This window comes from Parashewanella sp. 2304DJ23-3 (genome assembly GCF_056591695.1).
This window is the reverse complement of record NZ_JBWQOH010000002.1, coordinates 57672-115342: the sequence shown is the minus strand read 5'-3', so window position 1 is coordinate 115342 and position 57671 is coordinate 57672. Positions and strand designations below refer to the sequence as shown.

Below are 57671 nucleotides of genomic sequence, written 5' to 3'. Positions count from 1 at the left end.
ATTTATAATACTAGATATTTAAAGTATTTCGGGTTTATTTGGTACCTATTAGCAAAAAGAAAGTATTCCAGTGATATTCATCCTGAGGCAAAAATTGGAAGTTCTTTTAAAATTGGCCATCATATTGGGTTAATCATTGGTCCAAAGGTGAAAATTGGAAATAGAGTTTATTTGTTTAATTCTATTAATATTGGCAACAAGAATGTGGGCGGAGTAGATTTAATGCCAGAAATTGGAGATGATGTAATTGTTGGCTGTGGTACACGTATACTAGGTGGGATAAAAGTAGTAGATAAGTGCATAATTGGCGCTAATAGTGTAGTTCTTAAGAGCATAGATGAGCCTGGAAAATATGCAGGAATTCCTGCTGTAAAGTTATAATGGAATTAAATTGAATAAAATTATGTTGTTTGCTCCATATTTATCACATGGAGGAGCTGAAAAGCAGTTTAGAGAATTAATTGACGTTCTTGCTGATGACGATAATGTAAATCTGAGTGTTGGAGTATTATCTTCAGGTAGTGAAGGAGACAGTTATAAGAAATTACTACTTGATCGTGGTGTTAATGTTAAAGAGTATTTTATCGATCCTATTAATAGTAAACGAATAAGTATTTTATGTGTATTGATAAAGTGCTTGTTTGATATTATAAAGTTCAAACCCAATTACTTATATTTTTATTCCTTATATCTTTTTCCTATAGTATTTGCTAAAGTTTTGCTTTGGAAGTTGAAACTAATTTATTCTGAAAGGATTTTGTCACCTCAAACTATTTCTAGAAAACCTTTGTATAAATTCATGTCTATTTTTGTTGATTTATTTGTGGTAAATGGAAAAAGTTTATTTACATTCTTCGAGTCAATATCTAATAAAGTGATTCATATTCCAAATTTTGTAAAGCCGGTTAGCTATACAAAAGGTGCTAATAATCGTCACAAAAATATAGCTGTGGTATCTAGATTGTCTCCTGAGAAAAATATTTCTTATATAATAAATAACCTTGACTTCGAAGATTACACTGTGAATGTCTATTATTCAGGAGAGGAAGAAGGATATAAAGATGTTTTAAGCGCCCTTTCTATTAAGCATGGTTGTAATATTGTATTTTGCGGAAAAAGTTCTATTGCAGATATCTACAGAAATAATTTTTGTATATTGCACCCATCTTTATCTGAAGGATCTCCAAATGTTTTATTAGAAGCTATGGCTTCAAAATATCCTTGTTTTTGCAGTGATATTCAAGAAAATATTGATACGGGGATCTCTGCTGAGTTTATCTTTAAAATCAATGACAGTGGGGCTGACATGAATGATTTACTCAAGAAGTGGAATACATCATCTGATTATTATAGAGAGCGTTCGTTATATAAAAATTATTTGAAATCAGCAAATTTCAGTTCAATACTTTTTGCAAAAAACATCCGAATACTTTTTGGACTAAAATGATATGAAGAATGGTTTCGTTTCTCCTTCTGATCATAGAATCTCTTTGTCCACTATTTATATCAGTTGTGCATTATTTTTATTGCCATTCTGGAGTTTACCTTTTCTTCCTGGCACTTTTAGACCTATATCAGTTTATATACTTTCTATTTTAGGATGTTTGTTTTTTTTAAAAAAGATTGCTCTTGATAACAGATTAAAGCTAGATGAGTTGATTTTATCTTCTTTCGGAGTGTTGGCTTTAATTAATGCGGTTGTAATTTATTCTTTTTTTGGTGGAGAGCTTTTAATATTCCTTAGATCTGTTATTACATTTGTTATTGCTTTTTTCTTTTATTTCGAAATAAAAAGAATTTTCTATAGATGGGGTCTTACTCGCGTCTTGTGCTTCTTTATTTATCCAATTACAGCAGTTGTCATTGTCGGATGGCTTGATTTTTTTAGCTGGATTGGATTGTTACCGTTTGAAATTAAATCTTTTCTTAATACAGTTTTTTCTGGAAGAGTTTCAAGTAGACTTTCAATAATAGTTTCAGAGCCTGCTTGGGCTAGCAGAGTTTGCATATCTTTACTCCCATTTATATTGTATTTATATAATATAAATCCAACAAAATGGAAGCTATTTTGTATTTTTTCGTTAGTTTTCTTTTTTCTTATGTGCTTCAGTTTGTCAGGGCTTGCTGTTCTGTTCTTCTCTATTTTCTTTTATTTTATTCTGTTCAAGTTTAACCTGAAAGTATTAATAAAGTCTGTAATCATAACCCTTATTGTGATTGTTTCATTTTTTACAATTTATTCGCTATCTAAAGATAACCATGACAGCTATTATTTTTCTAGGTTTGGAAAGGTTGATCAAGTGAACACAAATAATATTGATGAAATGCTATCAAGTTTAGTTTTATTAGATGGTTCAGCGTTTATTCGAATTTCTTATCCCTTAATTTCATTTCGAGTCGCAATGGATAACCCTTTAGGCGTTGGGATAGGCAGATATGGACTTTATTTTGAAGACGAAATGTCACGATTTGGTGCCGACGCTTTCAAAATAAAACAAATTAAAGAGCATGTTGAAAATAAAACCGCAGATCAGCGATCATATTATGGTCGAGTTTTATCTGAAAATGGATTTTTTATTTCAATTTTTTTGTTAGTGTTTTATTTTTTTGCGGTAATAAGAAGTATTAATTTTAAATATTCCGAACCTTACCTTTTCAATCTTTGTGCTTTTAGTTTGTCAGTAATGTTTGGGAATATGATACAGTTTTCATCATACTTGTTTCCGTTTTATTGGTTAGTTCCTGCAATGATTTTTGTTATTCACGAAAAAAAATCTTAAAAATATGTTCAGTTTTTAATTGAAATCCTACTTTTTCTATGTGGAAATTTATTTTGATTTTTATTGTATTTGTGACTTCCTTTGTTATTTAAATTATTAAAAATATATTATGAAAAAATTGTTAGTTCTAACTCCTCGATTTCCTTACCCTGTTGTTGGTGGTGATCGCTTGAGGATTTATCAATTGTGTAAAGCTTTATCGAAAGACTACAGTCTCACGCTTTTAAGTTTTTGTGAATCTGAAGAAGAATATTATGCCGAGATTCCAGACGATTCTGTCTTTTCTGAGGTTCATAGAGTATATCTCTCTAAGGTTACGTCTTGTTTGAATGCTTTTACTGCAATACCATCTAATACCCCCCTTCAAGTTGCGTACTATCGCTCAAGAAAGTATAAGAAACTGCTAACTCACCTAATTTCAACTCACGATGCAACGCTTTCTCACCTAATAAGAACTGGCGATTATGTCAAAAATTTAGAGGGAGTTGTTAATATTCTAGAAATGACAGATGCCATTTCATTGAATTATAATAGAGTTAAGAAGTTAAATGATAAACTTAATTTCAAAAGCATTATTTATTCTTTAGAACAAAAAAGGCTTGAGCGCTATGAAAAGAAAGTTGTAAATAATTTCTCTCTATGTAGTTTAGTTTCAGATGTTGACGCCGATTTTTTATTCGGAAGTGAATTTGAAAAAAATAATGTGATGGTTTGTTCTAATGGCGTTGACGTTCAAACTTTACCTTTTTTCGAGCGCACTATAGATCATAATAAAAACATTGAGATAGCTTTTATTGGAAACATTCTTTCTTTACAGAATTTGGACGCTGTAACTTGGTTTTCAGATGAGATTTTACCGAAACTGAACCAACGTGGTGATCTTTACACGTTCAAAATCATCGGAAGAATTGCTGAAAAAGATCGAGTATCATTACAGAAAAAGGAAAACGTTATTGTCACAGGTTCTGTCGATAATATACCTGATTCTGCAAGAAGTTCATCATTCGCAGTATGTCCTATGAGAATTGGTGCTGGTGTACAAAATAAAGTTCTGGAGTATATGGCTTTAGGGTTACCCTGCATTACTACAACAGTAGGTTTTGAGGGGATCGGAGCAACGAAAAATAAGCAATTATTGGTTGCAGATTCTCCAGAAGAGTTTGTAAACAGCATTTTGTCAATTTGTACAAATCAAGTTTTATTCAATGAGCTAGCTGTTAATGGGCGCTCTTTTGTTGAAGATAATTTTTCTTGGGAAAGTCGTTTAGAACCATTCGTATCAGCAGTTAAAAAATTAGTTTAGGAGTTTTTTTTGATATTACCTGTAATTATGGCCGGTGGATCTGGATCTCGTTTATGGCCATTGTCTCGACAACAGTTTCCAAAGCAATTTCTCCGTTTAGCTGGTGAGAATTCAATGTTGCAAGAGACTGCGCTTCGTTTAAATGGAATAGAGCATTTAGCTCCGCTCGTGATTTGTAATGAAGAACATCGTTTTTCAGTTGCGGAACAAATGCGGGCAAGCTCTATACAGACAAGTGGTATTATTTTAGAGCCAGTTGGCCGAAACACTGCGCCTGCTATTGCACTAGCCGCTCTTCAAGCGTTAAAAGGTGGGAATGATCCATTATTATTAGTTCTAGCAGCAGATCACCTGATTAAAGATGATTCAGCGTTCTGTTCTGCAATCAAACTAGGTGTTTCACTAGCAGAATCTGATAATTTAGTCACTTTTGGTATTGTACCAACCTCACCAGAGACTGGTTATGGTTACATTCAACGCGGAGATTCGGTAAGTGAAGAAATTGGTTTTAAAGTTGAAAATTTTGTTGAGAAGCCGTGTCTAAGCGCAGCTAAAGAATATGTCTCTTCTGGAGAGTTTTATTGGAACAGTGGAATGTTCTTGTTCAAAGCAAGTACATATTTAGCTGAACTCAAAACACATAGCCCTGATATTTTGTGTGCTTGCGAACTAGCAATGGAAGTTACTCTTACGGATCTTGATTTTATCAGAGTTAATAAAGCAGCGTTTAATTCTTGTCCTGATGACTCTATTGATTTTGCTGTTATGGAAAAAACTGAAAAAGCTGTCGTAGTGCCTATTAACTGTGGCTGGAGCGATGTTGGAAGTTGGTCTGCTCTTTGGGATGTATCGGAGAAAGACGCTCAAGGTAATTCATTCTTTGGTGATTCCATCAATATAGATAGTAGGAATACATTTGTACATGCATCAGAAAGATTAGTTGCTACTATTGGTTTAGATGATGTAGCTGTAGTTGAAACAAAAGATGCAGTACTAGTAGCAAAGCTTTCAAATGTACAAAATGTCAAAGCAGTTGTTGAGCGACTTAAGCTTGAAAAGAGAAGTGAGTGGCAACATCACCGCGAAGTATATAGGCCATGGGGTAAGTATGATTCAATTGATTGTGGCGAACGTTTCCAAGTAAAGCGAATTACTGTTCAACCCGGTGAAAAACTATCTATTCAAATGCATCATCATCGTGCAGAACATTGGATTGTTGTCACTGGAACAGCCAAGGTAACAAATGGTGAAAATGAACTGTTGCTTACTGAAAATCAATCAACGTATATTCCTGTTGGAGTTGTGCACGCTCTTGAAAATCCAGGGAAGGTTCCATTAGAGCTTATTGAAGTTCAATCAGGGGCATATTTAGGAGAAGATGATATTATTCGCTTTGAGGATCGTTACGGTAGGTTAGCTAAATGAGTCAAATGATTAGCTCAGAAATTATTAAAGAAAGTGGAATTTTGTTTGGTACAAGTGGAGCTAGGGGGTTAGTCACAGACTTTGACGCAAATGTATGCGCAGCATTTACAGTAGCTTTTATTAGAGTAATGCAATCAAAATTCGACTTCACAAGTTTAGCTGTTGCTATTGATAATCGACCGAGCAGCCCGCATATTGCATCTGCTTGTATTTCAGCAGCTCAATCCTTAGGTATTGCTATAGAGTATTTTGGAGTTATACCAACTCCGGCACTCGCATTGACCTCGGTACAAGATAAAATTCCATCAATAATGGTTACTGGTAGCCATATTCCATTTGATAGAAATGGTTTAAAGTTTTATCGGCCAGACGGTGAAATCAGTAAAATTGATGAGTTGGCTATTACCTCAGAGAGTCACGCTGTACAGAAGTGCAGTTTCCAAGAGTTACCTCTCTCATCAGACCGGGCGGCTAAAGCATATTTAAGCCGTTATACTGATTTTTTTCACAGTGATTCATTAGCAGGAAAAATAATCGGGATATACGAACATTCTAGTGCGGGAAGAGATCTTTATGCTGATTTATTTGAGCAGTTAGGCGCCAAAGTCGTGAGCTTAGGTAGAAGTGACAGTTTTGTACCTATTGATACTGAAGCTGTAGCTGAATCAGATATTCTGATGGCTCAAAAGTGGCAAAGTGAATATGGACTAGATGCTATTTTTTCTACTGATGGTGACGGTGACAGACCCTTACTAGCAGATGAGACAGGTTCTTATCTAAGGGGAGATATTTTATGTCTTTTGGCTGCAAAGAGCATACATGTTGACATTATTTCTGTTCCAATCAATTGTAATTCTTCTATTGAAGAAAGTGGTTTCTTTAAAGAAGTAAAGCGCACAAAAATTGGATCTCCGTATGTAATAGAGTCTCTAGGCTCTTTAAAAAACCAAAATTGTCGATTAGCAGGTTTTGAAGCGAATGGCGGTTTCATCTTGGGCTCTGATCTTGAAATTAATGGTAACTTGTTAGTTGCCTTACCTACAAGAGATGCAGTTCTTCCAGTTCTTGCTGTATTAGCTACTGCAGGTGATATGCCAATTTCTAATTTAGTTGAATCACTACCTAAAATATATACTTCGAGCGGCAGAATACAGAACTTTCCACTAAGTTGTAGTACGAAGATTATTCAAAGAGGTTGTGAAAATCCTAATGAGTTATTATCTACACTTGGCCTTTCCGAGTCTAAGTATAGTGTAAGTAGTGTTAATGTCACTGATGGTCTACGTATGATGTTGAACAATGGTGAAGTGGTTCACTTAAGACCATCGGGTAATGCACCTGAACTTCGCTGTTATATTGAATCCTACTCAACAACTAGAGCTGATTATTTAGCCAACTATATCTTGAATGCTATTGTTAGTTTATACGAGGAAAACTTATGAAAATAGCCGTTGTAGGTACGGGGTACGTTGGCTTATCTAATGCTATCTTATTAGCGCAAAATAATGAAGTTGTGACTTTAGATATTTTGCAAAATAAAATAGATTTACTTAATAATAAATTATCCCCTATTGTAGATAATGAAATTGAATGCTATTTGAGAGAAAAGAACCTTAATTTATATGCAACTGCAGACAAACATTTTGCATACGACAACGCTGAGTTTATTATTATAGCAACACCAACTGATTACGATGTTGAGACTAATTATTTTAATACCTCTTCTGTTGAGTCCGTAATCTCTGATGTACTTGAAATAAACCCGAATGCTGTCATGGTGATAAAATCTACGTTTCCCGTTGGTTTCACAGAAAAAATTAAAAAAGAGTTTGATACGAATAATATTATCTTTTCACCTGAGTTCCTTCGTGAAGGTAAAGCTTTACACGACAACTTATACCCATCTCGAATTGTTATTGGTGAGCGAACCGAACGTGCAGAACAATTCGCATCTCTTTTGGTAGAGGGAGCAATAAAAAAAGACATTGATGTTTTGTTTACCGACTCGACAGAAGCTGAAGCAATAAAATTGTTTTCTAATACTTATTTAGCTATGCGTGTGGCTTACTTCAATGAGCTGGATTCGTATGCTGAAGCTCATGGTTTAGATTCACGCCAAATTATTGAAGGTGTGGGCTTAGATCCTCGCATTGGTACGCATTACAATAACCCTTCGTTTGGTTATGGTGGCTATTGTTTACCAAAAGACACCAAGCAGCTTCGTGCAAATTACAAAGATGTACCGAATAATCTTATCAGCGCAATTGTTGATGCTAACACTACCCGAAAAGACTTCATCGCGGACTCTATCATTTCTAAAAAGCCTGAAGTTGTCGGGATTTATCGCTTAATTATGAAATCTGGCTCTGATAACTTTCGTGCATCGAGCATTCAAGGGATTATGAAGCGAATCAAAGCTAAAGGCATTGAGGTGGTAGTGTTTGAACCTGAACTTGAAGATTCTGAGTTTTATCATTCTAAAGTTGTTAAATCATTGGATGAATTTAAAGCTTTATCTGATATTATTGTTTCAAACAGAATGGTCGATGATATTCGAGATGTTGAAGATAAAGTTTATACAAGAGATTTATTCGGTTCAGACTAATGTTTAATTAAAATCGCTATAAACTAAGCCAGCTCTAGCTGGCTTTTATTTTTAGGAAAAATATGAAGTACTTAGTTACCGGTGCTGCAGGCTTTATTGGCAGTGCAACTGTCGAAAACCTTACATCTCAAGGCCACGATGTCATCGGGATTGACAATATCAATGATTATTATGATGTTTCTCTAAAAGCAGCCAGATTAGCCAGAATTGAGCATGAACGTTTTACGTTTATTAAAATGGATTTAGCCGATAGATCTACTATTGAATCGTTGTTTGCGGCTGAAAAATTCGACCGAGTGATTCATTTAGCAGCGCAAGCTGGTGTACGTTATTCTATCGAAAACCCTCACGCTTATGCTGACTCAAACCTTGTTGGATATTTGAATATTCTTGAAGGTTGCAGGCAAAATAATGTTAAACATCTGATTTATGCTTCTTCAAGTTCTGTGTATGGTTTAAATGAAAAAGTACCATTTTCAACAGCAGACACAGTTGACCATCCTGTATCTTTGTATGCTGCGACGAAGAAAGCTAATGAGCTGATGTCTCATAGTTACTCACATCTCTATGATATTCCAACCACAGGCCTTCGATTTTTCACTGTTTACGGTGCTTGGGGTCGCCCTGATATGGCACCTTTTATATTCACAAAAAAAATTATTGATGGTGATACTATCGATATTAATAACAACGGCGATATGTGGCGTGACTTTACTCATGTTGATGACATTGTTGAAGGTATCGTTCGTATCGCAGATGTAATACCAAATCGAAACGATACCTGGAAAGTTGAGTCTGGCACGCCAGCTACTAGCTCTGCACCTTATTCGGTTTATAATATTGGAAATGGTTCACCCATAAATTTAATGGAATTTGTAGAAACCATTGAGTCTGAACTGGGTATTGAAGCTAAGAAAAACTTTCGAGGTATGCAACCTGGTGATGTATATCGTACCTTTGCAGATACTCAAGATTTATTTGATGTTACTGGATATAAACCTCAAGTTTCAGTTAAAGAGGGTGTGGCCGAGCTAGTTAAATGGTATAAAGCATTTTATTCAGTTTGATTATTTAAAAAGTTAAAGTAATCAACGTCGCTGGATAACCGATTTCTCTGGTATGACGTCAAATAATATTTAAGTTACCTTAACTTTGAACAGTAAAATAAATTAAAGGAATAATAAGTTAAATGAAAGCAGTAATTCCTGTTGCGGGTCTAGGAACCCGGATGTTGCCTGCAACAAAAGCCATTCCAAAGGAGATGTTACCTTTGGTTGATAAGCCGTTGATCCAATATATAGTTAACGAATGCGTAGCTGCTGGCGTTAAACAAATTGTATTGGTGACTCACGCCAGTAAAAATGCCATTGAAAACCATTTTGATAAGCAATATGAGCTTGAGTCGACGCTAGAGAAACGTGTTAAACGTCAGTTGTTAGAAGAAGTCCAAGCTATTTGCCCTAAAGACGTCACCATTATGCATGTACGTCAAGGTGAAGCTAAAGGCTTGGGGCATGCAGTGTTGTGCGCTAAACCGTGTATTGGTGATAATCCATTTATGGTGGTGCTTCCTGATGTTATTTTAGATGAGTATACGGCTGACCAAAAAACAGAAAATCTTGCCGCAATGAAAGCTCGATTTATTAATGATCATGCTAGTCAGATTATGGTTGCACCAGTACCTAAGCAAGACGTTAATAAATACGGCATTGCAGATTGTAATGGTGTTGAAGTCGCTGAAGGTGCATCAACAAAGATAAGCAGCATGGTCGAAAAGCCACAAGTGGAAGAAGCACCATCAAATTTAGCGGTTGTTGGACGTTATGTATTATCACAAAATATCTGGCCATTACTTGAAAAAACGCCAATGGGTGCAGGTGATGAAATCCAGCTGACTGATGCCATTGATATGTTAATCGAGCAAGAAACGGTTGAAGCATTCCATATGTCAGGGAAATCACATGACTGCGGTGATAAACTGGGCTACGCAAAAGCTTTCGTTGAATACGGATTAAACGATCCTAAATTAGGGGCTGACTTTAAAGCCGCTTTAAAGCAAATGCTTATTGATTAAGCGCTCATTTGTCTATTTATAGTTAAACCAGCATTCTGCTGGTTTTTTTATATGTGTTTCATTGTAAAATTACTATCTTGCTCTTTTAAAAGGTTAGCGACTGATAAATGAAAATACTTATCACTGGTGGTGCAGGTTTTATCGGTAGTGCCTTAATTCGTCATATTCTGAAAGACACGACTCATTCAGTCATCAACCTTGATGCGTTAACTTATGCAGGTACGCTTTCTTCAATTCCTAATGCCGATGTTTATACTGGTCGCTATACATTTGAGAAAGTAGATATTAGAGACTACAAGGGCGTGGATTCGGTATTTAAACGACATCAACCCGATGTTGTAATGCACTTAGCTGCGGAGTCTCATGTAGATCGTTCAATTGAAGATGCGTCTTTGTTTATTGAAACCAATATTGTTGGTACTTTCAATTTATTGCAAGTGTCGAGGTTGTATTTTCAGAGCCTTAGTATTGATAAGCAAAAAATATTTCGTTTTCATCATGTGTCTACCGATGAAGTTTATGGTGATTTAAAAAGCTCACAGGGATTATTTACTGAAATGTCAGCCTATTCCCCGAATAACCCTTATTCTGCCAGTAAAGCAAGTTCTGATCATTTAGTACGAGCTTGGGCTGCAACTTATGGTTTGCCTGTATTAGTGACAAATTGCTCGAATAACTTTGGCTGTTATCAATTTCCTGAAAAACTGATCCCCAATATGATTCTGAGTGCAATTAAAGGGAAGCCTCTCACTGTTTATGGTAATGGCCAGCAGGTCAGAGACTGGTTAGATGTTAATGACCATGCAAAAGCTTTACTGGAGGTTTTACGAAGCGGTCGTATCGGTGAGACATACAATATTGGTGCGAATAACCAAAAAATGAATATTGAGGTTATTGAAATGATTTGTCAGATATTAGAAGACATTGCGCCGAATAAACCGAAGGGGATTACACAATATCGAGATTTAATTAGTTTCGTAAAAGACAGACCAGGGCATGATGTGCGATATGCCATTGATGCCACTAAAATTCGAACTGAACTTAACTGGAAGCCTGAACAATCTTTTGAAAGCAGTTTGAGAAAAACGGTTCAGTGGTACTTAGACAATAAGGCTTGGTGGCAACCTATTTTAACTGGTGATTATCAGCTTCAGCGTTTAGGGCAGACGGAATGAAAGGCATCGTATTAGCGGGAGGTACAGGCACTCGGTTACACCCAATAACGTTGGGCACCTCGAAACAATTGTTGCCCGTTTATAATAAGCCAATGATCTATTATCCTATTTCGACACTTATGTTGGCAGGGATACGTGAAATCTTGATTATCACCACGCCAGATGAACAAGCCAACTTTAAGCACTTATTAGGAGATGGCTCTCAATTTGGAGTAGATTTTACTTATGTGGCTCAACCTAAGCCTGAAGGGATTGCCCAAGCTTTTATTCTGGCAGAAGCGTTTATTAATGGTGATAGTGTATCGTTAATCCTTGGTGACAATATCTTTTATGGGCAATCATTTTCGAAAATGTTAAAAGATGCAGCCAAAAACGTTAATGCGACCTTGTTTATTCATCAAGTTAAACAGCCACAACGTTTTGGTGTCGTTGAGTTTGATATTGACGGTAATGTCATTGCGATAGTTGAAAAGCCTAAAAAAACCAAATCTGAATTTGCTGTAACGGGTTTGTATTTTTACGATAATCGGGTTGTGGATTTTGCTAAACGATTAACACCGTCTGCTCGTGGAGAGCTTGAGATAACGGACATTAATCAAATGTATCTAAAGCAAGACGCTTTAAACGTTGAATTATTGGGGCGCGGATTTGCATGGCTAGATACTGGAACGCCAGAAAGTTTACATGAAGCTTCTTCATTTGTTCAAACGATTGAACATGTTCAAGGGTTAAAGGTGGCTTGTCTTGAAGAAATTGCTTGGCGAAATGGTTGGATTAGCGAACAGCATTTATCCCAAATAGCAGATTCGATGCAACAAAATGAATATGGTCAATATTTAAAGAAGTTACTCACTCCTGCGTAAACAGGAGTGAGTAAAGGTTTAATTAAAACTTATAGCCAAATACTAGACCGTAACTCGGTCCGTTTACGAACAAGTCACCATTGCTTGTGTCGTAGGCAAGATCACGATAATACTTTAATTGTAATCCTACTCTGAATGCGGACTTTCGTGGAGCATATGAAAGCTCTGCACCGGTATAATAACCAATCGCCGCTTTTTTCCAGCTGTATTTTGCCGCACCGACAAAGAGTTCACTCGATAGGTTGTTTGTCCACTGATAGCGCCAGTTCACAGGGCGAATGCCAATTGTAGTACCACTGCCCGGAAAGGCATCATCTCTGTCAAATGGCTTAGCGTATTCAACGACAACGCCCCACGCACTGTCTTCGGTAACCCATCGATAAGCGCCAATGGCTAAATTAATGGTTTTAGCATCGTCTTTTACTTTCGGTGTTGGGCCTCTCTTTTCACCGATATTTAAATTGGTTTGAACTGCTGAAAGAGATAACTCAATGTCTGTTTTTGCCATAACGTTCTGACTGACAAGTGTAAGTAAGCCGAGTAATCCGAATATCTTTTTATACATATGTAAACCCAGTAATGTTTGGTTTGTTATTTCCATTGAAAGCTAGCTCTAGCCTGCCAGAAGCTTTTTCCCTGCATGTCTTTGCCGTAGTAAGCGCCAACTGAGACCGTATTATTTTTCCAAGGGATAAAGTATTCAGCATCTAGCTCCCAGCTTTGTTGATACTCATCTCTGCCCGTTTCTTTTGGGGTTACCATTCTAACTTGTGTAACAAGTTTATGTTCGCTGTCAAAGCGATAAACGCCTTTTATAAATTGAGACTGCCCTTCGAGTGCTGTGCCATTCTCTCTCTGTTGTTGCAATGCCCAGTTACCAAGCACAAAACCATCATTCACATAACCATCTTTATAGATGTGGTGTGAATACCAGCCGTTTTCCCAAAAGCTGTATTCATAAGTGAAAGAAAGCTTGTTACCGAACAATTGCGGGAAAAACAAACCTGCGGATAATGCCGGGTTACCGAACTGATAGTTTTTACTGTTCGAGGTGTCTTCTCCGGCAAGCTCTGAGTAAAAAGAGAATGGGACTTTAGTATCAAAGTTGAAACGTGATGTGATGGAAGCTATTTGATTACCTGCTTCTTGATCTGAGTTTAAATCATCACGGGTATTATCTGCACCACCAGGGTCGACAAAAGCTTTGGCAATGGTTTTAAAACTGACTTCACGCTCACCACCGCCAAATTGAACGACACGATTTACACCAAGTAACCAACCATCAACGGGCTCAAAACTAAAATGAAATCCTGCCAGTAATGGTTTTTTTCTTGTGCTGTAAGCGCCTTTAAATAATACAGGTTGGGTATCCATTTGAGCGAGAAAGAACTCATAGTTGAAATTAGTATCCCACAACTCAATCGGCAAGTTATTGCTTAAGCTGACCGAAGGCATGGTTTCAGCGTTGGTGCTGATCACCATACTTTGACTTTGAAAGGGTGAATACCAATGTTCTTTATAACCAATATCAAGTTGTGCCCAACTTGTACCGACTGAAAGCATGGTACCAGTGAGCGTTTTACGTTGTTGAGTTAACTCTGTACCGGCATAGAAACCCAACCAATCTTGAGCTTGCCATTGAAACCGATTACTGAACGAAAAAGTATTATCGGTCGTGTTCCCCCGAGCATTCGGGATTGCATGTTCTTCACCACCACCAAAGCTTATTGATGTTCGACTATGGGTTAACGAGGCTGTTTTTTTATAAGGCATTAATGCGCGTGATAATCGTGCATACAGATCTGGCTGAGACAGCTGGATTTTATCTAATGCTTGAAATATTACCGCCATATTGTAGGGCTTTGTGAGCTTAGGAATGTTTGCGACTACGGCTAACGTCTCAACATCGCTCTCAATGATAGGGCTTGCATTTAATGGTAAGTAAGGCGTTACACCGCTTGCTAAGCAGGTGCCAGATAAGAATAAACCTGCAGAAAGAAAAATGGCTGCTTTCATATTGTATTGTTATTTATAAAAATTATGTTGATTATATGTTTTAAATGTTCATCAGCCAAGGCATTATTGATGTTATCTGCTAAGTCGTTGATGATGAGTTTTCGAGGTTTCAGCGTTTAATTTACAGTAATTACGGAGGTGAATTTTGCAAATTATTCATCATGGTGCAAAAGATGGCGTTACAGGCTCTTGTCATCAACTCGTTGTCGATGACGATAGCCATATTCTGATCGACTGTGGCTTATTTCAAGGTGTTGAATCACGCAGCTTAGACATCGAATTCGACTTATCGAATGTAAAGGCGTTGATTGTTACTCATTGTCATATTGATCATGTTGGTCGAATACCATGGCTGTTAGCGGCTGGGTTTCGAGGAGGAATATACCTCACAGAGGCCAGTGCTGCTTTATTACCAATAGTACTTGAAGATGGTATTAACGTTCATTTTGGAAGTAAACGTTTATTTCATACAATTGAACGTTTGTTGGATGAGCTGATCGTGCCTGTGCCTTATAACCAATGGGTCGAACCGATTACTGATAATGCTGTAAAAATACGATTTCAGTCTGCCGGGCATATTTTGGGCAGCGCTTATGTTGAAGTTGATATGCCTGACGGCACTCGGGGTATATTCAGCGGGGATTTAGGCCCTCGTAATACACCGCTTTTACCAGACCCAACGCCCCCAGAGTTCGCAGATTGGTTAGTAATTGAAAGTACTTACGGTAACAAAATCCACGAACATATTACTGAAAGGCGAGCTCGCTTAAAAGCGATGATTGATGATTCGCTACAAGATGGCGGCGCAATCCTTATTCCAGCTTTCAGTATTGGACGCACCCAAGAAATCCTTTTTGATATCGAAGAAATTTTAACTGAATACAGTGACGATGCGTTGAAGCGAATTCCTATCATTCTAGATTCACCGATGGCAGCTAAATTTACGGCAAGGTATCGTCAATTCAAGGAATTATGGGCGAAAGAAGCAAAACATAAGTTACACCGTGGCCAGCACCCTTTAAATTTTGAACAGCTTGTGCAAATTGATTCACATACCGAACATCTTGCTCTAGTAAACAGGCTTAGACAGACTGCAGAGCCTTGCATTGTTATTGCTGCCAGCGGTATGTCAAGCGGTGGGCGAATTGTTAACTATTTGAAAGCACTGTTACCAGATAGAAGAACCGATGTAGTTTTAGTTGGTTATCAAGCAAAAGGGACGCCTGGGCGTGAAATGTATAAAGGGAAGCGTGAAATTTGGTTTGGTGAAAATAAAGTCGAAGTCAAAGCAAAGATACACAAACTTGGGGGGTACTCTGCGCACGCTGATTGTGAGGAGCTTCTAGATTTCATAAATACAATATCAGGTTTACAAAGCGTGAGAGTTGTTCATGGCGAACCCAAAGTTCAGCAAGCCTTTAAGAATAAAATAGAAAGTATGGTACCAGATTTGATTGTTGAGCTAGCTTGCCAACAGTCTTGATGGTTACTGAGTCTACCAAGTAAAAAAATTGATTTGGTTCGTTATTTCAATAGCGACTTCTGTTATAATTTTAACGTTGTGTTGTTCTTATGGACGAGATTATGGAATATTTTATTTCCTTTTTTGCTTCTTTTGCGTTAACTATTACTATTATTACTGCTTTAAACCCTGTCGCTAAACGTGTTGGTTTAGTGGATGTTCCCAATGAAAGAAAGCTTCATGTTGGCCAAATTCCACTGATCGGTGGCGTTGCAATTTTTTTAGGTGTGCTTGCTGCAACTTCTATTGCTATGCAGCATAACCAAGCACTTAACCTGTATCTTATTTCGTCTGCTTTTATACTCTTTCTTGGCGTTTTAGATGATAAGTATGATTTATCGGTGAAGATTAGAATGGTGGCACAAGTTCTGGTCGCTTCGATCATGATTTTTGGTGCTAATTTTTATCTATCAAGCTTTGGCGATATTTTTCATTTCTTTGAGTTTCAGTTAGGTGTTTTTGGTATGTTGGTTACAGTTTTGGCTGTAATAGGTGCCATTAATGCGTTTAATATGGTTGACGGGATTGATGGTCTTGCAGGCTCTTTGAGCTTAGTGACGTTTACTTCGCTCGCCTATTTACTTTTCAGTGCGGAAAATAACTGGTTCTTTTTGGCTTTCTTATTTATTCCTGCGATTTTAGCTTACCTATCGTTTAACCTTCGTTGGCCTTTTAAAAACGTGACTAAAATTTTTATGGGGGACGCAGGCAGTATGTTAATTGGTTTGACGGTGGTTTGGTTGTTGGTCATTGGTGCTGAGTCTAGTAATCAAGCATTTTCACCTGTTACGGCATTATATTTGATTGCGATTCCGTTGATGGACATGACAGCCATCATGTATCGCAGAATTAAAAAAGGGCAATCCCCTTTTAAGCCTGATCGTGATCACTTACACCATATTTTTGAACGTGCAGGGTATACAAGACGTCAAACATTAGTGAGAATTACTTTATTAGCAACATTATTAGCCGTGATTGGCGTTGTTGGTGAAATGTACTCAGTGCCAGAGTCTATTATGTTTGCTGGTTTTATTGCGTTATTTATCGCATACAATTGGGCTTTATTGCACATTTGGCAAGTACTTCGTTGGTTACGAAAAGCATAAATTAAGTGTTTAAATAGAAAAGGCTGCAACTGCAGCCTTTTCTAATCGAGCCAATAATTTTATTTTTTATTGTTCGGTCTTAGTTGTGCTTTTGAGTTCGCCATAGCTAATGCAAACTGTGCATAGGCAGCTACATTTTGTGCAAGCTTTTCAGGTACGATTTTATCAATCGTATCATTCGGAGTGTGGTGATAATCAAAGTAGTCATAACCTTCTTGGCGCAACGAGGCTACAGGTACACCTAAAGCTGGCAACATTGACACATCTGGGCCACCGCCAGCTTCATTATTACCCAACTCAATATTTCTATTGGCTGTCATTGGTGTTAAGTCAGCATGAACTTGCTCAAATTGTGCTGGGTTAACATTGACATCAATTTTATAAATCCAACCTGCACCGAAGTCAGACTCAGCGGCGATATAATGGTTTTGCAGTTCTTTGGCGTGTGCTTTAGCATAAGCTTTACCGCCAACTAATCCAATTTCTTCTGCGGCATAAAGCACCACACGAACAGTGCGGTCTGGACGTTGTGGTAAATCTAAAATGTGTTTACCGGCAGCCATTACAATACCAACACCTGCACCATCATCGAGTGCGCCTGTACCTTCATCCCAAGAATCTAGATGCGCACCAATAAGTACGATTTCTTCAGGTTTAGTACGGCCAGTCACTTCGCCGATAACGTTATAAGAGGTTGCAAAGCCTTTATTCTCAGGGCTCATGTTCAACTTCAAAGTGACGTTAGGGTTACGTTTCAACATAAAGTTAAGTTGGTTTGCATCAGGAGCTGAAAGTGCGGCAGCAGGAATTTTGTTAACGCCATCTTTGTAACGCATCATACCTGTATGTGCCATACGGTCATGATCGGTACCGATAGAGCGAACAACAATCGCTACTGCGCCTTTTTCGGCTGCCGCAATGGCACCACGTGAACGTCCACCAACACTTTTACCGTAACCCGCGCCATTAATTGCACGCTCTGTTTTATGGTCGATAAAAACAATTTTACCTTTCACATCGGTAGGGTTGGCTGCTTTTAATGCCGCTAATGTATCAAAGCGAATGATCTCAGCTTCTAAGCCATTCACTGGTGTAGCAACACTGCCACCTAATGCTGTGATGACGAGTGGTTGAGGGTAGGGAGCAGTTACTTCAGCACTTGCTGAACCACGATCCCAAATTGGAACTTTGACAGGTTCTTTATATATTTTGTCATAGCCAAGTGCTTTGAATTTGTTCATTGCCCAATCAACGGCCATGAGGTCTTTGTCGGTTCCGGCCATTCGAGGGCCAACTTCAACAGTCAATGACTCAACAATGTCATAACCAAGGTTTGAAGTTTTCGCTGCTGTCATTAAAGTATGACTTGTCGAATGAGTTTGGCTTGTGCCCGATGTGCTTTGACAGCCCAATAATGCTGAGCTAATAGCGGCTGCAAGTAATAAAGTAGGTAATTTTTTCATTAGTAATTATTCAATTGTTATTATTTATAGCTTAAAGGAATTATTTTCAGGCATAAAAAAACCGGCCTGAGCCGGTTTTTATTGTATCTTCAACAACAATTAAGCAGCAAGTGCTTTAATTCTTGTGTTAAGACGAGCCTTATGACGGGCTGCCTTATTTTTATGAATCAAACCTTTTGTTGCCATACGGTCAACGATAGGTTGAGCAGCATTGAAAGCTTCAGTTGCTGCTGCGTGATCGCCAGCTTTGATAGCAGCGATAACTCTTTTAAGATAAGTGCGTAGCATAGAGCGACGGCTTGCGTTGTGTTGACGACGCTTTTCAGATTGAACTGCGCGTTTCTTTGCAGACTTGCTATTAGCCAAGGTGCAACTCCTAAAAACTGGATATTAAGATTTTTTAAAGGTCGAGGAATATGCCCGAAAAACACACCAATGTCAATCAAAATGCATCACAGATTAATAAATCTGTTAGCATTTGGCTTTCTTCAACCTAACTCGTGTAAAATGTGGCGCAATTTTATCAGCTCTCCTAATGAAATGCACCCTCTATCCTAAAAAAAGCGGTTGGTAGAATAAGATAGTTAACGTATCTTCATTTATTATGCTCATAAGGTTGAGTAAACTGATTTTTATATGGACGTTTGCTGTCGGTAAACAGGATGAACTCGTCACTGATTTGTGATGTATTTCAATAAGTAAATGTACAGCTGATTACCCACCAAGCGTTGTTATAGATTATTTTCACAGTGTTTGAGTGCATCACTGATTATTCTTTCTCGGGTTCCTACTAGAGAAAATCGTTTTTTTTGGAGTTCTTTTGAGCAAGAAATTATTTAGATCAGGCATGATCGTCAGTGCGATGACTTTAGTTTCACGTGTTTTGGGGTTATTACGTGATGTTGTTATTGCTAATCTATTGGGCGCAAATGCCAGTGCCGATGTGTTCATCTTTGCAAACCGAATCCCAAACTTCCTGCGTCGACTCTTTGCTGAGGGTGCGTTTAATCAGGCGTTTGTGCCTGTGTTTACTGAATATGAAGAAACCAAAACTAAAGAAGAAACTCAAGAACTGATTTCAAAGGTGGCAGGCACGTTAGGAGGTATTGTTACAATAGTAACGTTTATTGCTGTCATTGCTTCACCAGTCATTGCCGCTTTGTTTGGTGCAGGCTGGTTTTGGGATTGGGTCAATGATGGGCCCGATGCCAGTAAATTTGAACTTGCCTCTTTGATGCTTAAAATCACTTTCCCTTATTTATGGTTTATTACTTTTGTGGCTTTAGCTGGTTCTATTTTGAATACCCGTGGTCGATTTGCGGTTTCAGCCTTCACGCCTGTATTTCTGAATATTGCCATGATTGGTGCCGCAATTTTGATCTCTCCGAGACTCGAAGATCCAGAAGTTGGGTTAGCAATCGGTGTGTTTTTAGGTGGTTTAGTTCAATTTTTGTTTCAAATTCCATTTTTGTACAAAGAAAATGCAATTATTAAGCCAAGTTGGGGTTGGAATCATGAAGGTGTGATTAAAATACGCACGTTAATGTTACCTGCATTGTTTGGGGTCTCTGTCACTCAGCTAAGCTTACTGTTTGATACCTTTATCGCCAGTTTTATGATTACGGGTTCGATCAGCTGGTTGTATTACTCAGACCGATTACTTGAGTTTCCATTGGGTTTATTTGGTATTGCTATCGCAACGGTCATTTTACCTACTTTATCTAAAAAGCATGTTAATGATGAAGGAAAAGGGTTTAAACAAACGATGGATTTTGGAGTACGCTTCATTCTGATGCTCGGTGTGCCAGCAATGGTAGGCTTAATACTGCTCGCAAAACCCATGTTGATGGTCTTGTTCATGCGTGGTGAATTTAATTTTACTGACGTACAACAATCATCAATGAGCTTAATTGCTTATGGTTGTGGTTTGCTTAACTTCATGATGATTAAAGTGTTAGCTCCGGGTTACTACTCACGCCAAGATACCAAGACACCAGTGCGTTACGGCATCATTTCGATTTGTACCAATATGGTGTTCAATATCATTTTTGCCATTCCATTTGGTTTTGTTGGATTAGCTATCGCAACCACGTTATCTGCCTTTGTTAATGCCTGCCTATTATATAGAGGCCTACATATAAGTGGTGTTTACCAGTTGAGTAAGCAAACACTGATTTATTTTTTGAAAGTGATAATTGCAGCAGCACTAATGGGCACATTGATATTTTATTTCAACCCTACGGATCAGGTGTGGCTTGATATTGGAGAATTGACTCGAGGTGCAGAGCTTGCCAAATTAATTGCGCTCGGTGGAATTTCATACTTAGTTGCTTTGTTTTTATTCGGAATTAAGCCATGGAAGCTTAAACCTGAGCTTGATGACTGATATACTCCGGTCACTTATGCGTGTAACAAAAGCACAAGAATGGAATTAATTCGCGGGATTCACAATATTTTACCTAATCATCATGGTTGTGTATTAACCATTGGTAATTTTGATGGCGTTCATCGAGGCCATGCTGAGGTGATCAATCGCTTAGTTGAAAAAGCTGAGCATTTTGATTTGCCTGCAACTCTGATGACTTTTGAGCCTCAGCCTCAAGAGTTATTTAAAGGCGAAGATGCACCTGCGAGACTGAGTTTATTACGGGACAAAGTGATATTACTTGACGAACTTGGTATTGATAGAGTGTTATGTGTCAACTTCAATCGCAAGTTTGCCAGTATGCCACCTGAAGATTTCATTGAAGAATTATTAGTAAAGCAACTTGGTGTAAAATATCTGGTTGTTGGCGATGACTTTTGCTTTGGTAAAAAGCGTGCTGGCAATTTTGACATGCTGTGTAAAGCAGGTGCGAAACATGGTTTTGCTGTTGTGAGCACAGACAGCTTTATTGTTGGTGATACCCGTGTAAGCTCTACTGCCATTAGAGAGTCATTGGCCGAAGGTAATTTTGAGCAAGCAAGAAGAATGCTTGGTCATCCTTATTTGTTAGGTGGTCGAGTGGCTCATGGTCAAAAGCTTGGACGAACCTTAGGTTTTCCGACAGCAAATATTGCGCTTAAGCGAAATGTTGTGCCTGTACGTGGTGTATTTGCGGTGCGTGCATTTTGGCAAGATAGTGAAATTTATGAAGGTGTTGCTAATGTAGGCTTTAGGCCAACTGTTAATGGGCAACAGTGCCAGTTAGAAGTCCACTTGTTTGACTTTGATGGTGATATATATGGTCAGTATATCGAAGTCGAACTGGTGGCAAAGATCAGAGACGAACGACCATTTGAGTCGTTAGAGGCGCTAAAAGCGCAAATTATGAATGATGCAAATGAGGCGAAAGCTTTATTTAGCAGTGATGCCAGCTAATACTGGTTTATAAATGGTGTATGGGATAAATGAGCGACTATAAATCAACGTTGAATTTGCCGGAAACGAAGTTTCCGATGAGAGGTAATCTGGCGAATCGTGAGCCAGAGATGTTAAAACGCTGGAACGAAGATGAGCTGTATAAAGCGATTCGTGAAAGCCGTGAAGGTGCAAAGACATTCATTTTGCATGATGGCCCTCCATACGCAAACGGTAATATTCATATTGGTCACTCAGTTAATAAAATCTTAAAAGATATTATTATCAAGTCGAAAACCATGTCGGGTTTCGATGCACCTTATATTCCGGGCTGGGATTGTCATGGTCTACCTATTGAGCTTAAAGTTGAGCAAAAAGTCGGTAAGCCAGGACATAAAGTTTCTGCCGCAGAATTCCGTGAAGAGTGTCGTAAATATGCGGCTAAGCAAGTGGATGGTCAGCGTGATGATTTCATCCGTTTAGGCGTATTTGGCGATTGGCAAAACCCTTACCTAACCATGAACTTTGAAACCGAAGCGAACATTATTCGTTCATTGGCTAAAGTGATTGATAATGGTCACCTACATAAAGGTGTTAAACCGGTTCATTGGTGTACAGATTGTGGCTCAGCATTGGCTGAAGCTGAAGTTGAGTATGAAGATAAGACTTCTCCAGCGATTGATGTTGCGTTTGTTGCTGTTGACTCAAGCGCAGTTGCGGCTAAATTTGGTGTCGCAGATTATACAAATCAGGTTGCGACCGCAATTTGGACGACAACACCTTGGACACTGCCAGCTAACCGTGCCGTTGCATTAAGTGCTGAACTTGATTACGCCTTAGTTGAATATACTAAAGACGGTAAAAAACAAGCATTAGTGCTTGGTGAAGTACTTGTTGATGATTGCATGAAGCGCTTTGGCGCTGAAGAATATACAACGCTTGCTACAACAAAAGGTGCTGAGCTTGAGTTAGTTCGTTTCCAACATCCATTTTATGATTTCGATGTTCCTGCAATTCTTGGTGATCACGTTACGACTGAAGCAGGTACTGGTGTTGTTCATACTGCACCTGGTCATGGTCAAGATGACTTTGTTGTTGGCCAACAGTACGGTTTAGAAGTCGCAAACCCAGTTGGTGATAACGGCGTTTATAAGCCAGATACTGAATTCTTTGCTGGCCAGCACGTATTTAAAGCCAATAAGTCAGTGGTTGAATTACTTGAAGAAAAGCAAGTATTGCTTAACCATGAAAACTATCGTCACAGCTACCCACATTGCTGGAGACATAAAACACCAATTATTTTCCGTGCGACGCCACAGTGGTTCATTTCAATGGACAACAATGGCTTACGTTCAACGTCATTAAATGAAATTGGCCAAACTCAATGGATCCCAGATTGGGGACAAAGCCGTATCGAGAAGATGGTTGAGAATCGCCCTGATTGGTGTATTTCTCGTCAACGTACTTGGGGTGTTCCAATTACCTTGTTTGTTCATAAAGAAACGGATGAATTGCACCCTGACAGCGTTGCATTAATGGAACGTGTTTCTCATCGTATTGAGCAACAAGGTATTCAAGCTTGGTTTGACCTTGAGCCGTCAGAGCTATTAGGTGATGAAGGTGACAAATACCGTAAGATCACTGATACCTTAGACGTATGGTATGACTCAGGCTCAACGTTTTCATCAGTTGTTGCGAATCGTGCAGAATACAAAGGTGCGGACATCGATTTATACCTAGAAGGTAGCGATCAGCATCGTGGTTGGTTTATGTCATCATTGATGATCTCAACAGCGATGAACGGTAAAGCACCGTATAAGCAAGTGCTAACACACGGTTTTACCGTTGATGGTAAAGGCCGTAAGATGTCTAAGTCTATCGGTAACGTAATTGCTCCTCAGCAAGTTACGGGTAAGCTTGGTGCTGATATTCTGCGCTTATGGGTTGCTGCAACTGATTACAGTGGTGAGATGACGGTTTCTGATGAAATCCTAAATCGTAGTGCAGACTCTTACCGTCGTATTCGTAACACGGCCCGTTTCTTACTGGCGAACCTAAGTGGTTTCAACCCTGAAACTGATATGGTTGCGGTTGATGATATGGTTGCTGTAGATCGCTGGGCTGTTCGTCGTGCACACGCAATTCAACAAGAAATTCTTGCCGCTTATGAGCAATACAACTTCCACTTAGTGACTCAAAAACTGATGCAGTTCTGCTCAGTTGAGTTAGGTAGTTTCTACTTAGACATCATTAAAGATCGCCAATACACTGCGAAAACAGAAGGCCATGCACGCCGTAGTTGTCAGTCTGCGCTTTATTTAATTGCTGAAGCATTAGTTCGCTGGATTGCACCAGTGTTGAGCTTCACGGCTGATGAAATCTGGCAGTTATTACCAGGCGAACGTGAGAAGTATGTATTCACACAAACTTGGTTTGAAGGTTTAGAGTCTGTTGTTACTGAGAATGATTTGAGTGACGAATACTGGCAGACACTGTTATCTGTTCGTACTGAAGTCAACAAAGTACTTGAGCAAGCACGTCGTGATAAGAAGATTGGTGGTTCACTAGAAGCTGAAGTTACGCTTTATGCCGCTGAAGAGCTAACTGCTGAACTTGCAGAGATCGATGATGAACTTCGCTTTGTATTATTGACATCTAAAGTGAACATTAAACCATTAGCTGACGCACCAGCAGAAGCAACTACAACTGAACTTGCTGCGCTAAAATTAGTCGTAGCTAAAGTGGATGCAGAGAAGTGTGAACGTTGCTGGCACCATAGTGATGACATTGGTCAAGTTGAGTCGCACCCAACACTGTGTCAGCGCTGCGTGACTAATATTGAGGGTGAAGGCGAAGAGCGTAAGTTCGCTTAATATTTTCGACGCCGTTTCTACCCATGTAGAAACGGCATTAGGATTGATTGAATAAAGGAAAAGGCATGCCGTCAGATTGGAGACAAAGTGGTTTGAAATGGTATTGGGTTGTTGTTATTGCAATTGTTGCTGATCAACTTTCTAAGCAGTGGGTATTAGCGAATTTTGATTTGTATGAATCAATTAATTTATTGCCCGTACTAAACTTTACTTATGTTCGAAATTATGGCGCAGCATTCAGCTTTTTAGCTGATGCTGGTGGTTGGCAACGTTGGTTCTTTACTGTTATCGCAGTTGGTATCAGTGCCTTATTAACGTTTTGGCTACGCAAACAACATGCGAACGAATGGCGCACAAACCTCGCATTTACGCTCGTTATTGGCGGTGCAATTGGTAATTTAGTTGACCGTTTAATGCATGGATTTGTTGTTGACTTTATCGATGTATATTGGAAAACCAGCCATTATCCTGCATTTAATATTGCTGATTCCGCCATTTGTATTGGCGCAGGTTTAATCATTCTTGACTCATTTTTTGGTGAGAAGAAAGAAATAACTGAAAACACTAAAGAGGTAAGTTAAGTGTCTTCGACTAAATCATTACTTTGTCACATGGAAATTTTGCTGGAAGATGGCTCGACTGCTGACAGCACAAAGGCTTCTGGTAAGCCTGCACGATTAAATATTGGTGACAATAGTTTAAGTCCGGCATTCGAAGCTGAGCTTGAGACTCTAAAAGAGGGTGATAAACATAAGTTTACCCTTCAAGCCGTTGACGCATTTGGAGAGTCTAACCCTGATGCCATTCACTATTTAGATAAAACTCGTTTTCCAGCAGATTTGAAGTTGGAAGAAGGCGTTATTGTAAGTTTTGCAGGCCCTGGTGGCAGTGAGATTCCAGGAATCGTTCGTGAAGTCGCTGGAGATTCAGTTACGGTTGATTTGAATCATCCGTTAGCAGGCCATAACATAACCTTTGATATTGAAGTGACTCAGGTACTCTAATCTATGAATTCTTCTGACAAAATTGCAGTTCAACAAGTCGAGCCTAATGGTTTAAATATTATGCTTGCCAATCCTCGAGGCTTTTGTGCTGGGGTAGATCGTGCGATTAGCATTGTTGAAAGAGCGCTAGAACTATTTGAACCACCCATTTATGTTCGCCATGAAGTTGTTCATAACCGTTACGTGGTACAAAACTTAAAAGACCGTGGTGCGATTTTTGTCGAAGAGTTAGAGCAAGTACCTGATGACTGCATTGTTATTTTCAGTGCTCATGGTGTTTCACAAGCGGTGCGTAAAGAAGCGAAAGATCGTGGCTTAAAAGTGTTTGATGCAACTTGCCCACTGGTGACTAAAGTTCACTTACAGGTGACTCGAGCAAGCCGAAAAGCCATTGAGTGTATCTTAATTGGACATGCTGGCCATCCTGAAGTTGAGGGAACAATGGGTCAGTACAGTAATCCTGAAGGTGCCGTTTATTTAGTGGAGTCTGTCGAAGATGTCGCTAGATTAACGCCTAACGATCCAGATAACCTTTGCTTTGTTACTCAAACCACGCTTTCGGTTGATGAGACCATTGATATCATTGAAGCCCTAAAAGCTAAGTTTCCGTGTATTGAAGGCCCACGCAAGGATGATATTTGTTACGCAACACAAAACCGTCAAGACGCCGTAAAAAGTATGTCACCGAATGCTGACATGATGGTGGTTGTGGGTTCGAAAAACAGTTCTAACTCGAACCGTTTACGCGAACTTGCTGAAAAGCACGGTATTGAGGCACACCTTGTCGATAACGCTGATGATGTTGCTGCATCATGGTTTGAAGGTAAATCGAAAGTGGCCGTAACTGCTGGTGCTTCAGCTCCAGAAGTATTAGTTCAACAGGTTGTTGAAGCAATAACTAAGTTTGCACCGAGTGTGATTACCGAAGTTGAAGGGCGAGAGGAAGATACCGTTTTCGCTGTTCCAGCAGAATTAAGGTAAGTGTTCTTGGTCTAATTTGATTAGAAAAGAGGCTACTGCCTCTTTTTTAATGTTCCTATCGTAGTAAAAAGTAGAAAGTGAATAAAAAATAGCCTAATATCGATTCTCTATTCAACAGAGTGTTAACAAAAATAGAGAAAAAAGGTATAAAATACCTGTCATAAAAACGGCAATGGACAGAGGATTGACGCCAATGAATGGCAATGAGAAAGGATTATCCCTCATAGAAGTACTCGTCTCACTGGTGATTCTTGTCATCGGTCTTGTTGGTGTGTTCAATCTGCATATCATTTCAAAACAAGGCTCATTTGAAGCTTATCAACAAACTCAGGCTTCTTTTCTTGCTAATGATCTTATTAATCGAATGAGAGCAAATTCTTCACCAACCGATCTTGCGGCTTTTGCAAATGGCACTCACCCAGAGTATATAGATTGGGAAAACTCATTGGAGGGGGATAATGAAAAGGATGGAAATACATCCATTGGTGGTCTAGATGGAGCAATGGCATGTATGCAGCAAGGTGAATTTCAAGTGAAAACTCCTCCGAGTGGCCCAGGAGAGAGCCCTGAGGTTGAGGAGATTCCTGGCACTGAAAATATTTACACGATAGCAATTAGTTGGCGAAGTATTAGAGAATTATCTGATGCTGTGAAAGCTGGGCAGTATGCGGAGGGGGATAAAGTTCCTTTAGTTTGTGGTAACGGATCAAACAGGAGGCGGCTCTATACTGTTAGTACAGTTATTCGAGCCGTAGCACCAGATCCCTTTGAACCTGATCCGGCTCCTGCTCCAGATGATGGGGGTGGAGGATGATAATAAAGACAAAAGGCTTTTCATTAATTGAATTAATGATTGCTATGGTTATCAGCCTATTTTTAACACTAGGCCTGTTTACTATGTTTCGTATGTCATCTACCAATGTTACAACAACTAGCCACTTTAATGAGTTGCAAGAAAGTGGCCGGATAGCGTTAACATTATTAGAACGAGATATTCGATTAGCGGGTTACTTTGATATTCACACGAACAGTGATTTAACGCCGGGAGTCGGTACAACAGCCGTTGCAGATAATGACTGTATTGGCGCTGGTGTAGACAATGCTAGTTACCCAATATCTGAAAACTACCGAACTATCTGGGGATTTACTGTTGGAGATGGTTCAAGTATTACTTGTTTAACTAATGGAACTAATAATGATGTTGGTACAGATGTCATTCAAATTAAGCGTGCAGGAGATATAGTCCCAAGAGCTCAAGTTATTGGTCAGGATAACCATTTTATTGGCTTCGACAATAATTCGATAGAGTTTTTTATGGCTGAGGATAGTATCCCTGCAAATTTAGCTGCGGATGCCCAGTTCGCGCAGTTTGTACATCATGTCTACTACATTGAAACAACTGATGGTATTCCAACTTTAGAGCGAAGAGAATTAATCAATAACAATATGGACTCTAGTGGGAACACTAATCAGGTACTTGTGAATGGTGTAGAAAATATGCACTTTCTCTATGGTATCGATAATGATGAAGATTTTTCTGTGGATATATATCAACCTGCGACAGATGTTCCGGATGATGCATGGAATAGGAATGGGCAAAGAATCATTGCCGTTAAGGTTTATTTGCTTGTCCGCAGTGTTGAACCTGATAATCAGTATACCAATGACATTACCTATAACTTGGGTGGTAAAGAATTAGGGCCATTTAATGACAACTTTCGTCGAAAAGTGATGTCTACTACGGTTATCTTATTTAACAATATACAAACATAAAGCAGGAGCCAATTTTGAAAAAACAACAAGGAGTTGTGCTTTTTTTTGCCATTATTGTTTTGCTGGTGCTAACTGTCATTGGTGTTTCTTTAGCTACGAATTCAAGTATGTCCATACAAATGGCGAGTGCTGGTAGTGAGAAGATGCAGTGCCAAGTTTTTACTGACGGACAAGTTGAAGGTGCTATAACAGACATTTTAGCTGCGAAAAATTTAGCTGAATTAACCATAACAATAGATAACTTAAATGATCGAAATTTTGTCATTCAAGATAATAATACTTTAGCTGAGCCTATCAATTGTCCTCGGGGTATTGTTAAGCCAGATTTACCAAATCAAAAATGTGTAATATTAGAGTTAACAAAAACAAATATGTTTGGTAAAGCTAATAGTGGTAGAGCTTGTGGCTCTACAGGAGTCGTTTGGCCATTTATTTCAGCAAGCGGTTGATAAAGGGAATTTAAAAATGAAACTTTTAAAAACAGGCTTATCTTGTTTACTCATATTAATGAGTAGTCAATTAGTTGCTGATGATACTGAACTATACGTTGTTGAAGGTACTCCGCGTACGGGCATTCGTCCTCAAATCCTCATTATTTTTGATAACTCAAATTCAATGAAGAACAACACACAAAACGAAAAGACTTTCTTTACTCAAGCTCAAAATTTATCGAGTGGTAGTAAAATATTTTTTTCTTCATCTACGACGGTACCAGAACCTACAAGTGCGCAATATTTCCTGCATGACAATAATCGTTGTCATACTTCAGTTCAATATTTAAATAGTTATGGCTTGTTTACTGGTTATTTAAGAGATTATCAATTTGTTGGACAAACAGGTGCATGGCGTGAAATGTCCGGAAGTAATAGCTCGACAATTACAGATGTTGATTGTTTTGAAGATATTTCTGAACGAAACGCTGACAATAATTCATACACAGATGGTTTCCCTATTGATCATTTAGGAACTCCATCAGCCCCTTTGCCATACAGCTTGGTTTCGTCTGATGATTCCGATTCCGTTGCATTTCAAACAGCTTATGATAATGCATTACTTACTCACTTTGGTATAGGTAAGCCTGTACACCTATACACGCAAGAGTATGTTGAGTGGTATCACAATGATACATTTGGGGAAACGAACTACCAACGTATTCAAATAGCAAAAGAGGTTGTTGAAAACGTTCTTGTTACCACTCCAGGTGCAGACATTGGGCTTGCAATATTCAATTCCACTTCAGAGCAAGGGGGAAGAATTGTAAGCGGCATTAAACAAAATACTATTGCAACACGCAATAAGTTATTGGAGATAGTTCCAGAGCTTGGAACAGAAGGAACAACACCTCTGTGTGAAACGCTTTATGAAGCTTATCGTTATTTCAGTGGGCAAAGCGTTATATATGGTGATAATGCTCCATCAACATCAGACCCTGAAAGTGATGAATCAATTGAATCAGGTGGTACTTATATCTCTCCGTTACAACAGTGTCAAAGCAACGTTTATGTCATTATCGTCACTGATGGTTTTCCCTACACAGATAATCATGCAGACGATGACGTTAGGGCATTACCTGGAATTGACCAAGATTACTTTTTGATAACAGAAAAAAATGATCGACCTACATTATTACCTAACTTAGCAGAGTGGTTGGCAACAAATGATATAAACCCAAATATAGATGGTAAGCAAACTGTTACTACACATACTATCGGGTTTAGTGCCGCAGCAGCAAACGCTCAAGGCGTTTTAAGTGAAACGGCAGATGCTGGTGGAGGCTTATATTCTTCAGCTGCCAACACAAAAGAACTACAGGCTGCAATCACTTCATTAGTTAATGTTGCACTCGAAAACGGCAACAGTTTTACGGCTCCAGCAATTGCAACCAATAACTTCGATAGCACTCGAACTTTAGACTCCCTTTATTACGCCATGTTTTTGCCAAATAAAGGTCCTCGCTGGAGTGGTAATTTAAAAAAATTTAGAGTGAAGAGTGATGGGACAGTTGTTGATCAATCAGGACGTCCTGCATTAGAAGAAGATGGTACGGTTAAAACAACTGCTTGCTCGATTTGGAGTGCGTGCACTGGTGGTTTTGATGGCGGTAACGTTAATCAAGGCGGTGCAGCTTCATCGATTAAAACAAAAGCGTTGGCAGGCACTAGAGACTTATGGTCGAACTTAGGAAGTAGTTATGACCCTTTAACATTAGAAAGTATGCAGACAAGGCTAACTACAACTTCTGAACTTACAAGCTATTTAAGAACTAATGTAGATCAGTTAGGTAACCTTTTCAGTTGGCTAAACGGTATAGACGTTGATGATGAAGATAATGATAACTCTGTTACAGACTTCAGAGCTGATGTTATGGGTGACCCTTTGCATTCTAAACCGTTGGCGATAAATTATAGCGGCAGTGTAAATTCACAAGATATCCGTATCTTAGTTGGTACTAACCAAGGCTTTATGCATATGTTTAAAGATATTGGAACTACCGTTGAGGAAAGCTGGGCATTTATGCCTTATGAACTGTTACCTAAAGTTGCTGAGTTAAGAACCAATGCCCCATCTGGTGTGCATTCGGTATATGGACTTGACAGCTCTCCAGTTGCTTACATAGAAAGGAGTGGCACTAGTATATCAAAAGCTTGGGTATTTTTTGGGATGCGTCGAGGTGGAAATGCCTATTATGCTTTAAATATCACAGATCCAGATAACCCTAAATTTGAGTGGCGTAAAGATGCTTTGGATTGGGGAAGTTTAGAAGAACAAGAACTTGGCCAGTCTTGGTCTGAACCTGTGGTAACAAAGATCCCAGGGCATGATGGTCCTGTATTAATCATTGGTGCTGGTTATGACACGAATAAAGATTCAAATAGTGAAGGAACGGCTGATCAACAAGGTCGTGGTGTTTATATTATAGATGCGTTTACAGGCAGTAGAATACACCATTTTGGCAAAGGTACATTGGGAAGTAAAACTCCACTTCCAGATATAGAAGATAGCATACCTAACAAGGTTGCGGTATTAGATGCTGATGATGATGGAGTTACTGATCGTATTTATGCAACAGATACCGGTGGGAATGTTTGGCGAATGGACATGCCTGCTCCAAACAAGTCAAGTTGGAGTGCTTATAAATTTGCGAGCCTGAGTGGTGGTGAAAATGCCTTAGTAAATGATAGGCAGTTTTTTACTCGTGTGTCTGTAATTAAAACAGCTATAAACAATACGGTTAGAAATAGTGCCACATCCGAAGTAACAACTCACAGGATACCTTATGATGCTGTTGTAGTCGGTAGTGGAAGAAGGCCTAGTCCTAATGATGTCACTCGCAACAATATGTTTTTTGTGTTACAAGACCGAAATATATATAAATTTGTAGAATCTGATGGCTCACCAATTCCTGAAGTTTTAACTACTTCTAGCCTTTATAATATAAGCGGTGGTGCGCCAAGTTCAGAAACAGAACTTATCAACTTCTCACAAAAGTTTGGCTGGTATTATGATTTTTCCAGTCAAGGTGAAAAGGTATTAGCTGCTGCGACTTTTTTAGATGAAAAGGTTTACGTGCCAACCTATACACCTGAAAGCGGCGGTGATAATCAATGTTTAATTGAAGGAGCCGGGCGTTATTACGAATTTGATCTTCATTTTGGTAGCAGTCGACTGATATCAACCGTAAAAGGTATTCCTGATACACCACCCATTTTGATTATTGATTCATCCGGTGACGGTGGTGACGGTACTGGGGATGGTAATGGTGACGGTACTGGGGATGGTAATGGTGACGGTACTGGGGATGGTAATGGTAATGGAAGTGGTTCTGAATGTGAAGATGAGTTCTGTCCTGAGCTTGATTGTAACCTGATAATTGTAATACCGGGAGCAACGCCTATAGCTGATTGCCCTGAACCTAAACGCCTTTATTTTTATAACCCTGCACAATGCCCAATAGGAGCGAATGATGAAAACTGTCAGTAGAGGTTTCTCTCTTATTGAGTTAATGATTACGGTAGCTATCCTAGGTATTTTAACTTCAATTGCTTACCCATCTTACGTGGATTACGTTACACGCTCAGCTAGAGCTGATGCTATTGCTGGTTTAGTTCATGTTGCTAATTTGCAAGAGCAGTATTACTTGGATCATCGTCGATATTCTAATGATCTAGGGTTATTGGGTTTAGCGCCAATTGAAGCGGAAGGCTGGACAGTAGAGAATGATTTATACAGAATCACTGTTGCTCTCAGTGATGAAAATCGCAAATTTGTCCTTACGGCCTCAGCAATAGGAGTTCAAGCGTCACGAGATACGAAATGTGGAACGATTACTTTAGATGAAACAAATGCTCGTGCTGTAGAACATGCGGAGTGCTGGAAATGAAAATAATTATATTAAGTCTAGGAGTAATTGCTTGTATTTTTTCTCTTTATGCTCATGCTGAGAAACACGTTGCATACAAATGTTATTTAGAAACTACAGCCGGAAATAAAGTTACCTACTTTCATTGGAAAGAAAGTAAGGTAAGAACACGCTTAGCTAATTTAGTGACTTCAGATATTCCAGTTAATAATGGACAACGGGCAAAAGTAAAGCATAAAATTGAGTGCATAAAAGCTGGTGAGAAATTCTCCAACAAAGAAGCATTTGCGATTGATGCTAAAAATGTTGATTAATTGAATGGTATAAAAAAGGCAGCTTGTTATAGCTGCCTTTTTTATCGGATAAATAATTACTTATTTTCAGTAACCCAGTTATCAACTTGCTGCTCTAATACGTCTAATGGCAATGGGCCGTTTTTGAGTATTAGCGTGTGGAAGTCTCTGATATCGAACTTATCGCCTAATTGCTTTTGTGCTTTGCTTCTTAGGTCTAGAATTTTTAGCATCCCCACTTTGTAAGCCGTAGCTTGTGAAGGCATCACAATATGACGTTCAACCATTTTCACAGCATCAGATACGGCGTTTGGTGTGTTGCTTGTGTAATACTCGATACCTTGTTCACGATTCCATTTCTTTTCATGAATACCTGTGTCTACTACAAGACGACATGCACGCCATAACTCCATGGCTAAGCGACCGAAGTCAGAATATGGATCTTGATATAATCCCATTTCTTTAGGGAAGTATTCAGAGTATAACCCCCAACCCTCGATATAAGCGGTGTAACCGCCAAATTTACGGAATTTAGGAATACCTTCAAGTTCTTGAGATATTGCAATTTGCATATGATGACCAGGGTTACCTTCGTGATAAGCCAAGGCTTCCATTTGATAAATTGGCATCGCCTTCATATCGTAAAGGTTGGCGTAATACATACCTGGACGAGAGCCGTCTGGTGCAGGCTGGTTGTAGAATGCTTTGCCTGCTGATTTTTCTCTGAATGCCTCAACACGCTTAACTTCTAATGGTGCTTTTGGCTTGATTTTAAATACTTCATCTAAGCGACTGCTCATGTTATCAATTAAAGCCGTTGCTTCAGTTAGATATTGTTGGCGGCCTTCATCCGTATTTGGATAGTAGAATTGCTCGTCATCACGCATAAATTTGAAGAAGTCTTGTAAACTACCTTTAAAACCCACTTTCTTCATGATCTGACGCATTTCACCGTGGATACGTGCTACTTCACTTAAACCAAGTTCATGGATTTCGTTTGCGGTCATATCTGTGGTTGTAGTACGTGCAAGAGCGTTATTATAGAACGTTTCACCTTCAGGTAACTTCCAAGCGCCATCTCGAGTATCAGCTTGATTCTCTAGTTTGTGAGCGTAAGCAATAAACTGGCTATAAGCAGGGCCGACATTGTTTACCAATGCAGCTTTTGCTTTTTTTAGAAGTTGTTGTTCTTCAGCTTTTTCTAGTTGTAGCTTAGCCACTTTCTTTTTAAAGTCAGCCCATAAAACACTGTCTTTGCCTTTAGTGAAAGGTTGACCTTCAACGATGTTTTTACTGTCTGAAATAACGTAATTAAAAACAAACTTAGGCGCAATAATACCTTTATCAGCACGCACTTTTAGAGCGGTTTCTAACTGCTCAAAACGTGGCTTGATGCCATTTAAACGGCTGATATAAGCCTGTGCATCTTTAACGTTTGTAATTTGATGTTGATTGATTAAAAATGATGGTGTAGTTGAGTGAACACCATACATTTGGTTGACTGGGTAGCTATGGAAGCGCCATTTGAAGTCAGCAATTTGATTTTCAAGGTTTTGTTTTAAAAGTTTATAGCTCAGTAAAGTTTGTGCATCTAATTTTGACGTATCAATGTCAGCTAATTTATTTAAATCTGCTTTAGTTCGAGCTAAATCTTCTTGGCTTGCCTTTTCACTGATTTCATCCCATTTACCATAGTCTTTCTTGATACCAAGATAAGTTTGGGTCATTGGACTTGCCATTACATTTTCCATGAACATTTGTTCAAATAATGCATTGGCCTTTTCAGTTTCAGATTGCTTAACTTGAGTTTCTGCTGCGGTTTGTGGCGAGTGGGTACTTGTGCTGTTACAGCCCGCTAATAAAGCAGACAAAGATAGCGCTACAACGCTTATTGTTGTTTTTAGTTTCATTGGTTAGGTCCATTGGAAAATATAGTGTGATCCTAATCAAGAAAAATGTGAAATTGTTAATATTAGTGTTAGTAAATGTTTCAGACTTATTTTATTTGTAGTTTGAATGAAGACTCATTTTAGATTAAACATTATTCACTATTCATTCACTCAGTTTCCTTTAGATGTTAATTTCATACCTTAATCTTTTTCATCTAACTTTCTCAAAATGGAACAACTGCAAACTTTAAGTGCTGCTCGTGATCTTCAGAATTATCATTTGGATCAGAGAAAAACTCATTGCTCAGAGTTTTCAACTAAAGCTGCTAGTTATGATGAGACTTCATTTGATCAGGATGCTTTTCCTAATATTATTAGGAAATTTGCAATAGAGTCCCAAAATCAAGATGTAAAAAATTTCTGTAATTTGCTAATAAACTTTTCAAAAAATCCCAATATTGATCAACCACAAAAACAAGAACTTACTGAATTGTTAGTCAAGTTGGCTATAAAAGAAGGTGTTAATATTGCTCATTGGAATAAATACCTTTGTAATTGTGGATTTCCAGATGATGAAGAGGTGATATCAAATAAATTAGAGGAAATTAAATCCTGGGTTGCTTTATATGACTCAGCAAGTGAAGAACAAATCACTGCTGCCACGCATGAGTTACTTGACGACTTTGTCACCAGTCATCATTTGAGTCAAACAAAAAAATATGTTGAAGAACGTTCTGTTGGTACATCGAATGAGTCACTATATTTTACTCCAATTTCAAAGCCGAAGAGAAGAACCGAGTCAATTGAACTTAGCAACAATGCAATGATGTGTGCAGAAGCTCTTAGAGAATTGCTTAATCCATTAGTAATCCGAAGTCGAATATCAAAAGATGTGCAAGATGATGCTTTATTAGCAAGTGGGACAGAGGCGACTAGTTGGTCAAAAATATCACAAAGTAAGTTAGTTGGATGTTTAGCCTACCGAATTCAGCAATGTGAAAATTTAGATGAGTTAATGAGGGTAGGTGGATCATTTTTCTCAACAACAAATCAATTATCTCCTGAACTATCTTCTGAATTATTGAGCTTATGCGAGGCTTTGTTTTATTCGAAGCTAAAGTTGTATAGCAAAGACATTCGCTCAGTGCTCGATGTTATCTCACATTGCGACACAAAGTATCAGAATAAGAAAATGCTTAACTTACTTTGTATGCTTTTAGAAGGAGATGAGTTAAAAGTTGCGGTGAGTAAAAAGCTAGAGAGTGGAGCGTTGAGTATTGATGAAGATAACCCATACTGGAATTTAGATTTATTAAGCATAACTGAACCATCACTGTTCCATAAATGTTTAGGACCCAATGCAAGATTCAAACTAGCCTGTGAAGCTGTTCATTCGAGTAAGGATAAAGTTGCCGATAGCTTAATCTCAAAACAGGAGTTAAGTAGTGCATGTAAAATAAAAGATGAAAATGGTAAAACGTTTCTATTTGTTAGTTGTGAAAAGGGACAAAGTTCACTCGTTCAGTACATATGTTCTGCAGGAGTTAATTTTTCAGCTCATTCTTATGAGGGGAGGTCATTACTCGATGCGACTCTAAAAAGCAAAAACGGGGAACTCATCAATTGGATATTTTCAAATGGTAAATTTTCAGCAAATGAAATTAAGGGGGCTACAAGTACCAAAGGAGAACCAATTCTTTATGTTGCTATCGAATTAGGGCTAGCAGATTTAGTTGAAAAGCTTATTTTGGAATTTAACCTTGATTGGGAAGATAGATCTTTTCAACAGAGTACAGCATTGATTATTGCTGCTAAATACGGACGTATTGAAATAGTAGAATTCTTGCTTGGGAACTGTGTTAAAGACGGAGATGTATATGGAACAGATGTATTTGGTAAAAACGCCCTCTTTTATGCTATTAAAGGTCATCACAATGGAGTTATCACTCTTATAGCCGAACATAACCCTGATTGTTTAGGTATGTTTCTTTCAGGGGCATCAGATAAAGAATACCCACTTCATTTTGCTATTTCATGCCATTGCTTCAAAAGCTTTAATGCAGTCTTAAAGGCTATTAAGACCGAACAAGAACTAATAGACGAAGTGGGAATTTGTAAGCAAACACCATTGCATTTAGCTGTTCAAGAAAATGAGCCTGAGATGTTGGAAAGGTTAATTGAAAGTGGCGCAAATGTTAATAAAGACGTCGGAAGATTAACACCAATTCAATTGTCTATGAAGTTAGGGCATTTCGATTGTTTCAATGTCTTATTGGCTCATGGGGTTAATTTCGAAAGTACGTTTAAGCTTTCTAAGGATCAACAAAATCCGATACTGTTGGCTATAAAAGGTAAAAATGCAGAGTTGTTTAGAAAAGTTGAATCAATTTGCTTTAAGGGTGGGGCAGATAAAAAATCTGAAAAATGTTATGAGATATTAAAAAGCTTTATCTACTACGAAAATGTGGATGATCTTAAGCTTTTTTTCGAGTGTAGTGCATTTGTTAAAGTCATTAATGATATCCCCGAGGCTGAGTCGAAGTTACCTTTAGTGCATTATTCTATTGAGATAAATCGGTTTAATCACTTTGAAGTTTTGTTATCAATTGATGGAGTAAATTTAAATCTTAAGAGCAAGCCATATGGAGGTTCTCGGATAGCATTCACTCCACTAATGTTCGCAGCAAAAGACGGAAATATAAAATTTGTAGAAAGCCTAATTGATGTAGGTGCAGATACAACGCCTAAATCGAAAGTAACAAATGATTCCAACGAAAAGTATAAAATAGGTGAAGAGCATACTGCCGAAAGCTTGGCAAGAAAAGCCGCAAGTATCCATAGAGAGAACTCTTCAAGTAAAAGTGAAAATTGTGACAAGGTGGCCCAGCTTATAAAGAAAGCTGAGAGAGCTCGAGCAAAAGGCACAAGGAGTTTATGATCATGGAGTCATTGCCAAAATACCCTGTAACGCTTCCTTCTTTTTTTGCAGCAAAGATGGATAACTTAAGAGAAGAGGATTTTGAAGTTGTTGATAGTAGTGAAAATAATTTCATCAAAGTATTAGGTAATGCCGTAGAATCTTTTAACAACAAATATGATTGTGAAGAACTAAACCAAGCTGTTGCTCATTTTCATAAAAATGTAGTTAATTCAGTTCATAGACTTAGTTTTTCTGACCAGAAAAAACTTTTTATAAATAGTTTAACTTTACTTAAGTGGATTGAAACAACAAAGATTGATTCAAATAATAAAGTTAAATTGTTTAATCATTTATCTGAAATGGAAATAGGGGAGACTCTTTCTGTTGCATTATCAAATACGGTAAGTCATTTATGGCTGCTTCTTGTCTTTGGAGAGACTGCATATACTGAAACCTGTAACAAACAATGCGATTTATTTCTGGAGTTTCAAGAAAAATATATTGGTATTGCTAGAAAGCACCATATTAAATATAAAGCGCACATTTTGAACGAACAAAGTAAAACTTTACCAGTATTTGAAGGTCCTCTTTTAAAAAGTGTCGCTGTATTATCCAGTAACTCATATGGCGACTTTCTTTCAATTATTTTTTCTCCTGCAAATTTATATTCCCTTTTAAAGTCTGAGCATGGTGTTAAAGAAGATGTTTTGTCAGAACTATTGTCTTTGCACGATCAAATTAATGAAGAATTAACTGAGGTAGAGCAAAAAGAGCTAGTAAGTGTGAGCCAAGGTGGAAACTCTTTTAGGGAATTAGGATTTCCTTGTAGGGTCGGTGATTCCGAAGAAAGTAACTGTAAGTTACAGTTACTCATTCGAGGAGCAGGTTGGAATGTCTATGATTTTTTCGGTTTGATTCTTGTTCAGTCTGATGGAGAAACCTTAACCAACTTTACTGCAAAAAATTTGAGGTTGGTTCAGTTTACGGATGCTAATTCCAGCATCAAATTTCGATTGATTACAGACTTGTTGAATTCAGCTCACTCAGTAAAGGAATTCTCAGAGGTTCTAGAAAGCATTTATGAATGGGCAGATGTTGGAAAAAGTGGTGCCAATGAGTCACTCAATATTGAGCCACTACAGTTCATCATTGCTGAGAAGCTAAAAAGTTTTAATGATGAAACTAGTTCTACTCTTATAAAGAGCTCTTCATGGCTGGCTATAATGGTGTTTAGGTACTCTGATGATATTCAGTTAAGGGTTACTGCTTTAACAACGTTAATTCGTCACAGATCCATTCCAATTGGCTATTGCCATCATTTCCCAATTGAATTAATTCAAAATATAGAGCCCGAAGATTTACAACAACTCCCGGAAAAAATCAAAGAGGAGGTATCTTTCAAAGTCTTAGCTGAAGGAGGCAACCCCAATTTATTGAAAAAATTGTGGGGGGACTCTATACCTTTTACGGCAAGAAATAATAAGGGAGAGACTTTACTATTTTTTGCGTTTAAACATGGATTAAAAGATGTACTTTCAGTAGTGAATTTGAGTGATATTAAGCTATATCAACATAGAGATGAAAAAGGAAACAGTCTTTATCATGCTTTAATGAATTGTTTTAATGATGAAATGCTAAAAGCATTACTAAAGGCTGGATTTGATTTTCATCATAAAAATCATAGAAGTCAGTATCCAATTGAACTATGTGTTAGAGCAGACAAATTATTAGGAGTGACACAAATGTTGGAATTGGGGAATAGTACAATGCCAAAGAGTAGAGCTTTGGAGTCCCAAATATTAGTTTTGAAAAGCATTTTAAAAAATAAAAAATATCATATGTTGGGCTCTATTATTGGTAATATTTCTCGAGATGTTCTCACTCAAACTTTTATGTATGAAGATGAACCTTTAACGTTACTTCAAATCGCTGCGAAAAGAGGAGAACATGGGGTAGTGAGGGCGTTAAGGCTGCGAAACCCACTTTGTGTCAATATTGTTTCTAAAAAAGATAAAGACGGCAAAACTGCTCTAGATTTGGCTGCAGCTCATGGTCACCCCAAAGCATTCTTTGAATTATGGGGTAATGGTGCAAATCGTGAAAGTAAAACGTTAGGTTCATATGAAGATCTTTTAATGAGATCCATTATTAAAGACGCCGTAGAAATCCCATTAATGATTGCTGAAGCTCCTGAATACCCTGTTTTAGCAGAGAAAAGAAAAAATAATTATGGAGCTCTACATCAAGCAGCCTATGTTGGAGCAAGTGAACTTGTTGGTAAGCTAATAGAAAAATATAAAAACAGTGGTGATATTTGTGTTATTTGCCAGCAAGGCGGTTTTGCTGGCTGGAATTGCTTACATATCGCGATAAACAAAGCTCAAGCCGAAACTATTGTGCAGCTCTTAAAGCATACTCCTAAATCTGGATTGGAAGTGCGCACTGAGTGTTCATTAAACATGACTCCCATTATGATGGCGGTTAAGTATAAAAACTTAAAGGTTGTAAAGTTACTGGTCAAAGCTGGAGCGAGTACAGATGTTGTTCTGGAGTATAAGGAGAATGCTCCAGATGAGCTCGAAACAGGAGTTAAATATACGTTAGTCGATCTAGCTAAGCAATTTAAAGCTAAAGATATAGTAGATTTTTTGAATAAACCTTAATGTAATAGCTTGCTGACTTTGAAGGCATACTGTTCCTGAGTTTCTAATCAAATTGTGAACTATATTTTTATTATGTGTAAAAACACAAAATACAAGGATGTAATGTCATGTACCAGGTTTGCAGACCTTTAATCATTATTGCTTTCATTTTTATCGTAAGTTGTAACGACAGTTCCCAAGACGATTTCGATTTAGTCATTAATAATGTTCGTATCATTGATGTTACTGATGGCAGTATTAGTGAAGAAAAGAGTATCGGAGTAAGAGGGGATAAAATTGTAAAAATTGACTCATTAGCTATGAAAGGAAAATCTATTATTGATGGGACAGGGCTTTTTGTATCTCCGGCTTTTATTGATGCTCACGTCCATTTAACCTTTATTCGAAACACATCAGTAATACAAAGTGAAGCCGATTTCTTGGCATATTATCAATCAACACTCTTTAAGTTTAATTCAGAGATAATTCAATCTGGTGTTACTTCAGTTATTGATGCAGCTTCATTCACCCCTTTTATGTTCGAAGAAAGAGAACGTATTAAACAATCAAACACTATTGCCCCCAATGTTTTTACGGTTGGTAAGGTTGTTGTTAACTCTCAAAGCCGGTTTAGTGAAATTCTTTGTCAGGGCTCTCAATGGTGTGAAGATAACTTATTAATTGAGCTTGATGAACAATCAAATGTGTCTGAAATGTTGAAGTCGCTTGTTGAGGTTGGTGCTGATGGTATAAAAGTCATTTATGACTCAAGTTTTGGAGAGCCTATTGGGACATATGAGCGTCTTTCAGACAGTTTAACTGTTCAAGTGATTCAATTCGGACAGAGTGTTGACCTTCCCATTGTCAGCCACACTATTGCGAATGCGGAGTTCGCTTCTCTAGCTTTATTAAATATCGATGCATTTATTCATAGCCCTTTCCCTGAAAATAACAGTGTTGATGTGAATGGTTCGAACCTTTCAGAAATTTTAGCGAACGCAAATACACCAGTTGTGACAACTGCACACAATTACGATCCTATGAATATCGATGAAAGTGAGCGTGACTCGTTTATTTCTAACGTTAAAAATGATGTTAGGCCATTGATCAGAAGACAAATAGATTTAGGCGTTCAGTATGCATTTGGAACAGATTTTTCGGATTATTCACAAGCTTCATATGCCGATACATTTCAACGTGAAGTTCGTGCTCTTGAGCTTTTAGGGTTCACTAATTTAGAAGTCATGCAAAGCTTAACGGTAAACGCTGCGAACTTCCCAATGGTAAAAGGCAATTATGGTTTGATAAAAGTTGGCTATGAGTCAGATTTATTGCTGTTTAATGCAAATCCTCTTGATGATTTAGCGCTTCTAAACAGACCTGAAGTGGTTATTCAGCGAGGAAAAGTCGTACACAAAAATGCTGATTAAATCATAAAAAGAATGATGTATTTCTTGAATGGATATTCTCATCATTTCAAAAGTCGGCTAAATTGAGTGCTTAAAATTAAAATTATAAGGATTCGACAACGTATGAAAACGATCGTTGAACAGCTCTCAATCTACAAGAGCGTGCATTTGGATGCTGACAATATTAAGACTCACTTCATAGGTGTTCCCACAATTATTTGGTCAATCTTTGTGTGGTTCAGTTTACTTCGATTTTCAGTAGGTGAGAGTGGCTATGAATTTACTTTTGGTTACGGATTCGCACTCGTTGTTTTAGTTTACTATGTGATGCTACACAAGGGGCTAGCGCTTGGTATGTTGCTGTTTATTGCTCCTGTTATTTACAGTGCTGATCTTGTAGCACAAATGCAATATGGTGGTTGGATAGCACTAGCAGTGTTTGTTGTTGGTTGGATTTTTCAGCTGGTGGGACATAAATTTGAAAAAGCTAAGCCAGCATTTATTGATGATCTAAATCAGTTATTAATTGGCCCTTTATTTTTGATGGCAGAAACGTTTTTTGCAATAGGGTTATTAAAAGGCCTTAAAAATGAAATTACAGACAAAGCGGTTGCCATTCGTCAGAAGTTTGATGAGGCTAAAGCCGCAAAGAGCTAGTCTTTAGTTTTGCCCTTCGGGAACTGGTATGCGCAAAAATTACTGCACAAAATTGTCTCAATGTAGAGCAACTGTGTCTTCATCAATTTCGTTTGTACTTTGTGCGCATACATAGCTCTGAGTTGAGTATTTAATTACTGTAATTGGCATTAAACTCTATTTTCACCGCAGCTAAAAGCAATGACCTGGCTGATTTCCGTTAAGCTTCTTTCTGATTCTTGATGCCATTTAGCAAAAGCCGCATCAACAGCTTTCATCGCTTTTTTCGTTGTTCTTCCAGAGTCAATGATGCCTGTATTTCTAAGGTAAGCTTCGACATCAGAAGATAAAATACAAGTATCAATACCCGCTTGGCGCAATGCATACGCACCGGTATTACCACCTAAACGTTTTCCGTGTTTTTTTAAGTATTCCCACAATCCAGTGATATTGTCTTTTGGCCAGCTTGCAACCATCTTGCTGAAAGAGCCATGCTCGTAACTGGCATTTACCAACATCTGAGCATTGGCTGGAATGGTCATTACTTTAGTTAAGTGTCGAATAATTTTAGGGTTTCGAGCTTTTTCCTCCCATTGTTCATCGGAGAGCATCAGCAATAGCTCAGGTTTGAAGCCAAAAAAATGATCTTCAAAATTGTCCCATTTATTACGAACTACTTGCCAAGATATACCGCACTGAAAAACCTTCATTGTAAAAATAGAAAGCCAGCGGTCATCTTTAATTTGGAGTATATCGTCATGTGAAAGAGGTTTAGATAACAGTTGTTCTAAGTTTTCTGCACCGCCTTTTCGCTCTGCAGCACGATGATAAATGGTTTCAAACCTTTCTTGTGTCATTTCATGGCTCACTATCGTATTAATACTAATTAGAAATTAATTTTAGTTAACGAAGCTCAGTATTATCGTATGTAGTTCTATAATACTTCATCTTTACTCGTATTTTTATAGAAATGTCAGAATTAGCTTTAGGTAACGTTGGGGCTGTAAATCCATTATTTGAGACCTCTGATCTTGAACAAAATAAGTTGCTGGTTGCTATTCTTGGTTTTGAAGATTCTCCTGTACAGTTTATCGTCAATTATGATGACTCAACCCAAGAGCCAATGCTTACTCTTTTTCATAAACTGCAACCATCGGCTCTAACTCATGACTCACCAGACATTTCACAGCAAATGCACTCTGTAAGAAATCCAGCTTTTGAAATGAATAATGATACGTTATCAGATTCCGATGAGAAATTGATAAGAGCGACAGGTGGGGATCCATGCGATATTCCTTACTCTTCGTATTCTATTAGTCAATTGGCTGAAAGTGGGTTCAAGGTCAGAAAAGTTGGGATTAATATTTTCGATTATCCAGGACTTTGTTTTTCAGGGGGAGGTGCCCAAGCTATTGGGCATTGTGGTGTCTTGAAAGTGTATTCACCAAGGGCTTTATATCAAGTTAATGAAGTTGCAGGTGCTTCAGCCGGTTCAGCGGTTGCAGCTGCAGTTGCTACTGGAGCAACGCCTGAACAAATTGAATCGTGGCTTAGAAAGTGCTCGCAACAAAGCGGTGTGAGTAAAGCTATGCTTTATCAGAGTGCGGCTGAGGTAATTTCTCTAGGGTTATTGGCGCATAAAGAAGCAATTATAAATTTACTTGAGAGAGTAAACCTTCCTCTAGAAGGAAACGATCTCAGAACCCTCACTTTTGAGCAGCTGGAATTATTAAGGGTTTACTCTCTTGAGGATTATGATGAGCAAAGCATGGACCCTGAAATGATCGGGAAGCTGAGAGAGTGCTCACAGGAAAGTATAGCTCCAAATTTACAACAACTTGGGTTAAAGAAATTAATTATAGTCGGCACTTGTAATCAAAAACACGAAGTTAGTTTTTCTAATAAAAATAGCCCTCAGTTGTCGATTGTTGATGGTATTGTTGCAAGCGCAAGTGTTCCTTTTATTCACGAGAATACTAAAATCGCAGCGAATAAATTTAAGCAACTTCCAAATAAGTTAAAAAGTGAAGAGTATTTATTTTTTTCTGATGGAGGGATCACTAATAACTCGCCTCATGCTTACCTTGAATCTAAACAGTCGATAGTGTTTGCCTTCTCAACAGCAGAGGGAGCACTTAAGTCTAAAGGTTTAAATTTTAAACAGCGTATTTTTAAGTTTTTCTTAAGGTACGACTTATATAAAGCAGAACAACATAGCCTAGCTTCAGCAGTTGAATCTGAAGACAAGCTTTTGGTTTTTATTGATACAGGTATATCTTCATTTGCTTTTAAAGAAGCCAAAGAAAAGTTTGATGAGATCCTAGATAAGACACAAGAAAGTTTTGCAAGGTTAATTACTAGATCTTCTGAAGATGCAGTAAAAGAAAAGTGTGAAGTCTCTGAATCTTTAAAGCACAACTATAGAAAAGTGAGTGAAATAGGGTTAGATCAAACGCAGAGAAGCAGACATCACATGCAAAAAGAAGCCTTCATGAGTCGTGGCCATTTAACATGATCTAAAGCTGGTTGATGCACACCAGCGGGGCATCAACCTTTTAAAACAGATTTTAGACTAAGATTAACGTTCACCTTGAACTTCAAAGTCATCGCTTTTCAGGCGGGCTTTACCATCTGTATCGATAATCCAATGTTCGCGATGTACTACACCGAATGCTTTATTCATCGTCCATTTTGAAGTCAAAATGTATCCTTCACCATTTTCAGCCTGTGTCCATTCAATGTCTGTGTAATCAACATCTTTAAAACCTTGGTCAATAATGTTCTGCCAAAACCCTTGGATCTCAGTACGACCTTTAAAGGTACCAAATGGACGAGCTTCCATTACTGTATCTTCTAAATACTTTTCAGCACAACCTGCAGCATTTTGGCTATTGAATGCTTGTTGCCAACCCGCAATACCTTGTTTGCAAATTTCTAATACTTCTTGTGACATGTTTGACCCCATTGATTTATGAATTGCAAAAAGAGTAATAAATCTATTGTTTAATAAAAACAAAGTAATCAGAATTGATAGTTAAGAAAAATGAAACAATTGGCGGTAAGTTGATGAAGCAGTTGAAAGGCATGTCAGTATTTGCTCATATTGTCGAGGAAGGATCGATTTCTCAGGCTGCAGATGTGCTCGGAGTGTCAAAGTCTGTGATCAGCCAGCACTTAAAAAACTTGGAAGAGGAGCTGGGCATTACTCTTTTAAAAAGGACAACACGAAAACAAAGTCTTACAACGGCCGGTGAAAATTTTTACCAATATTGTCATAAATTAAATGTGATTGCTGAAGAAGCGATGCTGACAGCAAAAGACACGCTCAGTGAACCTCAAGGGCGATTGAGAATAACAGCTTCTAATGCACTGATGGATTCTATTGTTGTCCCTGCATTATCAAATATTATTAAGCGTTACCCTAAAGTACAGCCCGAATTTATTAGTAGTGATAAGCACAATGATATTGCCAGTGAAAGAATTGATTTAGCCATCAGAGTTGGCAGCTCAAAAGACAGTTCAATGAAACAACAGCGCATTGGTGAATTTAGGGATGTGTTGTGTGTTCATGCTGATTTACTTCATAAAGGTATTGACGATACAACTCCTTATGTTGCTAACCATTGGCAACATAATACGATTGTTCACCAATTGGAGTCCGACATGGAGGGCTCATTCGTTTATGAGAAAGAGGCCGATATCATGTCCAACTCGTATCATACTTGTTTAGCATTGTTAAAAAACAAGGTGGGGGTAGGGGTTGTGCCTGATTTTATTTTCAAAAATGTAGATGAAATGGTCGAAGTGTTTCCAAGTCATCATTTAAAAATAAATCATATTTATGCGCTTCATCCTTATATGCAGCACACTCCTCTAACCGTTAATGTTTGCATTGACGAAATTAGAAGATTACTCGATAAAAGTAAAAGGTAGATGACTTACCTTACGTACTTTACGTTGGATTAAAGGCGTAACTAAGCTTGTGCAACAAAAAAGCCAGTGATTGTCACTGGCTTTTCGTCGTATATCAAATCGTAGGAGTTAGAACTTATATATTAATTTTGCGTTGAAGTTACGACCAGGAGAAGTGTTATAAGATAAATCTGAGCTTTCATCATGACCTACAACATTGTTGAATCTCACATATTCTTTATCGAATAAGTTTTTAGCGCTCAAGTTTAATGCTAAGTTTTCATTAAATTGATAACCGATTTGAAGATCAACCGTTGCATAACCTGCTGCTTCAGTCTGACTCTCGTTCACTTTAGTCATTCTGTCCGCCCAATTTACAATCAGAGACGATGATAAACTTTCTACTTCATAGCTAATACCTGCAACACCGGAAAAAGGGTTAATCGTAGTTAAATAATCATCTGTTGTATCGTCTTTACCGTGCTGATATGAAGTATTTGCGAAAATATTAAGCTCATCACTGAAGTAATAGGTTAAACCTAACTCCACACCCTTAATGGTTACCGAATCAATATTGGCATACTGATAGGTAATGAGTTCGCTTGGGTTAGCCGGATCATAAGGATTAGGTACAGTGTCAATACTGACCACTTCAGTCGCTAAGAAGTCATCGTATGTGTTGTAGTAAAGTGCTGTAGTTACCGCTAAATCACCGAAACTGCCTTTTAAACCAATTTCATAAGTATCACTTTTCTCAGGTGCAAGATCGTCGCTTGGAATCACTTTATAGCCATATTGGCTGTTATCATGCTCAATATATGCCAAGTCGTATGCTGGTACTTTAAAACCTTGACCATACTGCGCATACACTGAAACATCATCATTCAGTTTGTAAATGGCCCCTAGATTAAGGGATACGTTGTTGTCACTGATCACTTTGAAAGATTCGCCACTTTCTTTCTTCACGCCGTTTGGATCCATTTTGTAATAATCAAAACGAATACTTGGAGTGACAGTGAGTCTTTCACTCAATAAGCTGATTTCGTCATTGATATATGCACCCACTCTTAACGTATCATTTTTAGGGAACTTATTTTCTGATACATCCGTTGACGTATCACCAGAATCACGGTGGTATTCACGGTAGTCACGTGTGGTACGTTGACTTTCTGTGTTCTCAATATCAAAGCCGAAACCTAAGGTATGGTTATCATTTAGTACTTTGTTAGCATTCGATAATAGGCCATAGGTTTGTTGCTCATAATTAGCAAAGCGCCACATGTCTCGCTTCTCTTTCACGCCAAATGCAGGAGCGTTGATATCCAATGCACCAAACTCAACATCTTCTTGCTGAGTATGATTTGAATACAGGTTTACATTTAAGAAGTCATAAAGCGCAGTGGCTCCATGAGACATAAAACGCATTTGGAATGCTTGAGCTTCTTTTTCTGTTTTAGAGTTTTCAGAAACAATGTTGTAGCCGAATTGAGAAAGACTTCGAAACGGACCGAGTAAACCATCAGCGGTTAAAGCACCAACATCTTGATTCCAAATATCAGCGCTGAAAGTCAGTCTATTTTTATGATTAAATTCGTAAGCGGCTTTATAGAAAACGCTGGTGGATTCGATATCAAGCGGTTTTTTAGTTTGGTCATAGTTTTGAGACTCTTCGCCATCACGCTTTACCACATTGACGTAATGTTCAAAATTACCAGCATTATGCGCTAAGGTCGCTGACGCATTTTTTTGTTTGGTGTTGCTTGCATAGCCGATACTGACATTACCACCAAAAGTATCTCCTTCTGCTACATAGTCACTGGCATCTTTGGTTTCAAAAACAACAATACCACCTAGTGCGTCTGCACCGTAAAGTGAAGAATATGCGCCTTTTGCTACTTCAACTTGTTTAAGGTTATCGGTTTCAATGAAGCCACGACCTACAATGTCGTTTAAGCCGTCTGCACCGTAACCTTCGTTTACACGCATGCCATCTTTAATAATAAGCACACGGTCACCACCCATACCACGAACCACAATGTTTTGTGCTTGGCCGTCTGTACCTGTTACCTGCACGCTTGGGTCGTACTGAAAAAGTTGGCTCAGATCAGTGATCACTTGCTTATCAATATCTTCAGCAGTTACAACTGAAATACTACCGGAAACATCTTTTAGCGCTTTCTCGGTCTTAGTGCCACTGACTACAATCACTTCCAGCTCTTCTTTTGCTGTTTTAGGTGCTTCATCAGCAGCAGAAATATTTGAATAAAGTGCTGTAGAAATAGCAAGTGCCATCAAGCTCGGTGCAGGTTTCAACATATACATGTCCTTTTAAAGTAAGGGCCAATCAGTGCTAGAGCCCAACATTAATATTGACGTTAATAGCTATAAGTATAGGAATGAGAATAGTTATCAACTTTAATTGGCGGTTATCATACTTTAAAAAATGTTAAGATCAACACGAATGATAATAATTCGCATTATAATTATTGATTAAATGTCGTTATTACGTTAAATTTGCGCCGTTCAAAACAAGTAGAGATGGAAACTGTGAATATCCAATCAATCGAAAGCCTGATGGCAAATGTTTCAGAAATACTAATGATGCCAGTGTTATTGGCGATTTTAGTGCTGTTTATTTATGCATTTTTTGCACTTGGGCATTTTATTTCCCAATATCTAGCACGTAAGCAAGGACGCAGTGAATATCAACAGCAGCTTATGCAAGGTAATGCGAGTAGAGTTGCTGGCTACACAGTACATAACTACTTCGTACTAAATTTAACAGCGTCGGAAGATGAGCTTGAAGTTTTTGCTTTAAAAAAACTTGAAAAGCTTCGAATTGTTACTCGTATCGCTCCAATGTTAGGTCTTATTGCCACTATGATCCCAATGGGACCAGCATTAAAAGCCTTATCTGATGGCAACATTCAAGGTATTAGCGAAAACTTAATTGTTGCATTCGCAGCGGTGATTTGGGGTCTTGTTATTTCAACGATAACGTTCTGGCCTGCATCAGTTAAGAAGCGCTGGTTTGCTGATGAACTTATCAATATACGTAAATTACGAGGTGAGTGAACATGCGCTTTCTCGAAGAAGATGAAGAGCTCAATCCAATTGTCAGCGCAGTAAACCTGATTGATGTGTTCCTCGTTATCATCGCTGCACTTTTGATTTCCATTGCTCAGAACCCGCTGAACGTTTTCTCAACTGATAACGTGACTGTGGTTAAAAATGCGGGCAAGCCAAATATGGAAGTGATTGTTAAAGAAGGCAAAGAGATTAAGCAATATAAATCGACGGGAGACATTGGTTCAGGTGAAGGTGCGAGAGCTGGTGTCGCATACCGTATGTCTGATGGCAGTTTTGTTTATGTACCAGAAGGACAAGAGAATGGCTCGGAGAAGAATTTAAAATGAGAATAATAACAACACTGTTAACGGCGCTATCGTTGTTTTTCAGTCAGGTAACAGCAGTATTTTCAGCAGATGCTGACAAACCGCTTGTTTACCTTTTTATGTCTGGGCATGGCTCTCAGGCAAAAGCAGATTTGCTGCTTGAATTAGCAAAAGATCAACCTTTCAAACTTGAGCAGTTCTCCACGAAAGGAAAGTCAGAAGAGCAAGTGACCGCTGACTGGGGCAAAGCTGATTTAATTCTGATGGACGGCATCAACCCGATGCTGTCGAACATGATGTTTGCTAAGTACAAGCCAAATGTCAAAATGTTCCCGAAAACTGCGGTTATTTCATTAGGCGATCTTCATAACGCTGACATGAACCAAAGTGTTAAAACAGAGCTTGCAAAGCAAGTTGGTGCTTATTACAAAAACGCAGGGCGTGATAACTACCGCAATATGATGCTGTTTTTAAGTAACAAAGTGTTCAAGTTAAGCACTGAAGTCGCTAAAGATGTTCGCATCGTACCAAATGTTGGTGCTTATCATCCAGATTTTCCGGGTGTGATGACTAGCGATAAAAACGAATTTTTCAAGTGGCTGAATCCTGTTGAAGGCCAAAGCCGCATTGCTATCGCTATTCACCGTGCTCGTATCGACTACGAACAACAACACGTTGTTGATGCCATCATTAAACGTCTGGAATCGAAAGGTGCAAAAGCGTTTGCGTTCTTTTTTGAAGGTAACGATGAATCATTAACTTACCCAGAGTTGCTTACCGATGAAAATGGCCCATTAATTGATTTAATGATCAATCATCGTTCACTTCACTATGTTGCTAAGCGTCGTGCTGAGTTTGAAAAAATCGGTGTGCCAGTAATTCATGCCCTGAATTACAGTGAAGGTGATGAAGCGCAATATAAAGCAGATCATGCAGGTGTTTCTGCATCGCTAACGCCTTTCTTCTTGGTGATGCCAGAGGATACGGGAAGTACAGATCCTATCGTCATTACTGCAACTGAAAACGGTCGCAAAGTGATCATGGAGCATCAACTTGATGCGTTGGTTGAGCGTGCTATCAACCATGCTAAATTGGCGCATTTACCAAATAAAGATAAGAAAGTGGCGACGTTTATCTGGAATTATCCTCCGGGAGAAAAGAATATTGGTGCAGCATTTTTAGATGTGCCAAGTTCAATCGAGCAAATTGCACATGCAATGAAGGCGCAAGGTTATGACGTAAACCCTCGAACCTCTGAATGGTTAATCGAAAACGCAGGTTTGTTGCTTCGCCCTTACTACCGCAAAGAAGATGCAAGTCAACTCATCGAAAAAGGGTTAGCGGATTACCTGCCAATCGAGAAATATCTTGAGTGGTTTAACGCATTACCTGAAGACGTTCGTCAGCCGATTGTTGACCGTTGGGGTAAGGTTGAAGATAACGGAATGTTGACTGAGCACAATGGCAGTCGTGCATTTGTTATCCCAAGAATGGATTTAGGCAACCTGATTGTTCTACCTCAAGGTGTTCGCGGGAAAGACGCCAAGGAGCACGCTAATCTCTATCACGATACCAAAAATCCAATTAATCACAGCTATCTTGCGATTTACCTATACACAAGACTTCAGTTTGAAGCGAACGCTTACATTCATTTAGGTACTCACGGTTCACAAGAATGGTTAACAGGTAAAGAACGTGGTTTGTCAGTATTTGATGCACCTTCGCTAGCAGTCGGTAATTTGCCAGTATTCTACCCGTACATTATTGATAATGTTGGCGAAGCCATGCAGGCCAAACGTCGTGGTCGTGCAACCATGATCAGTCATTTAACGCCTGGGTTTGCTAAAGCGGGTTTGTATACTGAAATGGCTAAGCTTAATGAGTTGTTTGGTAATTATGTTTTGCTTGAAGAAGGCTTAACCAAAGAGAACACTCAAAAAGCCATCATTGAGCAAGCGACTGCGTTAAACATTCTCAACGATTTAGAGATAATGCCAGAAGCGTTAGCGCAGGATTTTGCTAATCAAATCGACAAGATTCAAGACCATTTAACTGAACTTTCAGAGCAAAGCCAACCTCTAGGCGTTCATATCTTTGGTTTACTTCCAGAAGATGCACACCTTTATTCGACGATGTTGCAAATGTTGGGAGAAGAATTTGTTAAAGAAGCCGTGGTCTACGAGAAAGAACATGGTTTAACAATTGCAGATGATCAACAAAAAGATGAACGTGATGTGGTTAAGCTAGAAGCGTTAGAAGGCTTCCAATTAATCAAAGCGCATTTAGCTGGGACTAAACTGTCTGATATCGATGAAGACAGCGAGTTAGCTCAAGGGCTTGAGAAAGCCACCAAGTATTGGAACAATTTCAATGATATTGCTGAAATAGAAAATTTATTAAAAGCATTGTCAGCGAACTATATTCCAGTTAGCTATGGTAACGACCCAATTCGTAACCCTGAAGTTGCACCGACTGGCCGTAACCTAATCGGTTTCAACCCAGCTAAAGTACCATCAAAAGAAGCGTATGCAGCAGGTGTGAAATTGATGGATCAAACCATTGCTGATTATGTTGAGAAAAACGGTCGCTACCCTAGAAAGTTAGCTTTCTCATTGTGGTCGCTGGAAACCATGCGTCATCAAGGTGCACTAGAAGCGCAAATTCTGCACGCACTGGGTCTAAAACCGAAATGGGATCGTCAAGGTAACATCAGCGGTACTGAGGTTATCGAATATAAAGACTTAGGTCGTCCTCGTATTGATGTGGTGATTTCGGCTACAGGTTTATATCGAGATGCATTTCCGAACGTCATGCTATGGCTAGCCGAAGCGATAGACAAAGTGGCGAAGATGAAAGAAGAAAACAACTTTGTTTACCGCCATGCATCTGAGCTTAAAAAGAGCTTACTCGAAAAAGGTAAGTCGGAAGAAGATGCTGATTACTTATCGTCTATTCGTATTTTCTCCAATGAGACAGGTAACTATGGTACAGGTCTGGCAGCTTCAAGTTTGGCGTCTGATACATGGGAAACGGATGATAAGTTAGCGGACTTATATCTGCGCCGAATGGGTTATGCCTTTGGTAAAGATGAAAAACGTTGGAGTGAAAACGTAAGTGGTGATGAGCTTTATGCAAAAGTGCTTTCAGGTACGGATGCAGCAATTTTCTCACGCTCAACCAACCTTTATGCGTTGCTAACTAACGATGATCCATTCCAATACTTTGGTGGTTTAGGTCTAGCTGTACGCCACCTTGATGGTAAAACGCCTGAAATGTATATATCTAACTTGCGTAAGAAAGACAAGTTAAAAGCACAAACCATGAAGGACTTTTTAAACCAAGAAATGCGCAGCCGTTATTTCCATCCGCGTTGGATTCAAGCGATGCAAGATTCTGGCTATGCGGGCGCAACAGCCATTCTTGATCGCATGAACAACATGTGGGGCTGGGAAGTGATGACACCAGAAGCAGTTCGTGATGATCACTGGCAAGAATTCTTCGAAGTCTACGTTGATGATAAATATCAAATGGAGATGAAGAAGTTCTTCGAAGAGCATAATGCAGAAGCATTAGCTCAAATCATCGAACGTATGTTAGAAGCGGCTCGGAAAGGTTATTGGGCGCCGGATGCTGAAACGCTGAAGAAAATGCTCGAAACTTATACTGAGTTAGCTAACAAGCATGATGTGGTTACGGACAATGAAAAGTTTACTGAATACGTGCAAACACAAAATGTTGGCTTTGGTTTAGCGCCGTTAGCTCCGGGGCAAGCTGAGCCAGAGGTAAGTGCTAACCAAGCTGCACAAACAACCCAGCAAGTTACAGGGCAAAAGCTTGAAGAGCAAGTCAAAGCCGAAGAGATTGAATCAAATGATAAATGGTTATACTTACTTATCTTTATGATTTTTGCTGGTGGCTTTGCTTATCAAAGGATCGAAAAACAGTAGCTCAAATTACTATTCAAATAAAAAGTAGGCTGAAATGCCTACTTTTTTATTTGAAAAGCGGTCAAATACGATATGAACTAAGGTATATGAGTTGTTGTCGAGCGGTATAAATTAATACATCGTTGTCATTTTTAATGCGTATATAATCTACAAAACTTGGAATAAGTAGACCTAATCGATCCGTTATCTCTTTCTCTGCTACTGATGTGGAGTTTATGGTGTAGCTATCTGTATTCTGATTGCTTCTCTGTTTCGTGTTTTAAATGTAGTGGCATTTGACCATGAAAAATAGCGATGAGATCTTCCAAAAACTCAATCAGTTTTTTCATGAGCTTTTTGATTGTTTTAATATCCTCGATACAATCTTTAACTGCCGTGATGCAAGCTTTCAGCTGTTTATCTGCATGTTGAATTTTGGAAAGGTCGTTACTGTCTATATTTATTGTTGGAATAGAATTTCCATTAGATCCTTCACAAAGTTGATTTAGCTGATTAACAAGAGAATTCAACTGTGGATCTATCTGTGCCCAATGCTCTGAGATGCCAAGATTGCTGTTTAGTTGACTTAACCCGTTGGTACGGTTACTTGGGGTGTGAGTTTCGCCTTCGAGTGTTAAAGAATAGACAGAAGAGGTCGTAGTATTCTGCGCTGAAATACTCATAGATTTCTTTCCAAAGTATGCATTCATTTTATAACGGTTAGAGCGTTTCTTAAGAGTGCACTATCTTTCATCGAGTTATATTGAATATGAGTGAACACAGTTGTAAATTGGTCTAACCAGCTAGGGTTTAACTTATAATGTCATGGTTGTCGAAGGTTTAGTTTTTTACATTTGGATGAGCTCGATCACAGTGGCAGCTATTTTTGTGAGTTACATATTTTTACTGTTTAAAAATCATACTGTTATTAAATATTGTTCATAATAATCGTTGGTGATTAAAATGTGATCAAGCCCTCTACATAAATTAAACGAATGCAATAGAGTAAATTATATCTTGTTTAACTGATTAAATGTGGGAGGAAAAGATGATTCCATCAAGAGCTTTTATTCCCGCATTTGCCCCAGAGTACGGAGATTTTAAAGATCAAGGGTTGAATTGTGAGACAAAGAAATTACCAAATACAACAAATGAACAAGACGATTCAGTGCATGACGATTTTTCGCTAACAAAATATGAATATAACGAAAATATACCTTCGATAAAAATTGATGCACCTGAGTCTGAAGGTGATGCAATTGAAGCTTACCCTAACCCTATACCCACGAGACTTGGTCAGTTTAATCATTTGCAAGTAGAAATAGCTGATGTCAGAGATCAGCTTGTTGAAGATACTGAAAATGAAAAAAAACAAGCTCAAGCAGAGGCTGAAAAAGCTAAGAATGAATTAAACGCTGCTGGGATAAAAATGGCGAAAAAAACCTTTTTTACCAAGTTGGCTAAGTCTGTTTTCGCAATAGGAGCTTTAGCCGTTGCAATAGGTTTAGCTGTTCCAACAGGAGGCTTATCTATAGCTGCTGCAGCTATCTTTGGTGTTGCGGCAATTTCCTGTGTATCAGATACAATTTGTGCAGCTGTTGATTGGGGGTTAAAAGCCAAAGGCAAAGAAGGCTTACCGATGGAAAGTGATGCTGTTGCGAATATTGCTTATGCACTATTTAGAGCTTTCAAAGTTTCGGAGGCAACTTCAGAGAAATGTGCAGGATGGACATCTGTTGGAATAAAAACTGGTCTAACACTTGGTTTGCTTTGGGCTGACTCAGTGACTCCAAAATCTAAGATAAAACCTAAAACAATTCTAGATAATAGCAAGAAGCTATTAGATTTAGCTGGAACTAAGCTTGATAAGTATGCTGAATCTATAAATATGACTAAAGAAAAGCTCAGAAAACTAGAGGAAGAGTCAGAATTAAAAGAGGTATATGAAGACGGTTTAGAAGAAGACTCTAAAGATATTTCTGAGCATGATACCAATCAAGATGTTTCAGAAGAAGCGATTCAAAATAGGTTAAGAAAGAAGAGAGCTGAAGGCCTTCTACAGATCAAAACCTTGAAAGAGAAGTTAAGTCTAGAAAGAATTGAACTTTTAAAGCTAAGTGAAGCAATAAGGAAGGTGGCGATAGGTGCTAAGGACGATAATGCAAAAATTGAGTTAAACCAGCTGCTGGAGGCAACAACATCTTCAAATGTTGTGTTAATGCCAAATACAGAAAGAGTGAAAACGAGTAACAGTACTCACGTTTTTTGTGCCTCACAAGTCCCCTTACCATCTGAAATTGATTACTCTCTTGAAGCTAAAAATGAATTAGATGAGGCTTTAGGTGCGATTGAAACAGCGAAAAAGAATTTAAAAGAAGCAAAATTGAATTTAAAAAAACATAATGCTGTTGAGAAAGTTTTAAAGTCAGTATTTTCAATAATAGGAGTTGGAGGAGCTATAGCTGCAACTGTGTTAACTGGGCCTTTGGCCGTTCCCTTACTTGTTTTTGCTGTGGGAAGTACAGTTCAATCTGTTTTTGATGCAGGTGTGGCAGTATACGATTATAAAAGAGTTAAGGATGGCAAAAAACCGCTACCAATTAAAGATAACGGTATGGCAAATGTTATTTTCTGTTTATTGCATTATCAGTTAAAAGTGAATGAAGAAAAAGCGATTTCGATTGCTAAGAAAGTTGCAGGAGCGATAAAACTTGTAACTACCCTTGGTGGGAAGTGGCCAGAAAAGGATGAAGAGTTTTCTAAAAAATTAGAAGAGGCAGAAAAGTATATTGATCCAATTAGAGAGAATATTGCTGAGAAACTTCAAGAAAATGCAGAACAAAAGGTAGAGGCAGCCGAGCTAGATAAAGATATTCAAGAGCTTAAAAAGAAACTTGCTGAAGAGCAGATATATAGAATGCAAATTGCAAACGAATTTCATCGTGAGCAAAAAATGAGGATCAAGAAAGCTCATAAAGTTCAAGAAGAAGCATTAGATGTTGAGATAAAAGGGGTAAAAATGCGTCTTGCAGAAACAGGGCATTTACTGTCAACAATGAAAGAGCTCTTATCTCAACTACCTCAAGAATTACAAAATAAAATTAAGTCTATGGAAGATATTAAATTACCTGATGACCTTAATACTCCAATAACAAGAGCGCTAACACATCGAGCTGCAGTGATTGCTGGTTAATTTTAATTCAACTCTAAAAGATCAGCACGCCCCAGAGGCCGTTCCCAATTAACGATTTCGATTTGCTGTAGTAGATTTTTTGTTTATTCAAGACGACGAATGTGAGGTGTAGTTGCTCTACATAAGCATTTGGCAACACAGAAGAAACGAAAAATATACACAGCCCTACGGGTTACGCCTAAAATTGGCAAACTCTTTGTTACTCATCTTTCATTTAGCTAACTAAACTTCTATCTTCGCGCCTCGAGCTTGCCAATTTTAGCCAGTAACAAATCGAAATGACTAATTAGGAACGGCCTCTAGACGAATCGCTTTGGCAGCGTTGGGTTTTTTCTTTATATACTTCCTGATTATTCCCATAATTGCCTCGCACTATAAAATCTAATAAATCATGATTTTGGGTTATTACAGTTCGATATTTTTTTCTTGTCGCTAACAACTGAAATTATGGTGATAAGGAAAATAGGTTACTGGGCAATTGTTAGGGCATATTGTACAATGCGTGGCAATTAAAAAACTAAAAAGTGAAAATAAATATGCGCATTAGTGATAACTTTGATGGCGGTAACATTCAGGTTGTTAACCTTGAAGATCGAGACAACATTCAACTTGCTATTCGCCCTGATGAAGGTGGTGAATTCTTCCAATGGTTTAACTTTCGATTTGAAGGTGAGGTTGGTAGTGAGTACACCTTTAATATTATTAATGCGGGTTCTTCTTCCTACACAAAAGGTTGGGAAGATTATCACGCAGTAGCGACTTATGATCGTCAAAGCTGGTTTCGTATCCCTAC

Annotated in this window: 45 protein-coding genes (2 of these 45 cut by a window edge); 36 read left to right on the top strand and 9 right to left on the bottom strand. The window is 38.4% G+C overall.

Annotated elements, in window-relative coordinates:
• The 11 genes from AC1EU2_RS06395 to rfbA all read left to right on the top strand — a co-directional run.
• Positions 1 to 381: the 3' portion of a serine O-acetyltransferase gene (locus tag AC1EU2_RS06395; RefSeq protein ID WP_480297207.1), read on the top strand. Its footprint begins 153 nt before the window's first position; the window shows 381 of its 534 coding nt (coding positions 154-534); its start codon lies beyond the left edge, outside the window; the stop codon is at positions 379 to 381.
• 10 nt (positions 382 to 391) lie between these two features.
• A complete protein-coding gene (locus tag AC1EU2_RS06390; protein ID WP_480297206.1) occupies positions 392 to 1447 on the top strand; it encodes a glycosyltransferase family 4 protein in 1056 nt (351 codons plus the stop codon).
• 1 nt (position 1448) lies between these two features.
• Positions 1449 to 2780 (top strand): hypothetical protein, encoded by a 1332-nt coding sequence (locus AC1EU2_RS06385; protein ID WP_480297204.1) that lies wholly within the window; start codon positions 1449 to 1451, stop codon positions 2778 to 2780.
• A gap of 109 nt (positions 2781 to 2889) precedes the next feature.
• Positions 2890 to 4083 carry a glycosyltransferase family 4 protein gene (locus AC1EU2_RS06380; RefSeq protein WP_480297202.1) on the top strand — a complete coding sequence of 398 codons (1194 nt, stop codon included), beginning with the start codon at positions 2890 to 2892 and terminating at the stop codon, positions 4081 to 4083.
• A 9-nt stretch (positions 4084 to 4092) separates the two neighbouring features.
• Positions 4093 to 5508: a mannose-1-phosphate guanylyltransferase/mannose-6-phosphate isomerase gene (locus tag AC1EU2_RS06375; protein ID WP_480297200.1), complete on the top strand. Its 1416-nt coding sequence runs from the start codon at positions 4093 to 4095 to the stop codon at positions 5506 to 5508.
• Positions 5505 to 6950 (top strand): phosphomannomutase, encoded by a 1446-nt coding sequence (locus tag AC1EU2_RS06370; protein WP_480297199.1) that lies wholly within the window; start codon positions 5505 to 5507, stop codon positions 6948 to 6950. Before AC1EU2_RS06375 ends, AC1EU2_RS06370 begins: the two co-directional genes overlap by 4 nt.
• Positions 6947 to 8113, top strand: coding sequence for a nucleotide sugar dehydrogenase (locus tag AC1EU2_RS06365; RefSeq protein WP_480297197.1), 1167 nt, complete (start codon positions 6947 to 6949; stop codon positions 8111 to 8113). The genes AC1EU2_RS06370 and AC1EU2_RS06365 overlap by 4 nt, the downstream gene beginning before the upstream one ends.
• A 62-nt stretch (positions 8114 to 8175) precedes the next feature.
• A complete protein-coding gene (locus AC1EU2_RS06360; RefSeq protein WP_480297196.1) occupies positions 8176 to 9180 on the top strand; it encodes an NAD-dependent epimerase in 1005 nt (334 codons plus the stop codon).
• A 122-nt stretch (positions 9181 to 9302) separates the two neighbouring features.
• Positions 9303 to 10187, top strand: a complete 885-nt coding sequence (gene galU / locus AC1EU2_RS06355) for a UTP--glucose-1-phosphate uridylyltransferase GalU (protein ID WP_480297195.1) — start codon at positions 9303 to 9305, stop codon at positions 10185 to 10187.
• 107 nt (positions 10188 to 10294) lie between these two features.
• A complete protein-coding gene (gene rfbB, locus AC1EU2_RS06350) occupies positions 10295 to 11362 on the top strand; it encodes a dTDP-glucose 4,6-dehydratase (protein ID WP_480297193.1) in 1068 nt (355 codons plus the stop codon).
• A complete protein-coding gene (gene rfbA / locus AC1EU2_RS06345; RefSeq protein WP_480297192.1) occupies positions 11359 to 12225 on the top strand; it encodes a glucose-1-phosphate thymidylyltransferase RfbA in 867 nt (288 codons plus the stop codon). The genes rfbB and rfbA overlap by 4 nt, the downstream gene beginning before the upstream one ends.
• Before the next feature lie 22 nt (positions 12226 to 12247).
• Here the strand turns inward: rfbA and AC1EU2_RS06340 are convergent, their stop codons facing one another.
• Together AC1EU2_RS06340 and AC1EU2_RS06335 are read right to left on the bottom strand one after the other, a co-directional pair.
• The gene (locus AC1EU2_RS06340) at positions 12248 to 12790 is read right to left on the bottom strand and encodes a hypothetical protein (protein WP_480297191.1); all 543 of its coding nucleotides are present in this window, start codon (positions 12788 to 12790) and stop codon (positions 12248 to 12250) included.
• 26 nt (positions 12791 to 12816) lie between these two features.
• Positions 12817 to 14241 (bottom strand): capsule assembly Wzi family protein, encoded by a 1425-nt coding sequence (locus tag AC1EU2_RS06335; protein WP_480297190.1) that lies wholly within the window; start codon positions 14239 to 14241, stop codon positions 12817 to 12819.
• Between the two features lie 145 nt (positions 14242 to 14386).
• On the opposite strand from AC1EU2_RS06335, the gene AC1EU2_RS06330 reads away from it, so the two are divergent.
• Positions 14387 to 15724, top strand: coding sequence for an MBL fold metallo-hydrolase RNA specificity domain-containing protein (locus AC1EU2_RS06330; protein ID WP_480297189.1), 1338 nt, complete (start codon positions 14387 to 14389; stop codon positions 15722 to 15724).
• Positions 15725 to 15825: 101 nt separating this feature from the next.
• Positions 15826 to 16869: a UDP-N-acetylglucosamine--undecaprenyl-phosphate N-acetylglucosaminephosphotransferase gene (wecA, locus tag AC1EU2_RS06325; protein WP_480297187.1), complete on the top strand. Its 1044-nt coding sequence runs from the start codon at positions 15826 to 15828 to the stop codon at positions 16867 to 16869.
• A gap of 59 nt (positions 16870 to 16928) precedes the next feature.
• Here the strand turns inward: wecA and AC1EU2_RS06320 are convergent, their stop codons facing one another.
• Positions 16929 to 18332: a M20/M25/M40 family metallo-hydrolase gene (locus AC1EU2_RS06320; protein WP_480297186.1), complete on the bottom strand. Its 1404-nt coding sequence runs from the start codon at positions 18330 to 18332 to the stop codon at positions 16929 to 16931.
• Between the two features lie 99 nt (positions 18333 to 18431).
• The gene (rpsT, locus tag AC1EU2_RS06315; protein ID WP_129946567.1) at positions 18432 to 18698 is read right to left on the bottom strand and encodes a 30S ribosomal protein S20; all 267 of its coding nucleotides are present in this window, start codon (positions 18696 to 18698) and stop codon (positions 18432 to 18434) included.
• A gap of 454 nt (positions 18699 to 19152) precedes the next feature.
• Here rpsT and murJ point away from each other — a divergent pair, with 454 nt between their 5' ends.
• From murJ to AC1EU2_RS06255, 12 genes are all read left to right on the top strand, one after another.
• On the top strand, positions 19153 to 20718 hold the full coding sequence (gene murJ / locus AC1EU2_RS06310) for a murein biosynthesis integral membrane protein MurJ (RefSeq protein ID WP_480297185.1): 1566 nt from the start codon (positions 19153 to 19155) through the stop codon (positions 20716 to 20718).
• A gap of 39 nt (positions 20719 to 20757) precedes the next feature.
• Positions 20758 to 21693, top strand: a complete 936-nt coding sequence (gene ribF, locus AC1EU2_RS06305) for a bifunctional riboflavin kinase/FAD synthetase (protein WP_480297183.1) — start codon at positions 20758 to 20760, stop codon at positions 21691 to 21693.
• Positions 21694 to 21722: 29 nt separating this feature from the next.
• On the top strand, positions 21723 to 24545 hold the full coding sequence (gene ileS, locus AC1EU2_RS06300) for an isoleucine--tRNA ligase (protein WP_480297182.1): 2823 nt from the start codon (positions 21723 to 21725) through the stop codon (positions 24543 to 24545).
• A gap of 65 nt (positions 24546 to 24610) precedes the next feature.
• Positions 24611 to 25126 (top strand): signal peptidase II, encoded by a 516-nt coding sequence (gene lspA / locus AC1EU2_RS06295; protein WP_480297181.1) that lies wholly within the window; start codon positions 24611 to 24613, stop codon positions 25124 to 25126.
• The gene (fkpB, locus tag AC1EU2_RS06290) at positions 25127 to 25549 is read left to right on the top strand and encodes an FKBP-type peptidyl-prolyl cis-trans isomerase (protein ID WP_480297179.1); all 423 of its coding nucleotides are present in this window, start codon (positions 25127 to 25129) and stop codon (positions 25547 to 25549) included.
• Between the two features lie 3 nt (positions 25550 to 25552).
• On the top strand, positions 25553 to 26530 hold the full coding sequence (gene ispH / locus AC1EU2_RS06285; RefSeq protein ID WP_480297178.1) for a 4-hydroxy-3-methylbut-2-enyl diphosphate reductase: 978 nt from the start codon (positions 25553 to 25555) through the stop codon (positions 26528 to 26530).
• A 193-nt stretch (positions 26531 to 26723) separates the two neighbouring features.
• On the top strand, positions 26724 to 27344 hold the full coding sequence (gene pilV / locus AC1EU2_RS06280; protein ID WP_480297176.1) for a type IV pilus modification protein PilV: 621 nt from the start codon (positions 26724 to 26726) through the stop codon (positions 27342 to 27344).
• A complete protein-coding gene (locus tag AC1EU2_RS06275) occupies positions 27341 to 28303 on the top strand; it encodes a PilW family protein (protein WP_480297175.1) in 963 nt (320 codons plus the stop codon). The genes pilV and AC1EU2_RS06275 overlap by 4 nt, the downstream gene beginning before the upstream one ends.
• Before the next feature lie 14 nt (positions 28304 to 28317).
• Positions 28318 to 28752, top strand: a complete 435-nt coding sequence (locus AC1EU2_RS06270) for a pilus assembly PilX family protein (RefSeq protein ID WP_480297174.1) — start codon at positions 28318 to 28320, stop codon at positions 28750 to 28752.
• Between the two features lie 16 nt (positions 28753 to 28768).
• Entirely contained in the window at positions 28769 to 32284 is a 3516-nt protein-coding gene (locus AC1EU2_RS06265) for a pilus assembly protein (protein ID WP_480297173.1), read from the top strand.
• Positions 32268 to 32684, top strand: a complete 417-nt coding sequence (locus AC1EU2_RS06260) for a type IV pilin protein (protein ID WP_480297171.1) — start codon at positions 32268 to 32270, stop codon at positions 32682 to 32684. Before AC1EU2_RS06265 ends, AC1EU2_RS06260 begins: the two co-directional genes overlap by 17 nt.
• Positions 32681 to 32977 carry a TapY2 family type IVa secretion system protein gene (locus AC1EU2_RS06255; protein ID WP_480297170.1) on the top strand — a complete coding sequence of 99 codons (297 nt, stop codon included), beginning with the start codon at positions 32681 to 32683 and terminating at the stop codon, positions 32975 to 32977. The genes AC1EU2_RS06260 and AC1EU2_RS06255 overlap by 4 nt, the downstream gene beginning before the upstream one ends.
• Positions 32978 to 33033: 56 nt before the next feature.
• Here AC1EU2_RS06255 and AC1EU2_RS06250 read toward each other — a convergent pair whose 3' ends face one another.
• Complete coding sequence (locus tag AC1EU2_RS06250; RefSeq protein WP_480297168.1) at positions 33034 to 34866, bottom strand: DUF885 domain-containing protein; 1833 nt, start codon at positions 34864 to 34866, stop codon at positions 33034 to 33036.
• Positions 34867 to 35074: 208 nt separating this feature from the next.
• Here AC1EU2_RS06250 and AC1EU2_RS06245 point away from each other — a divergent pair, with 208 nt between their 5' ends.
• The 4 genes from AC1EU2_RS06245 to AC1EU2_RS06230 all read left to right on the top strand — a co-directional run bounded on the left by AC1EU2_RS06245 (position 35075) and on the right by AC1EU2_RS06230 (position 42473).
• The gene (locus tag AC1EU2_RS06245) at positions 35075 to 37783 is read left to right on the top strand and encodes an ankyrin repeat domain-containing protein (protein ID WP_480297167.1); all 2709 of its coding nucleotides are present in this window, start codon (positions 35075 to 35077) and stop codon (positions 37781 to 37783) included.
• A gap of 2 nt (positions 37784 to 37785) precedes the next feature.
• Positions 37786 to 40428, top strand: coding sequence for an ankyrin repeat domain-containing protein (locus tag AC1EU2_RS06240; RefSeq protein WP_480297166.1), 2643 nt, complete (start codon positions 37786 to 37788; stop codon positions 40426 to 40428).
• A 107-nt stretch (positions 40429 to 40535) separates the two neighbouring features.
• Entirely contained in the window at positions 40536 to 41837 is a 1302-nt protein-coding gene (locus tag AC1EU2_RS06235; RefSeq protein ID WP_480297164.1) for an amidohydrolase family protein, read from the top strand.
• A gap of 102 nt (positions 41838 to 41939) precedes the next feature.
• A complete protein-coding gene (locus AC1EU2_RS06230) occupies positions 41940 to 42473 on the top strand; it encodes an Mpo1 family 2-hydroxy fatty acid dioxygenase (RefSeq protein WP_480297163.1) in 534 nt (177 codons plus the stop codon).
• 149 nt (positions 42474 to 42622) lie between these two features.
• On the opposite strand, the gene AC1EU2_RS06225 is transcribed toward AC1EU2_RS06230, so the two are convergent.
• Positions 42623 to 43309, bottom strand: coding sequence for a DNA-3-methyladenine glycosylase I (locus tag AC1EU2_RS06225; protein WP_480297162.1), 687 nt, complete (start codon positions 43307 to 43309; stop codon positions 42623 to 42625).
• 113 nt (positions 43310 to 43422) lie between these two features.
• On the opposite strand from AC1EU2_RS06225, the gene AC1EU2_RS06220 reads away from it, so the two are divergent.
• Positions 43423 to 44967 carry a patatin-like phospholipase family protein gene (locus tag AC1EU2_RS06220; RefSeq protein WP_480297161.1) on the top strand — a complete coding sequence of 515 codons (1545 nt, stop codon included), beginning with the start codon at positions 43423 to 43425 and terminating at the stop codon, positions 44965 to 44967.
• Positions 44968 to 45030: 63 nt separating this feature from the next.
• Here the strand turns inward: AC1EU2_RS06220 and AC1EU2_RS06215 are convergent, their stop codons facing one another.
• Entirely contained in the window at positions 45031 to 45405 is a 375-nt protein-coding gene (locus AC1EU2_RS06215) for a Cif family virulence factor (protein WP_480297159.1), read from the bottom strand.
• Positions 45406 to 45479: 74 nt separating this feature from the next.
• Between AC1EU2_RS06215 and AC1EU2_RS06210 the strand changes: the two genes are divergently transcribed.
• Positions 45480 to 46385: a LysR family transcriptional regulator gene (locus tag AC1EU2_RS06210; RefSeq protein ID WP_480297157.1), complete on the top strand. Its 906-nt coding sequence runs from the start codon at positions 45480 to 45482 to the stop codon at positions 46383 to 46385.
• 108 nt (positions 46386 to 46493) lie between these two features.
• On the opposite strand, the gene AC1EU2_RS06205 is transcribed toward AC1EU2_RS06210, so the two are convergent.
• Positions 46494 to 48680 (bottom strand): TonB-dependent hemoglobin/transferrin/lactoferrin family receptor, encoded by a 2187-nt coding sequence (locus AC1EU2_RS06205; RefSeq protein ID WP_480297156.1) that lies wholly within the window; start codon positions 48678 to 48680, stop codon positions 46494 to 46496.
• A gap of 231 nt (positions 48681 to 48911) precedes the next feature.
• Here AC1EU2_RS06205 and AC1EU2_RS06200 point away from each other — a divergent pair, with 231 nt between their 5' ends.
• Genes AC1EU2_RS06200 through cobN form a run of 3 tightly spaced genes read left to right on the top strand, consistent with a single transcriptional unit; the run spans position 48912 to position 53706 of the window.
• Positions 48912 to 49439 (top strand): MotA/TolQ/ExbB proton channel family protein, encoded by a 528-nt coding sequence (locus tag AC1EU2_RS06200; RefSeq protein WP_480297155.1) that lies wholly within the window; start codon positions 48912 to 48914, stop codon positions 49437 to 49439.
• A gap of 2 nt (positions 49440 to 49441) precedes the next feature.
• Positions 49442 to 49780 (top strand): DUF2149 domain-containing protein, encoded by a 339-nt coding sequence (locus tag AC1EU2_RS06195; RefSeq protein ID WP_480297154.1) that lies wholly within the window; start codon positions 49442 to 49444, stop codon positions 49778 to 49780.
• Positions 49777 to 53706, top strand: coding sequence for a cobaltochelatase subunit CobN (gene cobN / locus AC1EU2_RS06190; protein ID WP_480297153.1), 3930 nt, complete (start codon positions 49777 to 49779; stop codon positions 53704 to 53706). Before AC1EU2_RS06195 ends, cobN begins: the two co-directional genes overlap by 4 nt.
• A gap of 224 nt (positions 53707 to 53930) precedes the next feature.
• Here the strand turns inward: cobN and AC1EU2_RS06185 are convergent, their stop codons facing one another.
• Positions 53931 to 54368: a hypothetical protein gene (locus AC1EU2_RS06185; protein WP_480297152.1), complete on the bottom strand. Its 438-nt coding sequence runs from the start codon at positions 54366 to 54368 to the stop codon at positions 53931 to 53933.
• A gap of 365 nt (positions 54369 to 54733) precedes the next feature.
• Here AC1EU2_RS06185 and AC1EU2_RS06180 point away from each other — a divergent pair, with 365 nt between their 5' ends.
• Positions 54734 to 56878: a hypothetical protein gene (locus tag AC1EU2_RS06180; RefSeq protein WP_480297151.1), complete on the top strand. Its 2145-nt coding sequence runs from the start codon at positions 54734 to 54736 to the stop codon at positions 56876 to 56878.
• 536 nt (positions 56879 to 57414) lie between these two features.
• Positions 57415 to 57671: the start of a M14 family metallopeptidase gene (locus tag AC1EU2_RS06175; protein WP_480297150.1), read on the top strand. Its footprint extends 871 nt past the window's final position; 257 of the gene's 1128 nt are visible here — the first part of the coding sequence; it begins with the start codon at positions 57415 to 57417; its stop codon lies beyond the right edge, outside the window.

What these genes read in the sequence shown, in the direction of transcription:
- pilV (WP_480297176.1), top strand. Translation starts at nt 26,724, where the DNA reads ATGAATGGCAATGAGAAAGGATTATCCCTCATAGAAGTACTCGTCTCA.
- AC1EU2_RS06340 (WP_480297191.1), bottom strand. Translation starts at nt 12,790, where the DNA reads ATGTATAAAAAGATATTCGGATTACTCGGCTTACTTACACTTGTCAGT.
- cobN (WP_480297153.1), top strand. Translation starts at nt 49,777, where the DNA reads ATGAGAATAATAACAACACTGTTAACGGCGCTATCGTTGTTTTTCAGT.
- AC1EU2_RS06320 (WP_480297186.1), bottom strand. Translation starts at nt 18,332, where the DNA reads ATGAAAAAATTACCTACTTTATTACTTGCAGCCGCTATTAGCTCAGCA.
- AC1EU2_RS06195 (WP_480297154.1), top strand. Translation starts at nt 49,442, where the DNA reads ATGCGCTTTCTCGAAGAAGATGAAGAGCTCAATCCAATTGTCAGCGCA.
- AC1EU2_RS06365 (WP_480297197.1), top strand. Translation starts at nt 6,947, where the DNA reads ATGAAAATAGCCGTTGTAGGTACGGGGTACGTTGGCTTATCTAATGCT.
- AC1EU2_RS06385 (WP_480297204.1), top strand. Translation starts at nt 1,449, where the DNA reads ATGAAGAATGGTTTCGTTTCTCCTTCTGATCATAGAATCTCTTTGTCC.
- AC1EU2_RS06220 (WP_480297161.1), top strand. Translation starts at nt 43,423, where the DNA reads ATGTCAGAATTAGCTTTAGGTAACGTTGGGGCTGTAAATCCATTATTT.
- AC1EU2_RS06205 (WP_480297156.1), bottom strand. Translation starts at nt 48,680, where the DNA reads ATGTTGAAACCTGCACCGAGCTTGATGGCACTTGCTATTTCTACAGCA.
- AC1EU2_RS06250 (WP_480297168.1), bottom strand. Translation starts at nt 34,866, where the DNA reads ATGAAACTAAAAACAACAATAAGCGTTGTAGCGCTATCTTTGTCTGCT.
- ispH (WP_480297178.1), top strand. Translation starts at nt 25,553, where the DNA reads ATGAATTCTTCTGACAAAATTGCAGTTCAACAAGTCGAGCCTAATGGT.
- AC1EU2_RS06255 (WP_480297170.1), top strand. Translation starts at nt 32,681, where the DNA reads ATGAAAATAATTATATTAAGTCTAGGAGTAATTGCTTGTATTTTTTCT.
- AC1EU2_RS06230 (WP_480297163.1), top strand. Translation starts at nt 41,940, where the DNA reads ATGAAAACGATCGTTGAACAGCTCTCAATCTACAAGAGCGTGCATTTG.
- AC1EU2_RS06380 (WP_480297202.1), top strand. Translation starts at nt 2,890, where the DNA reads ATGAAAAAATTGTTAGTTCTAACTCCTCGATTTCCTTACCCTGTTGTT.
- AC1EU2_RS06265 (WP_480297173.1), top strand. Translation starts at nt 28,769, where the DNA reads ATGAAACTTTTAAAAACAGGCTTATCTTGTTTACTCATATTAATGAGT.
- AC1EU2_RS06180 (WP_480297151.1), top strand. Translation starts at nt 54,734, where the DNA reads ATGATTCCATCAAGAGCTTTTATTCCCGCATTTGCCCCAGAGTACGGA.
- galU (WP_480297195.1), top strand. Translation starts at nt 9,303, where the DNA reads ATGAAAGCAGTAATTCCTGTTGCGGGTCTAGGAACCCGGATGTTGCCT.
- AC1EU2_RS06360 (WP_480297196.1), top strand. Translation starts at nt 8,176, where the DNA reads ATGAAGTACTTAGTTACCGGTGCTGCAGGCTTTATTGGCAGTGCAACT.
- AC1EU2_RS06260 (WP_480297171.1), top strand. Translation starts at nt 32,268, where the DNA reads ATGAAAACTGTCAGTAGAGGTTTCTCTCTTATTGAGTTAATGATTACG.
- AC1EU2_RS06240 (WP_480297166.1), top strand. Translation starts at nt 37,786, where the DNA reads ATGGAGTCATTGCCAAAATACCCTGTAACGCTTCCTTCTTTTTTTGCA.
- AC1EU2_RS06235 (WP_480297164.1), top strand. Translation starts at nt 40,536, where the DNA reads ATGTACCAGGTTTGCAGACCTTTAATCATTATTGCTTTCATTTTTATC.
- AC1EU2_RS06215 (WP_480297159.1), bottom strand. Translation starts at nt 45,405, where the DNA reads ATGTCACAAGAAGTATTAGAAATTTGCAAACAAGGTATTGCGGGTTGG.
- AC1EU2_RS06335 (WP_480297190.1), bottom strand. Translation starts at nt 14,241, where the DNA reads ATGAAAGCAGCCATTTTTCTTTCTGCAGGTTTATTCTTATCTGGCACC.
- AC1EU2_RS06245 (WP_480297167.1), top strand. Translation starts at nt 35,075, where the DNA reads ATGGAACAACTGCAAACTTTAAGTGCTGCTCGTGATCTTCAGAATTAT.
- ribF (WP_480297183.1), top strand. Translation starts at nt 20,758, where the DNA reads ATGGAATTAATTCGCGGGATTCACAATATTTTACCTAATCATCATGGT.
- AC1EU2_RS06185 (WP_480297152.1), bottom strand. Translation starts at nt 54,368, where the DNA reads ATGAGTATTTCAGCGCAGAATACTACGACCTCTTCTGTCTATTCTTTA.
- ileS (WP_480297182.1), top strand. Translation starts at nt 21,723, where the DNA reads ATGAGCGACTATAAATCAACGTTGAATTTGCCGGAAACGAAGTTTCCG.
- AC1EU2_RS06370 (WP_480297199.1), top strand. Translation starts at nt 5,505, where the DNA reads ATGAGTCAAATGATTAGCTCAGAAATTATTAAAGAAAGTGGAATTTTG.
- wecA (WP_480297187.1), top strand. Translation starts at nt 15,826, where the DNA reads ATGGAATATTTTATTTCCTTTTTTGCTTCTTTTGCGTTAACTATTACT.
- AC1EU2_RS06225 (WP_480297162.1), bottom strand. Translation starts at nt 43,309, where the DNA reads ATGACACAAGAAAGGTTTGAAACCATTTATCATCGTGCTGCAGAGCGA.
- AC1EU2_RS06275 (WP_480297175.1), top strand. Translation starts at nt 27,341, where the DNA reads ATGATAATAAAGACAAAAGGCTTTTCATTAATTGAATTAATGATTGCT.
- lspA (WP_480297181.1), top strand. Translation starts at nt 24,611, where the DNA reads ATGCCGTCAGATTGGAGACAAAGTGGTTTGAAATGGTATTGGGTTGTT.
- rfbB (WP_480297193.1), top strand. Translation starts at nt 10,295, where the DNA reads ATGAAAATACTTATCACTGGTGGTGCAGGTTTTATCGGTAGTGCCTTA.
- rfbA (WP_480297192.1), top strand. Translation starts at nt 11,359, where the DNA reads ATGAAAGGCATCGTATTAGCGGGAGGTACAGGCACTCGGTTACACCCA.